The organism is Streptomyces sp. NPDC058632, from assembly GCF_042717095.1.
Lineage (GTDB): Bacteria > Actinomycetota > Actinomycetes > Streptomycetales > Streptomycetaceae > Streptomyces.
Map to the genome: position 1 here is coordinate 1 of NZ_JBHXQZ010000059.1, position 51,563 is coordinate 51,563.

Here is a 51,563-nt window from a genome sequence, read left to right on the forward strand (position 1 = left end):
CGGCTCCCAGCCCCCCGCTCCCGCGCCGCCCGCCCGCCCCGCCCCCCGCGCGGCCGGCGGGCCGGCGGCCCTGCAGGCCGACCGGGGCGAGGACTCCCCCTCCCGCACCGCTCCGCCCCGGGGGTCCGGCCGGGGCACCCGGGTCGTGTACGCGCTGGACGACGACCGGGTGTGGCTGGTCGAGAAGGGCGGCAAGGTACGGCACACCTTCGCGGTCAGTCCCAGCACGGTGGACCCGGAACCGGGCACCTACCGCGTCACCTCCCGCTCGGGGACCATCACCGGATCGGACGGCATCCCGGTCGAACACGTCGTCCGCTTCGCCACCCACGACGGCATCGCGATCGGTTTCAGCGCGGCGGTCGACGGATCGGCCCCGGAGCTGGACCCGGAGGTCCCCACCGGCGGTATCCGCGAAACCCGCGCGGACGGCGAGGCGATGTGGAAGTTCGCCACCCTCGGCCGCAAGGTCGTCGTCGTGCGGTAGCCGCCGTATCGCCCGCGGCCCGCGCCGCGATCAGGCGGCCTCGCGGTGGCCGTTCCCCGGTTCGGCGAGCCGGGGCCGCGGGTGCGTGTGCGGTTCGGGAGCGCGGGGCGGGGTGGAGATCGCGGCGGCGGCCGCGCCGGCCGCCAGCAGGTCGCGCATCGACACCCCGGTGAACGACTGCGGCCGTGCCCCGGTCCGGCGAGAGCTCTCGATGGCCGGCATGGACGCCTCCTGGTGTCGGGGGCGGACGCAGTTAGGTAGACCTAACTACGAGCTGGATACCATGTGACCACGCCCGGGACACCGAATGCAACATTTTGCCGACACTTTGTCGGAACGCACGGCGAACAGACACCGCGGGCACAGGAAACCGGGCATCGGCATCACAGAGGGCAGGAAACCGGCCGCCCGCTCAGGCCGACCGGCCTGCTCAGGCCGACAGCGCGCTCAGGTCCGTGCCCGCCCAGCGGTCGCCCAGGCCGGTCAGCGTCACGTGCCGTACCTCGTCCGTGGTGTCGCCGACCGCGCGGTGGATGACGAGCTGGAGCCGGTCGTCGGTCAGCTCCTCGATCCTGCCCTCGCCCCACTCCACGACGATCACCGACTCGGGCAGCGAGACGTCGAGATCGAGGTCCTCCATCTCGTCCAGCCCGCCCGACAGCCGGTACGCGTCGACGTGGACCAGCGGCGGACCGTCCCCCAGGGAAGGGTGCACGCGGGCGATCACGAACGTCGGGGAGGTGACGGCGCCCCGCACCCCGAGCCCTTCGCCGAGCCCGCGGGTCAGCGTGGTCTTGCCCGCGCCCAGCTCGCCGGTGAGCATCACGAGGTCGCCGGCGCGCAGCAGTTCGGCGAGGGCGCGGCCCAGGTCCCGCATCTGCTCGGCCGAGGTGACGGTGAGTTCGACGGACGGTTCAGCCCGGTTGTGCGCTGCTGCTGGTGCTTCCATAGCCACCCACGGTAGCTCCTTCGGGCACCGCGCCCACGCGGACCAGCAGGTCCGCGAGACGGTCGGTGACCACTTCCGGATGCTCCAGGATGACCAGGTGCCCGGCGTCCGGTACCAGCACCAGTTCGGCGTCCGGCAGCAGACCGGCGATGGACTCGCTGTGCTCGCTGGGCGTGATCAGGTCGTGCACCCCGGCCAGCACCAGCACCGGGAGACCGGTGAAGTGGGCGAGGGCCTCGGTCTTGTCGTGCTCGTGGAACGCCGGGTAGTACTCGGCGACGACGTCGATCGGGGTGGACTCGATCATCCGCTCGGCGAACCGGGCGACGGCCGGGTCGACGTCCCGGGCCGCGAACGAGTACCGCTTGATGATCCCGGCGAACAGGTCCACGGTGGCCCGGCGCCCCTTCTCCACCAGCTCGGCCCGCTGCCCCAGCGCCTTCAGCACCCCCGGCAGCACCCGCCGCACCGCGTTGACCCCGGCCACGGGCAGCCCGAAATTGACCTCGCCCAGCTTCCCCGGCGACGTGCCGACGAGGGCGACGCCGACGACCCGCTCACGTATCAGCTCGGGGTACCGGTCGGCGAGGGCCATCACCGTCATGCCTCCCATGGAGTGCCCGACCAGCACGATCGGCCCCTCGGGGGCGGCGGCGTCGATGACGGCCTTGAGGTCCTGCCCCAGCTGGTCGATGGTGACCGGCTCGCCCCGCTCGGCCTGGGCCGCGCCCCGCCCGGAACGGCCGTGACTGCGCTGGTCCCAGTAGACGGTCCGTACGACACCCCTGAGCGCGGCCCGCTGGAAGTGCCAGGAGTCCTGGCTGAGGCAGTAGCCGTGACTGAAGACGACGGTGACGGGGGCGAGTGACTTGCGGCCGAACAGCCGGCGGCGGCGCGCGGGGGTGGCGTCCGGGTCGGGATCGCAGTCGTCGACCTCGTAGTACAGCTCGGTGCCGTCCTCGGCGTACGCCGTGCCGGGGGTGCCGCGCAGCGAACCGTACGGTCCCGTGGAGTCCAGGGCGAGCCGGGCCTTCTTGCGCATGCCCCGGCCGACGGTCATCCGCTCTATCGCGACCCCGGCGGCGGCACCCGTGGCGAGCACGCCTATCGCCATGCCGGCGATCCCGGTCGCCCGGCGCCAGCCACCGGACGCTTCGGCGACGGAGGCGGCAGCCGTCATGGCGGCGTCCCGGGCAGCCTCCGCACTGCTCTCGCTCACGTACTGGCTCCTCTGTCGTTCCGGTCGTTCCGGTCGTTCCGGTCGTTCCTCGTGCGCGTGCGGTCGAACGAGCGTACGGGCGTCCTACTTCGTCACGTCACTCGCGTCGCCCGTGCGGTCCACGGCGTCCACGGCGTCCACGTAGACGCGCGGGACGCGGGTTCCGATCCGGGTGACGATCTCGTACCCGATGGTGCCCGCGGCCTGCGCCCAGTCCTCGACGGTGGGCTCGCCGCGGTCGCCGGGGCCGAAGAGCACCGCCTCGGCGCCCGGAGGGGGTTCCTCCCCACCGAGGTCGACGACGAACTGGTCCATCGCGATCCGCCCCGCGGCCGTACGCCACTTGCCCTCGACCAGCACCGGACCGGTGGAGGAGGCGTGCCGCGGAATGCCGTCCGCGTAGCCGAGCGGGACGAGGCCGAGGGTGGTGGCGCCCGGGGTGACGTAGTGGTGGCCGTACGAGACGCCGTGCCCGCCCGGGACGTGCTTCACCAAGGCGAGGGAGGCGGTCAGGGTCATCACCTGGCGCAGCCCGAAGTCGGCCGGGATGCCGATCTCGGGGCTGGGCGAGACGCCGTACAGGGCGATGCCGGCCCGGACGAGGTCGAAGTGGCTGTCGGGGAGGGTGAGGAGGGCGGGCGAGTTGGCGATGTGCCGGACCTCGGGGGTGACACCCTGCTGCTCGGCGTGCGCCACCATCTCCCGGAAGCGGGTGAGCTGGGCGCCGATGGAGGGGTGGCCCGGCTCGTCGGCGCAGGCGAAGTGCGACCACAGGCCGGTGACGCGCAGCAGCCCGTCGGCCTGGGCGGCGAGCGCCGCGGCGACCAGCCCTGCCCAGTCCGTGGGCGCGCAGCCACCCCGCCCGAGGCCGGTGTCGGCCTTGAGGTGCACGCGCGCGGGCCGCCCGGCGAGGCGCGCGGCCGCGGTGACCTCCTCCAGCGCCCACATGCCGCTGACGGAGACGTCGAGGTCGGCCTCGATCGCCTCCCGCCAGGGCCCGCCGGGTGTCCACAGCCAGCACAGGATGCGTACGCCGGCGGGGACACCTGCGCCGGGCGCGCGCAGTGCCAGCGCCTCCTGCGGGGTGGCCGTGCCGAGCCAGGACGCCCCGGCCCCGACGGCCGCCCGCGCGCAGGCGAGGGCGCCGTGGCCGTACGCGTCCGCCTTGACCACGGCCATGAGGGCGGCACCGGGCGCGTGGGCGCGCAGGCTCCGCACATTGGCGCGCAGCGCGGCCAGATCGATCTCGGCACGGGCCCGCAGGGTCGCGCTCCGCACAGCATCTGTCTCGTTCATCGCGCCCCAGTGTCTCAGAGCGGTACGAGGCCCCACCGGGAGCGGTACGGCCATGGCGAGCAGCGGTACGACACCACCGGCAGCCCCGGGGCTGCCGGGTCGGGGTCACCCGCGGGTGACGTCCCGCCACGCCGCCGGGATCGCCGCCGCCACGTCGTGCGCCCCCACCGGCGCGCCGTCCGCCGCGTAGCGTCCGGCGAGTCCGTGCAGGTAGGCCGCCACGCTGCCGGCGTCCCGGGCCGGCAGTCCCGCCGCCAGCAGCGAGCCCGCGAGGCCGGACAGGACGTCCCCGCTCCCGGCCGTGGCCAGCCAGGACGTGCCGGTCGGGTTCACCCGTACAGCGGTGCCCTCCCCGCCACCGTCCCCTCTTCCGTCTCTTCCGTCCCCCGGGTCGGCGACCAGGGTCGTGGAGCCCTTGAGCAGCACGGTCGCTCCGTACCGTCCGGCCAGTTCACGCGCCGCGGCCAGCCGGCCGCCCTCGACCTCCTCGCGCTCGACGCCGAGCAGCGCGGCGGCCTCTCCGGCGTGCGGGGTCAGGAGCGTCGGCGCACTGCGGGCCCGCACGGCCGAGGCGTCGGCGAGCCGCAGGCCGTCCGCGTCGATCAGCACCGGGACGTCGGCCGCCAGCGCCTCCGCCACCGGCCCGGCGTCGTCGCCGGCGCCCGGCCCGGCCACCCACGCCTGCACCCGCCCGGCGTGTTTCGGCCCCCGGTCGGACACCAGCGTCTCGGGGAAGCGGGCGATCACGTCCTGCGCGGCGGGACCGACGTACCGTACGGCCCCGGCGCCGCCCCGCAGCGCCCCGGCGACCGCGAGCACGGCGGCGCCGGGGTAGCGGGCGGAGCCGGCGGCGATGCCCACGACACCGCGCCGGTACTTGTCGCTCTCCGCGCCGGGCACCGGCAGCAGGCGGGCCACGTCGGCGTGCTGGAGCGCCTCGAGTACCGGGCCGGGGGACCCTGCGGTCCCTGCGGGCAGGTCGAGGCCGATGTCGACGAGCCGTACGGACCCCGCGTACTCGCGCGCCGGGTCGACGAGCAGCCCCGGCTTGTGCGTCCCGAAGGTCACCGTGAGGTCGGCCCGGACCGCGGTGCCGCGCACCTCGCCGGTGTCCGCGTCGACGCCGCTCGGCAGGTCGACGGCGACGACCGTGGCACCCGACCGCTCGGCGGCCTCGGCGAGCGGCACCGCCGCCGGGCGCAGCCCGCCTTTTCCGCCGATCCCGACGATGCCGTCCACGACGAGATCGGCCCGCCGGACGGCGGCGACGGCACCGGTGTCCGCCCGGGGCCCGCTTCCGGCATCCGTGTCGGTGATCCCCACGGTCCGCCCGCCCGCCCGGCGCAGTGCCGCGAGCCCGGCGGCATGGGTGCGCTCCGGCGCGAGCAGCACCGCCGTGACGCCGGCGCCGCGCCGGGCCAGCCGGGCACCGGCGTAGAGGGCGTCGCCGCCGTTGTCCCCACTGCCGACCAGCAGGACGACCCTGCTGCCGTAGACCCGGCCGTGGCCCCGCCCGAGCAGATCCGCGCAGGCCGCGGCGAGCCCGGCGGCGGCGCGCTGCATCAGCGCGCCCTCCGGCAACCGCGCCATCAGGTCCCGCTCCGCCGCCCTGACCGTCTCCACGCCGTACGCAGTACGCATACGTCCGAGTGTCCCCCACGGTCCGTCCCGCACACCCTGCCCCGACTGCCGCTCGCGGGAAGCCTTCCCCAGCGTCCCTCCCGCGCCCCTCCCACGCCCCTCCCGCGCCCCGGAAACCGGTCGAAAGTTGTCGGAGCCCGTCCCCCGGTCGCATCCATTGACGACATGCCACACCCTCGCCACACTCACCACCCCCCACCGCGTGAATCGATTCAGTCGAATCGGTTCGACGCGACGAGAAGACCAGAGGAAGAGGAAGCAGAGACCCCATGGGACGCAGAGCCGCACTCCTCGCCGCAGCCGGCGCCACCGCACTCCTCACCACCGCGGGCGCGCTGACGGCCCCCGCCACCGCCGCACCCGCTCCCGCTCCCGTCGTCCAGGAGGCCCCCATCCAGGCCGCGGCCTGCGGTGACGGCTCCTACCAGGCCGAGGCCGTGCAGAGCGGCAGCACCTGGACCTCCCGGCGCGGCAGCAGCGTCGTCTACACCGGTACCGACATGCGCGCGGCCGTCCAGGCGGCGGTCAGCAGCCTGTCCTCCGGCCGTACCTCCAAGGAACGGGTGGTGGTCCGTGGCTCGGGTTCGATCTCCGCCGGCTCGCGCATCTCGCTGCCGAGCTACACGGTTCTGGACGTCTGCGGCACGATCAACGTCACGGGCAGCGGCTCCGGCGACCAGGCCCCGGTCTACTCCCGCGGCACGCGGGACGTCGAGGTCCAGAACCTCAGCGTCACCGGGGCCCCGCTGTACGGCATCTTCATGCGCAACGTGCAGAACGTGGTCCTGGGCCGGATCGACATGCGCCTGTCGGGCGGACTCGGCGTCCGCATCGACAACCGCGGCGACACCAGCCAGTGGACGAGGAACGTCCGCATCGACGACGTCTACGTGTCCGGCGCCTCCAGCCACGCCGTCGAGACGTACGGGGTCGACGGCCTCACCGTCGGCACGGTGACGGCCCGCAACGTCGGCGAGTCCGGTCTCCTCCTCAACCAGACCGTCAACGCCACGGTCGGCAGGGTGGACGCGGAGAACGCGGGCACCGGCACCGGTTACGCCGCGTTCCGCATGGCCAACCGCAACGGACGGATCGGCAGCTCGTACGCGACCAACATCCGCGTCGGCGAGGTCGTCGCGCGGGGCGGCGGACGCGGCGTGTTCTGCGTCTCGGAGAGCGGCGGCGCGACGATCGACCGGATCAGCCTCTCCCAGACGGGCAACAACGCGATCCTGATCGAGAACTGCTACAACGTGAACCTCGCGGCGCAGAGCGGCACGGTCACGGGCGGCGGCGAGATCCGGCTGGCGGCACGCACGGAGTTCGCGAACAACCGGGACATCACCGTGCAGAACCTGACGGTGACCAACTCCTCGATCCGCGAGAGCCCTTGCGGCGAGAACACCACGTTCCGCAACAACACGCTGGTCAACAGCAGCCAGTCCATCTGCTGACGGAACCGGCGGCGACAAGGTGACCGGCCGGCGAAGGCGAAGCCCCGCACGCCCGGCCGGTCACCGGCGCCGCCGCCCGCGCCCCGCCCGACGGGCCATCCGCACCATTCTCACGACCGTGAACACCACGACGAGCAGGGCGCCGGCGGCGAGAAGCGCCTCTCCCCACACCGGCAGCCGTCCCCCGACCTCCCCGACCCCGGGAAACCCCAGCACGCCCGGCCGGTCCATGTCCGTCACCCCTCGGCTACGACGACCGCCGAGGCCACCCCGGCGTCATGGCTGAGCGAGACGTGCCACGACCGCACCCCCAGCTCCTCGGCCCGCGCCGCCACGGTCCCCTTCACCCGCAGCCGCGGCTGCCCGCTGTCCTCGCAGTACACCTCGGCATCGGTCCAGTACAGCCCGCCGGGCGCACCGAGCGCCTTGGCCAGCGCCTCCTTCGCGGCGAACCGTGCGGCCAGCGAGGCGACCCCCCGCCGCTCGCCGCCGGCCAGCAGCAGCTCGCTCTCCACGAACAGCCGCCGCGCGAGACCGGGCGTCCGCTCCAGCGACGCCGCGAACCGCTCGATCTCGGCCACGTCGATCCCGACCCCGATGATGCTCATGCCGAGCACTTTACGGCGACACCGGAGGTCCGGCCCGCAGGCAGCGGGAGAAGGCCCCGGGTCTCACGCCGTCGCCGACCGCGCTCGCTGCGACGCGTACGAGGGCTACTGCGTAGGCTCCTCGGCATGACCGAGATGGGCGGGCTGCGTGAACGCAAGAAGCGGCAGATGTATCTACGGTTGTCGGACACGGCCATCGAGCTCTTCCTGAAGAGGGGCTATGAACAGGTGACCGTCGCCGAAATCGCTGCTGCTGCCGACATTTCCAAGCCGACGCTCTTCCGGTACTTCCCGACCAAGGAGGACTTGGTACTGCACCGTTTGGCCGACCATGAGGGGGAGGCCGGCGGAGTGGTCGCGCAGCGGCCCGTTGGATGCTCCCCGCTGGAGGCGCTGCGCCGTCACTTCCTGGATGGACTGGCCCGGCGTGATCCGGTGACGGGCCTGAGCGATGACGCCGAGGTACTCGCCTTTCACCGGTTGCTGTACGCGACGCCGGCCTTGGTGGCGCGTCTGCATGCTCACGTGGAACGGAACGAAGACTCTCTGGCCGACGCACTCGCCGAGGAGGCCGGCAGTGGTGTCCGGGCGCGTTTGGCGGCTGGGCAGATCATTGCCGTCCAGCGCATTCTCGCGCAGGAGAACTGGCGGCAGATCACTGCCGGCCGCAGCGCGGACGGGATCTACCCCGAAGCGGTCGCAACAGCCCGGTCGGCCTTCGCACACCTCGAGGCCGGACTGCCCTGCCTCGCCCGCCCCTGAACCGCAACCAAGTCAAAAACATTACTCGGTTGCATTATCGTGTGGGGATGCCTCTCTCCGACTCCGTACTCAAGGACGCCCTCAGCGAGGAACGCGACTATCACGACTCGTGCCGCGCAGCACTGGGCGTCATGATCGACGACGCGCAGGAGCAGGTGACCGTCGGCGAGCACGCCTCCGCGTCCGGCGCCGACGCCGAAGTGCTTGGCTACCGACTACGCAGCCAGGCCAAGGAATTCCGGGAACTGCCCGAGGGCCCGCTGTTCTTCGGACGCCTCGACTTCGCTCGGGACGCCCCGGCCGCGGGTGACCATGCCGGGCAGGAGTACCACATCGGGCGCATGCGGATCGCCCATGATCCGTCCGCCCCACCGCTGGTGGTCGACTGGCGCGCACCGGTTGCGCGCGCCTTCTACCAGGCAAGCCCTCGTAATCCGCAGGGCGTGGCCGTCCGGCGCCGTTTCGGCTGGTCGCCCGCCGGCCGCGGTGACTCGGCCGATCTGACCAGCCTGGAGGACGAGCACCTCGGCGAGGGGGAGGCGAGGCAAAGCGGCATCGTCACCAGCGAGATCGAACGTCCTCGCATCGGTCCCATGCGCGACATCGCCGCTACCATCCAGCCCGAGCAGGACGATCTCGTACGTGAGAGCCTCACCTCTTCCCTCTGCGTTCAGGGCGCCCCCGGCACAGGCAAGACCGCGGTCGGACTGCACCGCGCCGCCTACCTCCTCTACACCCATCCGCAACGCATGCAGCGCGGCGGAATGCTGATCCTCGGCCCCAACCGCGCCTTCCTCTCCTACATCTCCGAAGTCCTGCCCGCACTCGGCGAGACAGGCGTGCGGCAGTCCACCCTCGAGGACGAGATCGCCCGCCACCCGGCCACGGCGCAGGACGACGACGCCGCGGCGATCATCAAGCACGACATCCGCATGGCCGAAGTCATGTACCGCGCGCTCTATGCGAGAGTGCGTGCGGACAAGGTGCAGCCGCTCGTCGTACCCGACGGCTCCTACCGCTGGCGGGTACCCGGAGACGAAATCGAACAGATCGTCCGGGACGTGCTCGCCGAAGAGCCCGCCTATGCCGTGGGGCGCGAACGCGTTCGGACCCGAATCGTCCGCGCCATGCAGCAACAGGCCGAGCGCCGCGCCGGCCCTCGTACCCGTACCTGGATCGAGAAGATCTCCCGGGCACGCCCACTCACCACCCTGCTCAACGCCATCTGGCCCACCGCGCGTCCCGAGCACGTCCTCGGGGACCTGCTGACCCGTCCGGGCTTCTTGGCAGCTACGGCCGAGGGGGTACTGGACCAGGATGAGCAGAAGGCCCTCCTCTGGCTCAAACCCCCGCGCTCCCACAAGTCGGCCCGTTGGTCGGCAGCCGACCTGGTACTGCTCGACGAGCTCGCAGGGCTGATCACACGACCCGCCGGCTACGGGCATGTCGTGATCGACGAAGCGCAGGACCTGTCCCCCATGCAGTGCCGCGCCATCGCCCGCCGCTCGCCTTTCGGTTCCCTCACCATCCTCGGGGACCTCGCCCAGGGCACCACTCCCTGGGCCGCACGCGACTGGCGGCACTTCCTCAACCACCTCGGGAAACCGGACGCCGTCATCGCTCCACTCACCACGGGTTTCCGCGTCCCCGGCCCGGTAGCCGACATCGCCAACAGCCTCCTGGAGCACCTCGACGTGCACGTACCTCCAGCCCGGTCCCTGCGCCGCGACGGCGAGGCGAACATCGAGGCGACCCACAACACGGCCACAGCGGTGGTCACGGCCGTGAACGCCGCGCTGGAGCAAGCGGGTTCCATCGGCGTCATCACAGCCGACGCCGAGACACACAGGCTCCACGACGCCCTGAACGCAGCCGGAATCCCGGCGTCCGGCCCTGCCGCCCTCGGATCGCGCGTCACCGTGGTACCGGCTTCGGCGGCCAAGGGACTGGAGTACGACCACGTGGTGGTGGTAGAGCCCGCAGCAATCGTCGAGGCCGAGCCCCGCGGCATGAACCGCCTCTACGTGGCGCTCACCCGAGCCGTCTCACGTCTCCATGTCATCCATTCCAAACCTCTGCCGCCCGCGCTCAGACCGTGAGCCGGCGGTCAGGAGGAGCACGGAATCGCCCTCTGCTCACCGGTTTTCGCATGGTTTCTCACGCACCACGACCCTTCGGGTGGCCAGGAGAGGTGCTGGCTCCCGGTCGACGCCTGACTGCCGGAGACCACCACGGACACGACCTGTCGTAGAACTCGTACGTCAGGTCGGCGTGCCGCAGGGACGGTACGTTGCGCGGCACAACGAGGCCACCGCCCGTCAGTGAGCCGTTGAAGCGGCCGGGCTGATTCCCAGGAGGTCGAGGACGGTCAGGACGCGGTTGCCGACAGCTCGCACCACACGTACTTGCCCCGGTCCCCCTCTCTGGACAGCGGCTGCCGGCCCCACACGTCCGAGCACGCCCGGACGAGCGCCGGCCCACGCCCTCCCTCCGGTTCTTCGTCCATGAACCGTTCGAAGGACTGCGGCGGTTCGGGTGGCTCGGGGTCGGTGTCCCACGCCCCGATCCGCGGCACCCCCGCCCGCCCACCGCACCCGCAGCGCGGCGGGCCCCTGCGTGTGCCGCACGGCGTTGGCGACCAGCTCCGTCGCGAGCGGCTCGGCGACGTCCACGAACCGGGTCAGCCCGTGCGTCGTGAGGCGGAACTCGATGGCCGTGGCCTGGAACACGGCTGTGGCAACCGGTCGGGTTCTCCATCCCGATGCCCGTCGGCCGGTGCCTTCAACAGCCGGTCCAGCTCGTTTCCGGCCTCGTCGTACCCGGCGTCGGAGATCCGTTGCAGCTCGCGCAGGTCGCCGACCGCGGCCGCGCGTCGAGTGAGCAGGAACCCGGCACGCATGGACCCCTCGTCCAGTAGTTCGCTCAGCTCTGTGACCTCGTCGGCCGCATCGGCGAGGTCGGCCAGCCGGTCCAAAGCCGTCTCGTTGCCCTCATCGGCCAGCTCGCGCAGGGTCTCCCGATCGGGATTCATGTCCGCCATGGCTCCATGCTCCAACCCTGCCCCAGGGGAAAGGTCAAGTGGGACGATGGCCGGGTGATCACCATCGGGCAGCTGGCCGGGTACGTCGGAGTGTCGATCAAGACCATCCGCGTCTATCACGACAAGGGGCTGCTCCCCGAGCCCGACCGCGATGCGTCCGGCTACCGGCGTTACGGCGCCAACGACGTCATCGATCTGATCAAGATCCGCACCCTCGCCGAAGCCGGCGTCCCCCTGGCCCGTGTCCGGGACCTGAAATCAGCAACCGACGACGAGTTCCAGCAGGCGCTGCGCGAGATCGACGACGAGCTCACCGACCGCATCCGTGGTCTGCGGACAACGCAAGGACGCCTGCGCCAGCTCGCCGCCGGGCAGCTGGCACCACTGCCCACCGAGGTAGGTGCCCATCTGGAGTGCCTGGCTCGCTGGGGATTCACCCCTCGTTGGGTGGACCTGCAACGAGACCTGTGGATCCTCGTGTTCGCCACCCACCCGGACCGCGCGATCACCCTGTTCCACGACCAGGCCGAGACCCTGGCCAATCCGGCGCTACGGCAGCTCTTCCTCGACTACGACCACGCACACGGCCTCGACGCCGACGATCCCCGCATCGACTGCCTCGCCCGCCGGATCGCCGAGGCGACCCGGGAACGCTACGGGCCCGACGAACCGCCCGAGCTGGATGCAGCCTCCGACATACCCGCCCTCATCCAGGGCACGGTCAACGCCTCTTCCCCGGCATGGCAGCGACTCGACACGCTCATTCGCACACGACGAGACGCGTGACTCGACGTGCACGGATGGCACCGGCTACGCGCGGAAATCGGTCAGTGCGTCGCGAACCACACTGCAGACGTTGCCTGATGCGGCACCGGTTTCCGCCAGGCTTCCTCTGCGAGTTCCAAGTTCACTCCACCGTGACCGACTTCGCCAGGTTGCGGGGCTGGTCCACCTCGTTGCCGCGGGCCGTCGCCAGCTCGCAGGCGAATACCTGCAGCGGCACCGTCGTCACCAGCGGCTGCAGCAGTGTGGGGGTGGCCGGGACGCGGATGAGGTGGTCGGCGTACGGGACGACCTCGTCGTCGCCCTCCTCGGCGATGACGATGGTGCGGGCGCCCCGGGCGCGGATCTCCTGGATGTTGGAAACGATCTTGTCGTGGAGGACGGAACGGCCTCGCGGTGACGGGACGACCACGACGACCGGCAGGTCGTCCTCGATCAGGGCGATCGGACCGTGTTTCAGCTCGCCCGCGGCGAAGCCCTCCGCGTGCATGTAGGCGAGTTCCTTGAGCTTGAGCGCGCCCTCCAGGGCCACCGGGTAGCCGACGTGCCGGCCCAGGAACAGCACGGTGTTCTTGTGGGCGAGGGCGCGGGCGAGCCGACGTACGGGCTCCATGGTCTCCAGGACGCGTTCCACCGACCGGGCGATGGAGGACAGGTCCCTCACGACCGCGCGGATCTCGTCGCCGTACTTCGCGCCGCGGACCTGGGCGAGGTAAAGGGCGAGCAGGTAGCAGGCGACCAGCTGGGTCAGGAAGGCCTTGGTCGAGGCGACGGCGACCTCGGGGCCGGCGTGGGTGTAGAGGACGGCATCGGACTCGCGGGGGATGGTCGAGCCGTTGGTGTTGCAGATGGCGAGGACGCGGGCGCCCTGTTCCCGCGCGTGCCGCAGGGCCATCAGGGTGTCCATGGTCTCGCCGGACTGGGAGATGGCGATGACGAGGGTCTGCTGGTCGAGGATCGGATCGCGGTAGCGGAACTCGCTCGCCAGCTCCACCTCGCAGGGAATCCGCGTCCAGTGCTCGATGGCGTACTTGGCGATCATCCCGGCGTGGAAGGCCGTGCCGCAGGCGACGATGACGACCTTGCCGGCCTCGCGCAGCGCCTCCGGCGGGATGCGTACCTCGTCGAGGGACAGGGCGCCGGAACCGTCGATGCGGCCGAGCAGGGTGTCGGCGACCGCCCGGGGCTGCTCGGCGATCTCCTTGAGCATGAAGTAGTCGTAGCCGCCCTTCTCCGCGGCCGACGCGTCCCAGTCGACGTGGTACGTACGGACGTCCGCCGACGCGCCGTCGAAACCGGTCACCGTGACCTTGTCGCGGCGCAGTTCGACCACCTGGTCCTGGCCCAGTTCGATCGCGGAGCGGGTGTGGTCGATGAACGCGGCGACGTCCGAGGCGAGGAACGACTCACCCTCTCCGACACCCACCACGAGCGGCGAGTTGCGGCGCGCGCCGACGACCACGTCCGGCGCGTCCGCGTGGACGGCGACCAGGGTGAAGGCGCCGAGCAGGCGCTTGCAGACGAGGCGCATCGCCTCGGCGAGGTCCGCGCAGGAGGAGAACTCCTCGGCGAGCAGATGGGCGACGACCTCGGTGTCCGTCTCGGAGGTCAGGTCGTGGCCGCGCCCGGCCAGTTCGGCCCGCAGTTCCGCGAAGTTCTCGATGATGCCGTTGTGGACGACGGCGACCCGGCCCGCGTTGTCGAGGTGCGGGTGGGCGTTGGCGTCGGTGGGGCCGCCGTGCGTGGCCCAGCGGGTGTGGCCGATGCCGGTCGACCCGGTGGGGAGCGGCCGGGCGGCCAGTTCCTTCTCCAGGTTGACGAGTTTCCCGGCCCGTTTCGCCGTGGCGAGCCCGCCGTCCGCGAGGACGGCCACGCCCGCCGAGTCGTAGCCCCGGTACTCCAGCCGTTTCAGTCCGGCCGTCACGACGTCCAGCGCCGACTGCGGCCCCACGTAACCCACGATTCCGCACATGTCCGGCAGCCTACGATCCGTCAGGCACCGAAAAGGGCTGCCGCGTGCCCGGAATCGGAAATTCCCACCGGTGCACGAAGCACCGGTGGGAACGGACGGGGCGCGTCAGCCGAGCTTGGCGAGCTGGGCGTCGGAGATCTGCGTCGGGAAGGGCGCCTCCTCGCCGGCGGCCAGCGCGGCGAGGTTGACCGCCGAGAAGGCGGCGACGGTGGAACCGGTGCGCGCGACGACGACGTTCACGGGGGCCTCGGACCCTGCGGCGGACATGGTCAGGGTGACCGTGAGTGCCTCGTCGGCACCCTTCGGCCCCTCGGCCTTGACGGCCTTCACGTACTCGCCGCTCTCGCCGTCGGTGGTGTAGGCGAAGCCCTCGGCACACTTCTCCACGGCGGCTTCGACGTCCTTGACGACCTGCTCGGCGCCGCCGTCCTCGTAGGAGGCGAGGCTGATCAGGACCTTGTCCACGTCGAAGCCCGCGGTCAGGGACTCCTCCAGGTCGGCACCCTCTGCGGGCTTCTCCGGCTCACCGGTCCAGGACCGCTTGACGGTGGCGGCGGGCGAGCCGACCGGGACACCGGCCTGGATGTGGGCGAGCGGCTGACAGGCCTCGTCCTTCACCTCGACCGCGTCGGCGGCGATGTCGTCCCCGGACGGCAGCTTGGTGACCACCTTGCCGTCCTTCACGTCCGCCTGCACCAGCGCGGCCTTCTCCAGCTCGGCCGCGGTCAGCGCCTTGGCCGCGGGCGCGGCGGAGGCGGAGGAGTCGGCCTTGCCCTCGTCGCCCTTGCCGCCACCGCTGCCGCTGTCGTCGGAGCCGCCGCAGGCGGTGACGAGCAGGGCGAGCGCGGCGGCGGAGGCGGCGAGAGCGGTACGGCGGACGGCGGTGGTTCTCACGGGGAACTCTTTCTTCGAAGGCGCGGCGGGACCCGCAACGCATTGCGCGCAATATAGACACAGCTCCCTCGTGAAATGATCATCGTGAGATCACCTGTGGGGCAACTGTGACTGCTACGTGATCTTGCCTCGCGCGCCCGCCGTCCGGCCCGGCCTGTTCCGCCCGGTCAGCCTGTTCCGCCCGGTCAGCCCGGTCAGCCCGGTCAGTCCTTCTCGACCGGTCAGCCCTTCTCACCCGGCTTGGACTGGCCCGGCTTGGAGAGACGGCGCACCCGGCGGCGGACGGCGGGGCCGATCCGGACCATGGCGCGCTTCTCGATGCCGCCGACCCGGCGCTCCAGGGCGGCGAGCCGCTTGTGGGTGGCGGCCAGTTCCTTGCGGGCCTCGGCAAGCTTCAGGCCGGTCTCCTTCGCCCGCTTCTCGGCGGCGGCCAGCCGGGTGCGCAGCTCCTTGTCCTCCTGGACGCGCTTGTCGATCCGGGTGTTGGCGACGGCGATCCGTTCCCGCAGCCGACTGACCCGGTAGCGCATGTGACCGTCGTCCGAGCCGTCCCAGACCGGCATCGAGGCCGGCAGGTCCAGGGCGGCGAGCCGGGCGTCGAAGGCCGCGCCGCCGTCGCCGTGGCTGTAGGTGTTCCGCAGGTCGTTCCGGTCCAGGAAGGAGACGATCCGCTCGAACCGTTCACCGTGATTCTTGATCATCGGCGAGTAGTCGGCATTCTCGTACAGGTCGCGCGGGTCGGTGTCCGGGGCGAGCGTGGCCAGCGGGACGTGCGGGATGTCGAAGTAACGGCACAGTTCGAGGGTCCGCGAGTCGTGGGTGAGCACGACGCTCGGGGTACCGGCCAGCAGTGCGGCGATGTTGCCGTGGATCCGGGTGCCGTAGGCGAAGTCGCGGCCGCGCAGCTCGTCGATCCAGGTCGCCGGGTCCAACGGCATCCGCACCTTGTTCTCGCGCAGCAGATCGTGGCTGAGCTGGAGCGGGAACGGGTCCTCGACCCCGGCCTCCGGCGTGATGTCACCCCAGAGCAGCAGTTCCGCGTCGACGAGGTTCTGCGCGTAGTAGAGCAGGTCGGGGTAGCGCTCCCACGCGTGACGGGCCAGTCCGGAGATGTCTCCCACGGGTATGGCGTCGGGGGAGAGGTTGAGGGCGAGACCCGAGGACCCGGTCAACTCCACTGCGCGAATGTCGGGGAAGGTGTCCCCGTACAGGAACATGGACGGGCAGCCGATGATGTCGACGCGGTCGGCGGGGAACCCCATGTCGGTGAGGTAGCGGGCGGTCAGCTCGCCGCGGACGCCGATCGACGCGGACCGGTCGAGGACGGCGGAGACGAAACGCCGCACCGACGCTTCGAGCGGTCCGAGCTCCTCGGTGTCGTAGTCGTCCCCGGTCTGGGCGCCCACGCCGAAGACGACCACGGGGATGGTGAGCTGCTCCACCAGGGTCGACAGCCGGTCCAGGGACGCGTGGAAGGTGTGGCGGAAGGCGTTCGCGAGCGGCACGACGAAGACGTCGTACTGCTCGTTGATCTCGGCCGCCCGCCGGGCCGACGGGTCGGTGCGGATGCCGTTGGAGACGACCTCGGTGTCCGGCGCGGACAGCATCTTGTGGGCGGAGTCGCTGAAGAGCAGATTGCCCGTGTTGGTCCCGATCAGATTCTGGTGGATGAACTCCGTCGGCGTGGCCACGCGGAGCGGGCTCTTCCCGGAACGGATCAGGATGCGCTTCACACGACACTCCCCGGCTGCGGCTGGCGGACACGACAGCGGCCCGAGCCGCTACGAAATGCTAAACGCCGTGCAACGAAAAGTCGGACACGGGGTGTGCACGTTCCGACAGCTTCCCTCATTCCCCCTCAGCTTCGTTCTCTTCCTGCCCGTCGCGTGACACAGCCCACGAACCATCCCGTTCAAAGTCCGTTAACAATGGACTGTGATCTCTCCGGTCTCCTCGACGTCCCGGAGCGCCCACCGGCAGCGGCCGGAGGCGACTCCCTACCTCGACCTCACCCGCGCGGAGTGGAGCGCGCTGCGCCACAAGACGCCGCTGCCGCTGTCCGCCGAGGAGGTGGAGCGGCTGCGCGGGCTCGGTGACGTCATCGACCTCGACGAGGTGCGGGACATCTACCTCCCGCTGTCCCGGCTGCTCAACCTCTACGTCGGCGCCACCGACGGGCTCCGCGGCGCGCTGAACACCTTCCTCGGCGAGCAGGGCTCCCAGTCCGGCACGCCCTTCGTCATAGGCGTCGCCGGTTCCGTCGCCGTCGGGAAGTCCACGGTCGCCCGGCTGCTCCAGGCCCTGCTGTCGCGCTGGCCCGAGCACCCGCGCGTCGAGCTGGTCACCACGGACGGCTTCCTGCTGCCCACCGCGGAGCTCCAGGCGCGCGGCCTGATGTCGAGGAAGGGGTTCCCCGAGTCGTACGACCGCCGCGCGCTCACCCGTTTCGTCGCCGACATCAAGGCCGGCAAGGACGAGGTGACGGCCCCGGTCTACTCCCACCTCATCTACGACATCGTCCCGGGCGAACGGCTCACCGTGCGCCGCCCGGACATCCTGATCGTCGAGGGGCTCAACGTCCTGCAGCCCGCGCTCCCCGGCAAGGACGGGCGCACCCGGGTCGGGCTCGCCGACTACTTCGACTTCAGCGTGTACGTGGACGCCCGCACCGAGGACATCGAACGCTGGTACCTCAACCGCTTCCGCACGCTGCGCGCGACCGCCTTCCAGAAACCCTCCTCGTACTTCCGCAAGTACACCCAGGTCTCGGAGGAGGAGGCCCTCGACTACGCCGGCACGATGTGGCGGACGATCAACCGGCCCAACCTGGTGGAGAACATCGCCCCCACCCGCGGCCGGGCCACCCTCGTCCTGCGCAAGGGCCCGGACCACACGGTCCAGCGCCTCAGCCTGCGCAAACTCTGACCGCCCGGCCCGGTCGCCCTCCAGGGTCCGTCCAGCCCTAGTCTTCCGGCATGCTGCACCTGCGCCTGATCACACCGGCCCACCAGACCGACGACGTGTGCCGGCTCGTCCGGGAGACCGTCGGGACCACCCATCTCGTCGTACTGCCGGGCGCCGCGCGCGATCCCGTCGGGGACGTCGTGATGTGCGACGTGGCCCGGGAGGCGGGCAACGACCTGCTGAGCGGGCTGCAGCGGCTGGGACTGGACACGTCCGGTTCCATCGCCATGGAGAACATCGAACTGTCGCTGTCCGAGCGGGCCGAGCGGGCCGAGGAGGAGGCGCCCGGCGAGGCCGCGGACGCGGTGTTGTGGGAGCACCTGGCCGAGGAGACCCACGAGGAGTCGACCCTCTCGGTCACGTACCTCTCGTTCATGACCCTGGCCACCATGATCGCGGCCTGCGGTGTCGTGCTCGACAACGCCATCCTGATCGTGGGGGCGATGGCGGTCGGCCCGGAGTTCGGCCCGCTGACGGGCGTCTCCACCGCGCTGGTACGGCGCCGGCCGCGGCTCGCGCTGCGCTCGGTGATCGCGCTGCTGGTGGGCTTCGCCGTGGCGATGGCCGTGACGGTCGGCTTCAGCCTCCTCATGGACGCGTTCGGACTGTTCACCGAGGCGCGGCTGGAGGGCGAGCGGCCGCAGACCGGGTTCGTCTACGCGCCCGACTGGTTCTCGTTCGTCGTGGCGGTACTGGCCGGAACGGCCGGCACCCTCTCGCTCACGTCCGCCAAGTCCGGCGCCCTGGTCGGCGTCGCCATCTCGGTGACGACGATCCCGGCCGCCGCGAACGCCGCCGTGGCCCTGAGCTACGGCGACGCCGGCCAGACCTGGGGCTCCACCCAGCAGCTCCTGCTCAACCTGCTGGGCATCACCCTGGCCGGCATCCTCACCCTGCTGACGCAGAAGCTGTTCTGGGACCGGCAGCGCAAGCGCACCCGCCGGCCGTCCGGTTCCGGTTCCGGTTCCGGCTCCTGAAAGCCGGGCTCGGGCTCGGGCTTCCACGATCACGGGCGGCCGGGTGACGGGGCGGCCTGCCGGCGCTGCCGGACAGCGGCCGCCCGCCCCGGTCAGCCCAGCGCCGACTTCACCACGTCCGCCAGGCGTTCCGCGACCGAGCGGGCCTGGTCGATGTCGGCGGCCTCCACCATCACGCGGACCAGCGGCTCGGTGCCCGAGGGGCGCAGCAGCACGCGGCCGGTCCCGCCCAGCTCGCGCTCGGCCTCCGTCACGGCCGCCGCGAGTTCCCCGGAGGTCTTCACCCGGGTCCTGTCCACGTCGGGCACGTTGATGAGCACCTGCGGCAGCCGCTCCATCACCGACGCCAGCTCGCGCAGCGAACGCCCCGTCTCGGCGACGCGCGCGGCGAGCAGCAGACCGGTGAGCGTGCCGTCGCCCGTCGTGGCGTGGTCGAGGACGATGACGTGACCGGACTGCTCACCGCCGAGGGCGTAGCCCTGCTGCTTCATCTGCTCCAGGACGTACCGGTCGCCGACCGCGGTCTGCACGAAGTGGATGCCCTCGCGCTCCATGGCGAGCTTGAACCCGAGGTTGGACATCACGGTCGCGACGACGGTGTCGGAGCGCAGTGCGGAACGCTCCCGCATCGCCAGCGCGAGCACGGCGAGGATCTGGTCCCCGTCCACCTCTTCACCCGTGTGGTCGACCGCCAGACAGCGGTCGGCGTCGCCGTCGTGCGCGATACCGAGGGCGGCCCCGTGCTCGACGACCGCGGCCTTCAGCTGCTCCAGGTGGGTCGAGCCGCAGCCGTCGTTGATGTTGAGCCCGTCCGGCTGGGCGCCGATGGTGACGACCTCGGCCCCGGCCCGCGCGAACGCCTCCGGCGAGACCCGAAAGGCGGCGCCGTGCGCCTCGTCGAGGACGATCCGCAGGCCGTCCAGCCGGTTCGGCAGAACGCCGACGAGGTGGGCGACGTACGTGTCGAGCCCTTCCTCGTAGTCCCGCACGCGGCCCACGCCGGCGCCGGTCGGGCGGCCCCAGGGGGCGCCGGTGCGGTGCTCCTCGTACACGGACTCGATCCGGCCCTCCAGCTCGTCGGCGAGTTTGTGGCCGCCGCGCGCGAAGAACTTGATGCCGTTGTCGGGCATGGCGTTGTGGCTCGCGGACAGCATCACGCCGAGGTCGGCGCCGAGCGCCCCGGTCAGGTGCGCCACGGCGGGCGTCGGCAGCACGCCGACCCGCAGCACGTCCACGCCGGCGCTGGCCAGCCCGGCGACCACCGCGGCCTCCAGGAACTCCCCGGACGCCCGCGGGTCACGCCCGACCACGGCGGTCGGCCGATGCCCCTCGAACGTGCCCGCCTCGGCCAGTACGTGCGCGGCGGCCACGGAGAGGCCCAGCGCCATCTCGGCCGTCAGGTCCACGTTGGCGACACCGCGCACGCCGTCCGTGCCGAAGAGTCGTCCCACTTGTCCTCCTGAGAAGCGTCAGTACCGATATCCGTATCGAAATGCCATATCGAATGCCGTACCGGAAGTCGTGTCGAGCGTGATGTCGCGAGGGCGGACCGAGGACCACGGCACGTGATGCCGGGCACCGGGTGCCGGGCATGACCCTTGGCCCCCTGGGCCACGGCCCACGGGTGCGTGTGAGGTGTCCGACGGTCGCGATGCGTGGGCGGCTCCCGCATCCCGAGGCAAGCGCTCCCCGGCCATCCGATCAGACTAGCCGTCGAGCACCTTGTGCCGTTATACGCCCGCAACAGTGAGAAAACGAACGCCCCGGCGGCACTGGGCGTGCCGCCGGGGCGTTCGGAGTACGTGCAGGGGCAGCTGCAATCAGCGCTTGCTGTACTGCGGGGCCTTGCGGGCCTTCTTCAGACCGGCCTTCTTGCGCTCGACCGCGCGGTCGTCGCGGCGGAGGAAGCCGGCCTTCTTGAGCGCGCCGCGGTTGTTGTCGACGTCCGCCTCGTTCAGCGCACGGGCGACACCGAGACGGAGCGCACCGGCCTGACCGGAGACACCGCCACCCGCGATGCGGGCGATGACGTCGTAACGGTCGTCGAGCTCGAGCACCTTGAAGGGCTCGTTGACTTCCTGCTGGTGCACCTTGTTCGGGAAGTAGTCCTCGAGGGTGCGACCGTTGATCTTCCACTTGCCGGTGCCCGGGACGATCCGGACACGGGCGATGGCGTTCTTGCGACGGCCCAGGCCGGCGGCCGGCTGCGGGTCGCCGAAGCGGGACGCCATGGACTCCGAGGTGTACTCGCCCTCGACGGGCACCTCGGACTCGGTGGTGTAGCTGTCGATGTCGATGTCGGTCTCTTCGAGCGGCTGCTCGGCAGTGGTCTCGGCCACGATGCTCCTCAGATTCTGTTCAGTCTTAGGGGGTGGCCGGAATTACTGCGCGACCTGGGTGATCTCGAACGGCACCGGCTGCTGCGCAGCGTGCGGGTGCTGGTCGCCCGAGTAGACCTTCAGCTTCGACAGCATCTGACGGCCCAGGGTGTTCTTGGGGAGCATGCCCTTGATGGCCTTCTCGATGGCCTTCTCGGGGTTCTTCGCCAGCAGCTCGTCGTAGCGGACGGAGCGCAGACCACCCGGGTAGCCCGAGTGGCGGTACGCCATCTTCTGGGTCCGCTTGTTACCGGAGAGGTGCACCTTGTCGGCGTTGACGATGATGACGAAGTCACCGGTGTCGACGTGAGGGGCGTAGATCGGCTTGTGCTTGCCGCGCAGGATGGAGGCCGCAGTGGAGGCCAGACGACCCAGGACGACGTCCTGAGCGTCGATGACGTGCCACTGGCGCGTCACATCGCCGGGCTTGGGGCTGTACGTACGCACGGTTCGTAGCCTTCGCTTCTTCAGTGAGTGGTCCTGACATGGCCACCGAAGACGATCACGACAGCCCTGACCGCACTGCGGTGACGCAAACCGCGTGCTGGTCGCTGGTCATCGGCCCGGCGGACCGGTGTAAGGGCCCCTCACGTGAGAATGAGCAAGCCAATACACATAACAAACATGCAGAATACCCACGCTCGGCCGGACGGGTCAAAACGAGTCCGCCGGGTGTGGGCTACACCAACTCTACAGGGCTCCGCCACCACCCGGCCCCCTCCCGTTCGCCGGCCCCGTCTCCCCGCCGCCCGTCGGCCCCGTCCCCCACCGTCCGCCGGCCCTCACCCTCCGGCGGGACCATTCCCACCCGTTCGCCGAGGCTCGCGCGCGCCACCCGTACCAACCACCCGGAGTTGTCTCTTTTGCCCGTCGGCGCGAGGGCGACGGCGGCAACGACGGGAGCCCCGGGCGGGGTTGGGGCGGACCGGCGCACCCCGCTCCCGTCTAAGATGCGCCCCATGAGTTATGGGCAGGGGGGACCTCCTTCGCAGTGGGATCCCTGGAAACCGCAGTCTCAGCAGCCCTGGAACAGCGGGGGCGGGAGCGGCAGCGGCCAGGCACCGGACTGGGCCGCGCTCGCCGACGCGTCCGAGACACGTCACAAGCGGCGGCGGCTGCTGTTCATCGGCGGCGGCGCGATCGCCACCGTCGCGATAGGCACCGCCGTGGCGGTGGCCGTCGTCTCGGCGAACGACAGCAACCAGGCCTCCGACCCGTCCTCCCGGCTGCCGGCGACCGCCGGCCTGCCGAGCGCCACCGGCACGGTCCCCTCGTTCGCCCCGACGAGCGCGCCGCCACCGCTGGACCCGAAGGACTTCATCTCCAGCGTGCAGAAGGACCGGGCGCCGCTGGGCCCCGACGTCCTCTTCCCGGGCACGCAGCTCACCATGGGCGACACGGTGTACAAGAAGGGCCCGACGGCCGACACCCGCAACTGCGCCTCGGCCGCCAAGGCCACGCTGCCCAAGGTCCTCACCGACAACGCGTGCAGCCGTCTGCTCCGGGTCACCTACACCAAGGACGACATCGCGGTGACGGTGGGCGTGGCCGTCTTCGACACCGAGGCCCAGGCGGTCAAGGCCAAGCAGCAGGCCGACGCCAAGAGCATCATCAAGTCCCTCGCGGGCGGCGGCGTCGAGGGGTTCTGCGACGGCGCGGTCTGCCGTTCGACCACCAACTCCTACGGCCGTTACGCCTACTTCACGCTGTCCGGCTTCACCTCCGCCAAGAACGTGACGGAGAAGGACAAGGCCGTCTTCTCCACCGGCAACGATCTCGCCGAGTTCACCTTCCGCCAGATCCGCCGCCGCGGCGAGGCCCAGGCCTCGGCCGCCGCGAACGAGTGACGACGGCCGGGCAAGCCCATTCGACGACGGCGGCGACTGCGAGCAGGGCCCGGGGCTGCTCCCCCGGGCCCTGCTCGGTTCCTCCGTGCCTCGTTCCCTCAGCGCCTCACAGCCGCTTCGCGCTGCGCAGCGTCTTCGCGTAGTAGCCGTTGCCGTCCAGCCGGGAGACGCCGCCGATGTCGCCGATGGTCGGGCCGTTGACCTCCTCGCGGCTGGAGACGAAGACCAGATGGCCCTCGGTGTCGTAGCCGAGCACCATGCCCACGTGGTCCAGCCGGTCCTTGGTCCGCGCGTCGAGCTTGAAGAAGACGAGGTCTCCGGGCTGCAGTTGGTCGATGTTGGCGGGCCGGTCCTCCGCAGCCACCCCGGCCAGCGGGAGCACATCGGCGCCCACCTTGGAACGGGCCATACCGTTGGCGGTGCGAGGCAGCCCGTCGCCGGAGGAGTCGTCCGAGGACATCAGCGGGTAGCGGGCACGGTAGCCGAGCACCATGCGGATGAAGCCGGAGCAGTCCAGGGCCCTGGCCCGCATGGTCTCCGGCGCCCCGACGACACCATCCCGGAACGGGTACTGGACACCGAGGAAGTCGTAGAAGTCGGACTGTTCCAGGCGCAGGTCGTCGCCTTCCGCGCCGCTGGTGTTCAGCGGGCCGAAATCGGCGTCACCGGCGTAGAGCGTGCCCTGCTCGTCCTTCTTGTCCGGGGCGCCGGCCACGTACTGGAAGGCGAACGCGAAGAGGTCGTCCTCCTCGCTGTCCTTGTTCTCGGCGTACCAGTCCTTGAACCACTGCTCCTTCTCCGCGCCCTTCTTCCACTCCTCGGGCATGAGCCGGACCCAGTCCCGGGTGGACACCTTGGAGGTGGTCGCCGCCGGCTCCTGGAAGGTGCGGGCCTTTCCGGTCAGCGTCGCGGTGCGCGACCCGTCGGTGAGGACCGCCGCGATCTGTCCGTCGCCGCCGCGCAGCACCGAGCGCGCCGGGTTCTCCAGCCGGGACCACGTCGCCTTGCTGTCGTCCGCCCCGCCCCCGGACCCGCCGGTGCCGTCCAGGACACCGACGTTGCGGACCTCGGTGGCCCCGGGCGCCTCCTGCTTGCGCAGCTCCACGGTGAGGTAGCCGGAGGCCGCGACGAGCGTGAGCACCACCAGCCCGGGGACGATGTGGCGCGTCTTCTTCTTCCCTTTCCCTGCCATCGGAATGCTCCTCGGTTGTTGTCAGACAGTGGGCATGACGCCGAGCAGCAGGCCGGCGGCGATGACGATGTAGGCCATGAGCGACACGGTGCCTGTGGCCAGCAGGGTGGGCCCCTTGGGTTGACGCACCATCTGGTAGGCGATCAGGCCGGGCACGATGAACCCGAGGGTCTGGTTGCCATACAGCAGCGGGAACTCGAGCGAGAGCACGATCATCACGGTGCCCTGGAGCAGCACGCCCAGCAGCACGACCGCGGCGAAAAGCCGCTTGCCGTACAGAATCACCAGTCGCTGCATCACCTTGGTGCCCGCGTAGGTCAGGGCCGTCACGCCCACCACCATCGCCGCGCGCTGCAGGTCCTCGATGAGGGTGAGCGCCAGCCAGCCCGGGGTGATCATGCCGCCGGGCGACAGGTTGGTGGTGAGGTAGCACAGCAGTGAGAAGAACAGACCTATCGCGATGCCCAGAGCGGCCATCTCGGGGGTCAGTGCGGCGGTGATCAACGGGGTCTCCGGGCAGGTGTGCGGAAAGAAGAAGGGCGGTCGGCCCTCGAGGGCTCAGCGACGCGGAGGCGGTCCGCCGCCGTCCTCGTCGGTCGGGTACCAGGGCCCGCCGTCGGGCTCGTCGTGGTACGGCGGGCGCTGCTGCTCGGGCCCGTGCTCCTGGTACTGCCCGTGCTGCGGAGCGCGCTGCGCCTGCTGTGGCGGGTGCGGTGCGCTCCGCTGCTCGTACTGCTCGGACTCCGCGTACCGGTCGCGCTGCTCATACCGCTCGTGCTGCGCGTGCTGCTGGTACTGGCCTCGCTGCTCGTACTGGTCCTGTTGTGCGTAGGGGGCGTGCCGGTCCCGTTGCCCCTGCTGCTGGAGTGCCGCCTGCTGGGCGAGGAGGTGGCGGCGGATGACGGGGATCTCCTGGGTCTGGGAGGCCTGGTAGCGCTCCTCGTACGCCGTCGGGTAGGCGGCGAACGGGTCCAGGCGGGGCGCCTGCTGCGCCGGAACTGCGGCGGCCGGGCCCTGAGCCGCCCGCTCCGGGCCGGTCTGCTGCCCCGGGCCGGCCGGCTGGTCCGCGTCGGGCGTCTCGTCCGCGGGGAGCTCGGCCAGGTACTCCAGCAGTTCCTCTCCCTGGCCGTGGATGTTGCCGATGGCGACGAGCGAGGAGCCGTCGGACATGCGGCCGAGCAGTTCCGTCATGAACTCGTGTGCGTCCCGGCGTTCACCGCCCAGGTCCACCGCGCGGTCCCGCCACTCGGCGGGGATGGCGTCGATGGCGCTCTTGGCGGGGTGCCCGATGACGAAGACGTTGTCCGGCTGGAGGTCGGGGATGATCTCGCCCATCTGCCCGTTGCGCTCCACTCGGTCCGGGCGGCAGTTGATCACGACGTTCAGCGGGCGGCGGATGGCGCCGAGGTCGAGCAGCTGGTTGATGTTCATCAGCGTCGACTCGGGGTCGTTGGCCGCGAAGACGTTGGCGAAGGACAGCCGCTTGCCCTCCTCGGTCACGTACTTCTCCACGGAGAGCACACCCGGGTCCGGCGGGGCGTCGTACATGCCCTGCAGGGCGACCTCGCGTTCCACGCCGAGCAGTTCGGCCACGACCAGGGCAATCGCGACGTTCTCCTTGAACGTGAACCAGCTGAAGCCCCGCAGCTCCTCGTCGGTGACCATCTCGGGGTCCGCGTAGATCAGCTTGCAGTTCCGGGCGTCGGCCTCCTCCTGAAGGATGTCGAAACGATCCTTCTCTGCGGTGACGCAGATGCCGTCCTGGGGCATCGAGCGGCACAGCGAACGGGCCACGTCGTCGAGCGTGGGACCCATCTCGGCGAGGTGGTCCTCACGGACGTTGCACAGCACACCGATCGTCGAGCGGATCAGCTTGCTCTGGTTGACCTCCTGCAGGGCCGGCATGACTGCCATGCACTCGATGACGAGCGCGTCGGGCCGGTACGCGGCGGCCCGGCGGACGATGCCGATCTGCTCCACCACGTTGGCGATGCCGAACTTGCGGTAGACCGGCTCCTCGGTCGCGTCCGGGTGGATGAACCGGGCGGCCGTACCGGTCGTCTTGGCGACGGTGGTCAGGGCACCGCCGCGCAGGGCACCGGCGCACAGCCGGGTGATGGAGGACTTGCCACGGATGCCGTTGACGAGCACCCGGGACGGTATCGAGTGCAGGGCGGCGTAGTGCCGGCGCTGCTCGATGACACCCGCCGCGAAGAGAAGCAGGCAGCAGATCAGCAGTGCGAAGTAGAGGTAGAGCACGGCGGGTCACCTTCCTCCGGCGCCGAGCCGGGATTCACCGGGTCGGGGGTCGGCGGGTCGGGGGTCGGCGGGTCGGCGGGGCTGCTGCTGCCGGCGGGCCTGGAGCTGCTGGCGGATCAGTTCGAGGCTGCGGACGACCGCTCCCACCTCGTCGTGGTACGTGGGGTAGAGCACCGCCTTGAGCTCGCCGTCGGCCAGCTTCTCGGCGCTGGTGGCGAGGGCGCGCAGCGGCCGGGCGACCACCAGGTACACCCAGCCCAGGCAGACCACGATCGCGGCGAGCCCGAGCAGGCCCGCGAGCACGCTGCGGTCCTCCCGCTCGTACGCGGTGATCTGGAAGCGGTCGGCGTTCTGCCAGCTGACCACGGTCCAGCCGATGTCGGCGGCGACACCGCCGCCGCTGAAGGGAGCCGCGGCCGCGACGGTGATATTGCCGCCGTCGCGGATGAGGAGCCCGTTCTCGACGGGTCCGGCGCCGACCTGCACACTGCCCGCCCGGACCAGGTCGGTCAGGACCTCGCGGGGCAGCTCCTCGAAGGCGAGGAAGCCGTCGCTGGCGGCGAGGGTCCGGCCCTTCGCGTCCGCCACCCGGACCTCACCGAGGCCGGGACGCTTCAGCAGTGAGTTGAGGAACTCGATCCGCACCTCGCCGACGAGCGTGCCGCCCTCCTCCGGCAGCGGCGCGCCGGCCTGGAGCACCGGCTTTTTGCCGTTTTCCCCGGACACCCTGACCAGTGGCAGATCCTTCTCGTCACTCCAGTCGTGCGGGTCGCTCCCGGCGCGGACGAGAACCTCGCCGCCCGCGTCGACGACGTACAGCGCCGCGTACCGGGTGTGCTGGCTCAGGGCGTCCTCGAGCACGTTCTCGGTGGCGTCCCGGTCGGCCACGTCGACGAGACGGGAGGTGGAGACCAGGTCGGCCTGGGCCTCGTTCAGTGCCCGGCGGACGCGGTCGGACACCAGGTCGGTGCGGTCGCGCTGGTCGTTGACCATGGTGGCGGGCACGCTGACCGAGTCGTCGGTGCGGTTCAGGAGCAGACCGACCGGCACGCACCACAGGAGCAGCAGTACGGCGGTCACCGCGAGCTGCGCCCGGATGCCGAACCGGGCCCTGCCGCCGCGCTTGGTGCCCTTTCCGCCGTCGGAGTCACCCGGACCGTCCGAGTCGCCGAGCTGTCCCCGCAGCCGCTCCAGGGCCGAGCCGATGCGCGCGGCCTCGCCGCCTCGGAAGGTACCGACGGGACGGGTCAGGTCACCGCGGGCGAGTCGGCGGGACTCCAGGAACAGCCGCAGCAGGGGCCGCTGTACCCGGGCCCACAGCACCGCCGCGGCCAGCAGGCCGAGCACCACCAGGGCACCGGCCGCGATCAGTCCGTAGAGCTCGCGGCCCGTGGCACCGCTCTGCTCGGCGACCACGGGCAGCATGGCCACGACCGTGAGTCCGAGGCCCGCCGCGACGCTGTCCTTCTCCTCGGGGTCGGAGGAGGCCAGGGAGGCGTAGCCGCCGGTGGTGACACGACCGTTGTAGTCGTCCCCCACCAGGGTCCCGCTGATGCCGGAATAGCCGCGGGAGCCGGGCTCCTTGGCGGTGACGGGGTGTCCTTCGGTCCGCTCGGCCGACTGCGCGGACAGGTCGGACATCTGCTTCTGGAGGAAGTCGAGTTCCTCCCGCTGCTTGTCGGAGTTGAGTGCTTCCGACTGCTCGAATCCGGCCGTCGCGAGCACCTCGCCGTCCTTGGCCACGACCGCCATGGTGCGGAACGGGCCGAGCGTGATGGGCGGTACGGACAGGCTGTTGGAGGCGATCAGGAGCTGCTGCGGGCGGTCCTTCCAGTCGAGGACCACCATCGTCATCAGCCGGACGTCGCCGGTCTCCAGCCGCACCATGCGCGGGACCAAGGCGTTCTTTCCGGTGAGAACGTCCTTGTCCAGCCAGGCGAGAGGGATGCGTTCGCCACGTGCGGCGAGCACGTCCCCGCTCTCCAGGTCCACCACGGTGGTGCCGGTCCACTTCTGGTACGTCCTGCCGAGGTCGGAGAGGACGTCCTCCGGCTCGGCCGGCTTCCCGGCGTTCAGCGCGCCCGCGGTGCGCCGCAGGTCCGTGACCCGCTCGTCGATGGAGGCACGCAGTGCGATCGCCCCGTCCTCCGCATAGTGCTGCTGGGAGGAGAGCACGGCCTTCGGAACGACGCGGTCGCTGCCGGGACCGAGCACCTGGGTGGTCAGCCCGGCCAGGGCGAGGATCAGTACGCACAGCACCGCGATCGGCGGGCGGATGCCCCCGAGCAGCGGCATGTCCGCCCGTCTGCGGTTGCGTCGCCGCTTCTGTGCCGAGGGCGGCGCGACATGGCTCGATGTCACCGGTGGTCTTCCTTGGTCTTTGCGCGAGGGCCGGGCGTACGCCGGCGCACCGCTACCGCAGCCATGCGACGTCGTCACTCAATAGACTGATAAACGCCGACAAGGTTGCATCCCCGGCGCGAACTACGGGTGTGGGGCCGGTCACTTCTCCAGCGAGAGCTGCTCGAGGCCGTCGCCGCCGGGGGCACCCCGGTTGTAGAGGAAGCCCCGGGTCCGGTCGATCGCCAGCCGGTAGCGGGCGAGCCGCTCCTCGGACAGGTCGCCCGGCTCGTCGAGCATCATCCGGGCGTCCACCAGCCGAAGGTCCTGCACCGCACCATCGGGAGCCTTCTCACCGGGCTCCACCTCCGGCGGAATGTCCACCAGGGTGGTGCGGTAGCGAGCGGAGACGTCCCAGCCCTCGGTCGTCTCCTCGAACTCGAACCAGCCGATGGCCCCCTCCTCGGTCAGCCCCGTCGGCGAGGAGTGCCGGGCCACATGGTTGCCGAGGCTGTAGGCGACCCAGGTGCCGTTCACCTTCTGAATCGGCTGGACGACGTGAGCATGGTGTCCGATCACGAGGTCGATCCCGGTATCCTCGCCGATGCGTTCCGCCAGCCTCAGTTGCGCGACACCCGGCTCGTTGTAGTGCTCGGCGCCCCAGTGGATCGAGAGCAGCACCACTTCGGCGCCCTGTTCACGGGCTCGGGTCTCGGCCTTCTCGATCTCCGCCAGGTCGGTCTTCTTGAATGCCCAGCGCTGCTTCTCGGGCACCGGGTGGACGAACGACTCCCATGAGTAGGAGAGGTGCGCGACCTTGACGCCCTTGACGTCACGGATGTTGATCCGCGCCGCCTCCTTCTCGGACCGTGCGGATCCGGTGTGCCCGAGGCCGACGTCGTCCATGACGTCCAGCGTGCGCCGCACGCCGTCCATCCCATGGTCGAACGTGTGGTTGGAGGCGGTCGAGCAGGTGTCGTAACCCACATCCTTCAGGGACGAGAGGACCTGCGGCGGGACCAGGAACTCCGGGTATCCCGAGAAGGGACCCTCGGGCTTGCCCACGGGGGTCTCCATGTGACAGATCGCCAGGTCCGCCTTGCTGATGACAGGCTTCACCCCGGCGAGCGTCGGCCCGAAGTCCAGCCCCTTCTCTCCCTCACCGGTCGCCTTCGCATCCTTGGCCGCCTGTTCGACCAGCTCGGGGTGGATGAGCACGTCACCCGCAGCCGCGACGGTGAAGGAACGTCCTCCCGGCTTGGCCTGCGGCTCCACGGAACCGTCAGCCGTACCGCACGAGACCAGGAGACCGGTCAGCGCGACCAGGGTGGCCGCCACCCGGACCTTAGGGAGAGACTTACACAGTGTCACTTGGTCATATTTACATGGTCCGTACATCCCCCACGCCAATTACCATTACAAGACAGTCACGTTTCGTTCCGATTATCGCCCTGGTGCTCCTTATTCTTACAATGACGGGTTGCCAAACAAACTCCGGAGAGAAATCGGAGGAAACCGTTCCGCCAGCAAGGGAGTTGGTGGACCTCCGCAGCCGTGTCCTCACCTACACGGAGACCTTCGAGCGCGACGGTTCCTACATTCCCCCCGACGCCGGCCAGCGCGACCGGCTCGCCCGTGGCATCGGACGGCTCCTCGATCACGACGCGCACAAGGCCGACGAACTCCTCGCCCCCATCGGCCTGCGTGTCACCCGGCTCACCGACACCTCGACCGGCCGGCGCTACGACGAGGTCGCGGCCTCGGGCAAGGGCGCGAGCGCGCACTGGGGGCGGCTGTATCTGAACGCCGACTCCGCCGTCCGCTGGAACGCGCAGGTGCCGCACCCCGTCGCCGACCGGGAGACCGAGGCGCTCGGCGTACGGCTCCTGGAGGACAACCCGGGCGGTGCGCTCGTCCTGGCCGGCGCCCACCGCCGGGCGGGCGACGGCGAGGGCGACGACGGCAGCGCCGTCGCCGATGTGGCCCACCGCGAGGACAGCGCCTTCCACACGATCGTCGTGGAGTTGCAGAAGCGCGGGGTACCCGGCATCCAGCTGCACGGCTTCGCCGAGTCCTCCGTGAAGCGCTACGACGCGATCCTCTCCAGTGGCGCCGCGCAGAGCGCGCCCGGCGAGGCATCCACCCTGGCCGACCACCTGGAGACGGACAGGCTGCGGGTCTGCCGTGGCTGGTCGGCCCGCTGCCCCCTGGAGGGCACCACCAACGTCCAGGGCAAGGCCGCGCAGCAGCACCACGCGACCTTCCTGCACCTGGAACTCGCCCCGGACGGCCGCGGCGAGGGACCCGACTCCCAGGAGGTCGTGGACGCCCTGTCGGAACTGCTCACGACCTGGGCGGAGGAAGGAGCCGGGAACTGAGCGGAAAGTCGGGCGGAGAGCCGGGCCCGGCCCGGGGTCAGCAGCACCGGGCCGGTGGGGCCGGCAGTGAGCGCCTGTTGCGGGCCTCCTTGGAACGGGCGGCCAGGAGGTCGTCGGACGGATAGCCGACCTCCTCCAGGGTCAGCCCGTGCGGGCGCACGACGTGCACCGCGGAGTCCCGTACGCCCGCCGCCAGGACCTTGCCCGGCCAGTCGGGCGCGCGGTGGCCGTCGCCGACGAACAGCAGCGCCCCGATCAGCGAGCGCACCATGTTGTGGCAGAAGGCGTCGGCCCGGACCGTCGCCGTGATCACCCCGTCCGTGCCGCGCACCAGGCTCAGCTCCTGGAGCGTACGGATCGTCGTCGCGCCCTCCCGCCGCTTGCAGTACGCGGCGAAGTCGTGTTCCCCCAGAAGTCCCCCCGCCGCCTCGTTCATGGCGTCGACGTCGAGGGGCCAGTCGTGCCAGAGCACATGGCCCCGCAGCAACGGATCCACACCGCCGGGGTGGTCGGTGACGCGGTACGCGTAGCGTCTCCAGATCGCGGAGAAACGGGCGTTGAACCCCGCGGGGGCCTCGGCGAGGGACCAGATGCGCACATCGCGCGCCAGCCGTCCGGCGAGCCGCTTGAGCAGCTTCTCCCTGTGCCGCTCCCACAGCTCGGCCGGGAGGTCGACATGGGCCACCTGGCCGCGGGCGTGCACCCCGGCATCGGTCCGTCCGGCCACGGTCAGTTCGTACGTCGTCTCCCCGGACCGGGTGACGGTCCGCAGGGCGTCCTCGATCTCCCCCTGCACGGTCCGCCGGCCCCCGGCCTGCTTGGCCCAGCCGGAGAACCCGGCCCCGTCGTAGGAGAGATCGAGACGGATACGGACGTGTCCGGGCTGCACTTCGTCACTCACGTACAGATCCTCTCAGGCGTACAGCATCGGGCAGCAGGCATACGAAAAGCGGGCCCGCCCTCACAAGGGCGGACCCGCTCAACGTGAAGCAGTGCTGCCTCAGGCGTCCTTGGCGTCCTCGGACGGGGCCTCGGCGGCCTCGTCCTTGGCCAGGTCGGCCTTGGCGTCCTCGGCCGGGGCCTCGGTGGCCTCGTCCTTCGTGAGGGCGTCTTCCTTGACCGCGCGCTTGGTCGCGGCCTCGGCCTCGCCGGTGGCCTCCTGGGCGACCGTCAGGGCCTCGACCAGCTCGATGACGGCCATGGGCGCGTTGTCGCCACGGCGGTTGCCGATCTTGGTGATGCGGGTGTAGCCACCCGGCCGGTTCTCGTACCGCGGGCCGATCTCGGTGAAGAGCGTGTGCACGATGCTCTTGTCCGTGATGACCTGGAGCACCTGGCGGCGGTTGTGAAGGTCGCCCTTCTTCGCCTTGGTGACCAGACGCTCGGCGTACGGACGCAGCTTGCGCGCCTTCGCCTCGGTGGTGGTGATCCGGCCGTGCTCGAAGAGCGCCTTCGCGAGGTTCGCGAGGAGCAGCTTCTCGTGCGCGGCGCTGCCGCCCATACGGGCACCCTTGGTGGGCTTCGGCATGGTGTCTCTCCTAGGTGTCTGCCCCGGCCGTATCAGGTACCGGGGTCAGTATCCGAGCAGGCGGTCGCCTGTCGGAGATCCGGACAGGGCCCCGAAGGGGCCCGTCCGGAGGGGGCGCGGGGCGGTGCCGATATGCGACTCCGTCGCGTGGGCGCGACAAGCCACAGCGCACCCGCACCCGAGTACGGACCGGAAGGCCCGAGCTCTCAGTACTGCTCGGTCTCGACGAACCCGGCGTCCGCGTCGTCGTCCGCCCCGAAGGCGTCCGCGGCAGCGGTGGGGTCGAATCCGGGCGGGCTGTCCTTCAGAGCCAGGCTCATGCCGGCCAGCTTCGCCTTGACCTCGTCGATCGACTTCGCACCGAAGTTGCGGATGTCGAGGAGGTCGGCCTCGGAGCGGGCGACGAGCTCACCCACGGAGTGGATGCCCTCGCGCTTGAGGCAGTTGTACGAGCGGACGGTGAGCTCGAGCTCCTCGATCGGCAGCGCCAGATCGGCGGCGAGAGCGGCGTCCGTCGGGGACGGGCCCATGTCGATGCCCTCGGCGTCGATGTTGAGCTCGCGGGCCAGCCCGAACAGCTCGACCAGGGTCTTGCCGGCCGACGCCATGGCGTCACGCGGACGCATGGCCTGCTTGGTCTCGACGTCGACGATCAGCTTGTCGAAGTCGGTGCGCTGCTCGACACGGGTCGCCTCGACCTTGTACGTGACCTTCAGCACGGGGCTGTAGATGGAGTCGACCGGGATACGGCCGATCTCCTGGCCCACCTGCTTGTTCTGCACGGCGGAGACGTAGCCGCGACCGCGCTCGACGGTCAGCTCCATCTCCAGCTTGCCCTTGCCGTTGAGCGTGGCGAGGACGAGGTCGGGGTTGTGCACCTCGACACCGGCCGGGGGCGCGATGTCGGCGGCGGTGACCTGACCCGGGCCCTGCTTGCGCAGGTACATCACCACGGGCTCGTCGTGCTCGGAGGAGACGACCAGCTGCTTGATGTTGAGGATCAGGTCGGTGACGTCCTCCTTGACGCCGGGCACGGTGGTGAACTCGTGCAGGACGCCGTCGATGCGGATGCTGGTGACAGCAGCGCCGGGGATCGACGACAGGAGGGTGCGGCGGAGGGAGTTGCCGAGGGTGTAGCCGAAGCCCGGCTCCAGCGGCTCGATCACGAACCGGGACCGGAACTCGTCGACGACCTCTTCGGTCAACGAGGGACGCTGAGCGATCAGCATGTGTGGATCCTTCTTTCGTGGACGCCCGCTATTTGACGTCCGACGGAAACCGCACCCGGTGAGGAGTGCGGGCACTGCAAGGGTACGGGCGGTACGGCCCGTATACGGAACGTACCGCCCGAAAAATCACTGCCCGCGTGACGCGGACGAATCAGACGCGACGACGCTTCGGCGGGCGGCAGCCGTTGTGCGGGGTCGGGGTGACGTCCTGGATGGAGCCGACCTCGAGGCCGGTCGCCTGGAGCGAACGGATGGCGGTCTCACGACCGGAACCCGGGCCCTTGACGAACACGTCGACCTTGCGCATGCCGTGCTCCTGGGCGCGACGGGCAGCCGACTCGGCGGCCATCTGCGCGGCGAACGGCGTGGACTTCCGGGAGCCCTTGAAGCCGACGTGGCCGGCGGAGGCCCAGGAGATCACGTTGCCGGACGGGTCCGTGATGGAGACGATCGTGTTGTTGAACGTGCTCTTGATGTGCGCGTGGCCGTGAGCGACGTTCTTCTTTTCCTTGCGGCGCACCTTCTTGGCAGCGCCCTGACGTCCCTTGGGGGGCATCTACTAACTCCTACGGGAGGTGGTCGGTCCTTCAGCGAAGACCGTGGACAGGTGTCCGCTGCGGACTACTTCTTGCCCGGCTTCTTCTTGCCGGCGATGGCGCGACGCGGGCCCTTGCGGGTACGCGCGTTGGTGCTGGTGCGCTGACCGCGGACGGGCAGACCGCGACGGTGACGCAGACCCTGGTAGGTACCGATCTCGACCTTGCGGCGGATGTCGGCCTGGATCTCGCGACGGAGGTCACCCTCGGTCTTGATGTTGTTGTCGACGAACTCACGGATCGCGACGAGCTGCTCCTCGGAGAGGTCGCGAACGCGGGTGTTCGGGTCGACGCCGACAGCGGCCAGCGTCTGCTGCGAAAGGGTTCGGCCGATGCCGAACACGTAGGTGAGGGCGATCTCCACGCGCTTTTCGCGCGGGATGTCAACACCGGAAACGCGTGCCATTCAATGGCTCCAGTTTGTTGTCGGAGGTCTTCCACAGGACCGTCTCCCAGCCGCCGGCCTCGCCCGCTTCGGCGATTTGGTACGGACTGGGTCCCCAGCCTCCGAGCCGGGGGTGTCGAGCCGTGGGCTCGGGTCCTGCGTATGAACGTGTGTTGCTCGCGTCGCGCGAAGTTCTGCGGAAAGTCACAGAGGGTGGATCGTGCGGGTCAGCCCTGGCGCTGCTTGTGGCGCGGGTTGTCGCAGATAACCATGACCCGGCCGTGACGGCGGATCACCCTGCACTTGTCGCAGATCTTCTTGACGCTCGGCTTGACCTTCATGGGATGTGAAGTTCTCCGGGCTCAGTGCCCCCACACCCGCATCACGGGGGAAGGGGCAAGATCTACTTGCTCACTTGTACCGGTAGACGATCCGACCACGCGTCAGGTCGTACGGAGAGAGCTCCACCACGACCCGGTCGTCAGGGAGGATACGGATGTAGTGCATACGCATCTTGCCGCTGATGTGCGCCAGGACCTGGTGGCCGTTCTGGAGCTCAACCTTGAACATGGCGTTCGGAAGAGACTCGACGACAGTGCCCTCGATCTCGATGGCACCTTGCTTCTTGGCCACGCTTCGCCCTTCGAATCGACTACCTTGATCGACTCAGCTGCGCACCCTACACACGGACCCGCGTCCATGGACGCGGGTGCAGGCATGCGGGTGCACAAGAGCCGACGAGTCAGTCTACGTCAGGGCTCCCGGAAAGACGAATCGAGAAAGTCTGCCCCACCCACGAGATCCTTAACCCGTGGGCTTGTACAAGTGCCCTCCGTCGTGATCACGGTCCACACGGGCTCGGCGCCCGGGGCGCCTCACCGGCCTCGAGCGGCTGGGCCGGCCCCGGCAGGCGGTCGCGGCGAAGGCCCGTCGTCAGGCGAGCGGGTCCGGCGCCACCGTGATCCCGTACTCGGCGAGCTTCGCCTTCCCCCCGTCCGGAGCGGTCAGCACCAGCGGACCCGCCTCCGTCAGCGCGACCGAGTGCTCCCAGTGCGAGGACCAGGTGCCGTCCGTCGTGATCACGGTCCAGTCGTCCTCCAGCACCCGCGTCTTCGCGGTGCCCAGCGCGACCATCGGCTCGATGGCGAGGCAGAAGCCCGGGACCAGCTTGGGCCCCTTGCCCCGGCGGCGGTCCACGTAGTTCAGCAGGTGCGGGTCCATGTGCATCTCGGTGCCGATGCCGTGGCCGCCGTAGTCCTCGATGATCCCGTAGCGTCCGCCGCCCGGCTTCGGCTGCCGGCGGATGTAGGTCTCGATGGCGCGGGAGACGTCGACCAGCCGGTTGCCGAGCTTCATGGCCGCGATGCCGGCCCACATCGACTCCTCGGTCACCCGGGACAGCTCGACCAGCTCCGGCGCGTGCCCCGACCCGACGAAGGCCGTGTAGGCCGCGTCGCCGTGCCAGCCGTCGATGATGGCGCCGCAGTCGATGGAGATGATGTCGCCGTCCTTGAGGACGACGTCGTCGGAGGGGATGCCGTGGACGACGACCTCGTTGGCGGAGGTGCAGATCGTCGCGGGGAAGCCGCCGTAGCCGAGGAAGTTCGGCTTCGCGTTGTGCTCCGCGAGCACCTTGCGGGCGACCTGGTCCAGATCCTTCGTCGTGGCTCCGGGTACGGCCGCCTCCCGGGTGGCCGCGTGAATGGCAGCGACCACCAGCCCCGCCTCACGCATCTTGGCGATCTGCTCGGGGGTCTTGATCTGCACCATGAGGACGACGGCCTTTCTGGACCGGAAGGAGTACGGACACCGTCAACGATACGGGGGACGGCGTCCGCACCCGCTCCCCCGTACTCACGCCCACCGCGCACACGTCGGCCGCGGCCCCCGCAGGGAACCGCGGCCGGACGGGCACGGCTACTTCTCGTGCTTGAGCGCCTCCAGCGCACGCCCGGTGACCTCGTCGACCGGGCCCGTCGCCTGGATCGTCACCACGAGGCCCTGGGCCTTGTAGTAGTCGATGATCGGCTCGGTCTGCGTGTGGTAGACCTCCAGCCGGGTGCGCACCGTCTCCTCGGAGTCGTCGCCGCGCTGGTACAGCTCGCCGCCGCAGACGTCGCAGACGCCCTCCTGCTCCGGCTTGCTGTACGTCACGTGGAAGACGTGGCTGGAGTCCTTGCGGCAGATCCGGCGCCCGGCGATCCGCTTGACCACCTCGGCCTCGGGGGCCTCCAGGTCCAGCACCGCGTCGAGCGTGATGCCCTCGGTCTCCAGCAACTCGTCCAGGGACTCGGCCTGGGAGACGTTCCTCGGGAAGCCGTCCAGCAGGAAGCCGCCCTCGGCGTCCGGCTGCTCCATGCGGTCCTTCGCCATGGCGATGGTGACCTCGTCCGGTACCAGGTTGCCCGCGTCGATGTAGGACTTCGCGAGCTTGCCCAGCTCGGTCTGCCGGCTGATGTTGGCGCGGAACAGGTCGCCGGTGGAGATGTGGGGGATGCTCAGCTTCTCGGCTAGGCGGGTGGCCTGCGTGCCTTTCCCAGCACCGGGCGGCCCGACGAGGACGATTCGCATCAGCGGAGGAACCCTTCGTAATTGCGCTGCTGGAGCTGGCTCTCGATCTGCCTCACCGTCTCGAGACCGACACCCACGATGATGAGGATGCTGGTCCCGCCGAACGGGAAGTTCTGGTTTGCCCCGAAACCGGCCAACGCCATCGTCGGCACGAGAGAGATCAGACCCAAGTACAGCGAACCCGGCCAGGTGATCCGGTTGAGTACGTAACTCAGGTACTCAGCGGTCGGTCGGCCAGCCCGGATGCCCGGGATGAAACCACCATACTTCTTCATGTTGTCGGCGACTTCTTCGGGGTTGAAGGTAATCGCCACATAGAAGAACGCGAAGAACACGATCAAGAAGAAGTACAGAATGATGTGCATCGTGGCGCCGGTGTCGGCGAGGTTCTTCGTCACCCACGTCGCCCAGCCCGAGGTGGAGCTGGAGAACTGGACGATCAGCGCCGGAATGTAGAGCAGCGACGAGGCGAAGATGACGGGGATGACACCCGCCTGGTTCACCTTGAGCGGGATGTAGGTCGACGTACCGCCGTAGGAACGACGGCCGATCATGCGCTTGGCGTACTGCACGGGAATCCGGCGCTGGGCCTGCTCGACGAAGACGACCAGGCCGACCATGACCAGACCGACGAGCATGACCGTGCCGAACTCGATCCAGCCGTCCGCCAGGCTGCCCTGCTCCTTGATGGCCCACAGGGCGGAGGGGAAGGTGGCGGCGATCGAGATGAACATCAGCATCGACATGCCGTTGCCGATGCCGCGGTCGGTGATCAGCTCACCGAGCCACATGACGGCGGCCGTGCCGGCGGTCATGGTGATGACCATGGTGATGGTCACGAACATGGACTGGTCGGGGACGATCTCGCTCGCCACCGGGCAGCCCTGGAAGAGCGCGCCACTGCGGGCGGTGGCCACCAGGCCGGTGCCCTGCAGGATGGCGAGCGCCACCGTCAGGTAACGGGTGTACTGCGTGATCTTCGCGGTACCGGCCTGGCCCTCCTTCTTCAGGGCCTCCAGCCGCGGGATCACCACGGTCAGCAGCTGCAGAATGATGCTCGCCGTGATGTACGGCATGATGCCCAGTGCGAAGACCGTGATCTGCAGCAGCGCGCCGCCGCTGAACATGTTGACCAGCCCGAACAGGCCCTGGTTCGCCTGGGCCGCGTCGATACAGGTCTGCACGTTCCGGTAGTCGACACCGGGGACCGGCACGTTCGTACCGATCCGGTACACCACGATGATACCGAGCGTGAACAGCAGTTTCTTGCGCAGGTCGGGCGTCTTGAACGCCCGGGCGAACGCGGTGAGCACGGTGCCTCCTGCGACCCCCGCGCAACCGCGTCAAGGGTGGTGGTCTTGAGGTTCGACGAATAAGTAACGGTCTACTTCCGTCCAGAGTGCCCGTGTGGGGCGCCCGGGGAAAGTGGGCAGTGCAGGCCACCTTACCGGCGAGACCACCGCCCTAGGAACGACCGACCGGGGATACCCCATATGTGGGGTATCCCCGGTCGGGATCGCTCAAGTCATCGGCACGCCTGAGTGGTTCAGACGAGCTCGGTGACGGTACCGCCGGCGGCGGTGATCTTCTCCTTCGCGGAGCCGGAGACGGCGTCGACCGTCACCTGCAGCGCCACGGAGATCTCGCCCTGGCCGAGGACCTTGACGAGGCTGTTCTTGCGAACCGCCCCCTTGGCCACCAGACCCTCGACGGTGACCTCGCCACCCTCGGGGTAGAGCGCGGCCAGCTTGTCGAGGTTCACGACCTGGAACTCGGTCTTGAACGGGTTCCTGAAGCCCTTCAGCTTCGGGAGGCGCATGTGGAGGGGCATCTGGCCACCCTCGAAGCGCTCCGGAACCTGGTAACGGGCCTTGGTGCCCTTCGTACCACGACCGGCCGTCTTACCCTTGGACGCCTCGCCACGACCCACACGGGTCTTGGCGGTCTTGGCACCCGGGGCGGGACGGAGGTTGTGGATCTTGAGCGGGTTGTTTTCCGCCATGATCAGTCGACCTCCTCGACCGTCACGAGGTGGCGGACGGTGTGCACCATGCCGCGGAACTCGGGACGATCCTCCTTGACGACCACGTCGTTGAGCCTCTTCAGGCCCAGCGAACGCAGGGTGTCGCGGTGGTTCTGCTTGCTACCGATGTAGGACTTGACCTGCGTAATCCTGAGCTGCGCCACGATTACGCACCCGCCCCGGCACGCGCACGGAGGAGAGCCGCGGGGGCGACGTCCTCGAGCGGCAGACCGCGGCGGGCCGCGACCTCCTCGGGACGCTGCAGGCCCTTGAGGGCCGCCACGGTCGCGTGCACGATGTTGATCGCGTTGTCGGAGCCGAGCGACTTCGACAGGATGTCGTGGATACCGGCGCACTCGAGCACGGCACGCACCGGACCACCGGCGATAACACCGGTACCCGGGGACGCGGGCTTGAGCAGCACGACGCCGGCAGCCTTCTCACCCTGGATCGGGTGCGGGATGGTGCCCTGGATGCGGGGGACCTTGAAGAAGTGCTTCTTGGCCTCCTCAACACCCTTGGCGATGGCGGCCGGCACCTCCTTGGCCTTGCCGTATCCGACACCCACGGTGCCGTCACCGTCGCCCACCACGACCAGCGCGGTGAAGCTGAAGCGACGACCACCCTTCACAACCTTGGCGACACGGTTGATCGCGACGACGCGCTCAACGTATGCGGTCTTCTCGGCGGCAGCTGCGCCGCCGTCACGGCCCTTCCGGTCCCGCCGCTCGCCGCCACCGGCACCGCCACCGCGGCGCTGGGGTCCAGCCATTGGAATTACCTCTCTCTGTTTCCGCTAGCTACGCGGCAGCGACAAGTCGCTGCCGCGACGGGCGGCTCTAGAACTTGAGCCCGGCTTCGCGAGCGGCGTCCGCCAGGGCGGCGATGCGCCCCGCGTACTGGTTACCACCGCGGTCGAATACGACAGCCTCGACGCCGGCGGCCTTGGCGCGCTCCGCGACCAGGGCACCGACCTGCTTGGCCTGCGAGGACTTGTCGCCCTCGCCACCGCGGATCGATGCGTCCAGCGTGGACGCCGACGCCAGGGTGTGACCCTTCAGGTCGTCGATCACCTGCGCCACGATGTGGCGGTTGGAGCGGGTCACGACCAAGCGAGGACGCTCGGCGGTACCAGAGACATTCTTGCGGATCCGGATGTGACGACGCTTGATAGCAGCACGCTTGTAGGCGTCGCCCTTGAGGATCTTCTGCCCGTATGCCATGGCTTACTTACCCGCCTTTCCGACCTTGCGCCGGATGACTTCGCCCTCGTACTTGACGCCCTTGGCCTTGTACGGGTCGGGCTTGCGCAGCTTGCGGATGTTCGCCGCAACCTCGCCGACCTTCTGCTTGTCGATGCCCTCGACCGAGAAACGGGTCGGGGACTCCACCTTGAAGGTGATGCCCTCGGGGGCCTCGACCAGAATCGAGTGGCTGTAACCGAGAGAGAACTCCAGGTTCGAACCCTTGGCGAGCACGCGGTAACCGACACCGCTGATCTCGAGCTTCTTCACGTAACCCTGGGTCACGCCGGTGATCATGTTCGCCACCAGCGTGCGGGACAGGCCGTGGAGGGCCTTGTTCTGACGCTCGTCGTTGGGGCGGGTGACGCTCAGCACGCCGTCCTCGCCCTTGGCGATCTCGATCGGCGCCACGACGGTGTGGGTCAGCGTGCCCTTCGGGCCCTTGACCGCGACCGTACGGCCGTCGATGGTGACGTCCACGCCGGCGGGAACCGCGATGGGGAGCTTGCCGATGCGCGACATAGCTGTTTCCTCCGTTCCCTTCTGCTACCAGACGTAGGCGAGGACTTCCCCACCCACGCCCTTCTTGCCGGCCTGCTTGTCGGTGAGGAGCCCGTGCGACGTGGAGATGATCGCCACGCCGAGGCCGCCCAGCACCTTCGGCAGGGAGGTGGACTTCGCGTACACCCGGAGACCGGGCTTGGAGATCCGCTTGATGCCCGCGATGGAGCGCTCACGGTTGGGGCCGAACTTCAGCTCCAGGACGAGGTTCTTGCCGACCTCGGCGTCCTCGACCTTCCAGCCCGTGATGAAGCCCTCCTGCTGGAGGATCTCCGCGATGTGAGACTTGATCTTGGATGCCGGCATCGTCACGGAGTCGTGGTACGCCGAGTTCGCGTTCCGCAGACGAGTCAGCATGTCTGCGATCGGATCAGTCATGGTCATGAATTGGCCTTCGGCCTCTCTCGCCGTGGTTTCCTGGTGCGCCATCCCTCTCCCCGATCCGAGACGGGACGGGTGCGGCGCGGTGGACCTACGGCGTAGTAAGCAAACATTAGCGGGCAAGCCCGCGTGCGTCCGGGCACGGCAGGTGCCCAACCCCACTAGCCTAAGCCATGCGGAGCGGGCCTCCTGCCGTTCCCCTTGCTTACCGAGAGCCCTGGGAGTCCGGAACTACCGGATTACCAGGAGCTCTTGGTCACGCCCGGCAGCTCGCCACGGTGAGCCATCTCACGAAGGCACACGCGGCACAGGCCGAACTTGCGGTACACGGAGTGCGGACGACCGCAGCGCTGGCAACGGGTGTAGCCGCGCACTCCGAACTTGGGCTTGCGAGCAGCCTTCGCGATGAGAGCCTTCTTCGCCATCTCGCTCACGCCTCCTTGAACGGGAAGCCGAGGTGACGGAGAAGGGCACGGCCCTCTTCGTCGTTGGTCGCCGTGGTGACCACGGTGATGTCCATACCCCGGACACGGTCGATCTTGTCCTGATCGATCTCGTGGAACATGACCTGTTCCGTGAGACCGAAGGTGTAGTTGCCACGGCCGTCGAACTGCTTGGGGGACAGACCACGGAAGTCGCGGATGCGCGGCAGCGCGAGCGACAGGGTGCGGTCCAGGAACTCCCACATGCGGTCGCCACGGAGGGTGACGTGGGCACCGATCGGCTGGCCCTCACGCAGCTTGAACTGCGCGATGGACTTGCGGGCCTTGGTGACGGCCGGCTTCTGACCGGTGATCGTGGTGAGGTCGCGCACGGCGCCGTCCATCAACTTGGAGTCGCGGGCGGCGTCGCCCACACCCATGTTGACCACGATCTTGACGAGGCCGGGAACCTGCATGACGTTCTCGTAGGAGAACTGCTCACGCAGCTTGCCCGCGATCTCCTCGCGGTACTTCGTCTTCAGACGCGGAGTGGTGGTGGTCGTCATCAGATGTCCTCACCCGTCCGCTTGGCAACGCGGATCTTGTTGCCTTCGTCGTCGAAGCGGTAGCCGACGCGGGTGACGACCTTCTGGCCGTCCTTCTCCACGACGAGCTGAACGTTGCTGACGTGGACCGGGGCCTCGGTGGTCACGATCCCGCCGGCCTGCGAACCGCGGGCGGTCGGGGCGGCCTTGGTGTGCTTCTTGACCCGGTTGACGCCTTCGACCAGGACGCGGTCCTCGCGCGGGTAAGCGGCAATGACCTTGCCCTGCTTGCCCTTGTCCTTGCCGGTGACGACCTGGACCAGGTCACCCTTCTTGATCTTCATGCTCACAGCACCTCCGGCGCGAGGGAGATGATCTTCATGAACTTCTTCTCGCGCAGCTCTCGGCCGACCGGGCCGAAGATACGGGTGCCACGAGGGTCGCCGTCGTTCTTCAGAATGACGGCGGCGTTCTCGTCGAAGCGGATGTACGAGCCGTCCGGACGGCGGCGCTCCTTGACGGTGCGAACGATGACCGCCTTGATGACGTCACCCTTCTTCACGTTGCCACCGGGGATCGCGTCCTTGACGGTGGCGACGATGACGTCACCGATGCCCGCGTAGCGGCGACCGGAGCCACCGAGCACACGGATGCAAAGGATTTCCTTCGCCCCCGTGTTGTCGGCGACGCGCAGTCGCGACTCCTGCTGGATCACGTCTATCTCCTGATTGTCTGCCGGTTCCCCGGGGTCCGGTCACCTGGACCGGACCCCGGAGCCTGGCGGAACTGTCCTGCGAGGGGTGCCTCGCAGGAACGTACTTTTGGAATTCCCTTGCGGGAATTGCCTACTTGGCCTTCTCGAGGACCTCGACGATGCGCCAGTGCTTGGTCGCGGACATCGGCCGGGTCTCCATCAGGAGGACGCGGTCGCCGACGCCGGCCGAGTTCTGCTCGTCGTGGGCCTTGAGCTTGCTCGTGCTACGGATGACCTTGCCGTACAGCGCGTGCTTCTTGCGGTCCTCGACGGCGACGACGACGGTCTTGTCCATCTTGTCGCTGACGACGATGCCCTCACGGGTCTTGCGGAAGCCCCGCTGGTCGTTCTCAGTCACGTTGTTCTCGCTCATCAGGCGCTCTCCACCGTCTCGATGCCCAGCTCACGCTCGCGCATCAGGGTGTAGATCCGCGCGATGTCCTTGCGGACCGCCTTGAGACGGCCGTGGTTCTCGAGCTGTCCGGTCGCCGCCTGGAAGCGGAGATTGAACAGTTCTTCCTTGGACTCGCGAAGCTTCGCAAGAAGCTCCTCGTTGTCCAGTTCGCGCAGCTCGGACGCCTTGGTACCGGCCGACATCACGCTTCACCTGCCTCGCGCTTGACGATCCGGCACTTCATCGGCAGCTTGTGGGCCGCACGAGTCAGCGCCTCACGGGCGATCTTCTCGTTGGGGTAGGACAGCTCGAACATGACCCGGCCCGGGTGCACGTTCGCGATCCACCACTCGGGGGAACCCTTACCGGAACCCATGCGGGTCTCGGCAGGCTTCTTCGTCAGCGGGCGGTCCGGGTAGATGTTGATCCAGACCTTGCCGCCACGCTTGATGTGGCGGGTCATCGCGATACGGGCCGCCTCGATCTGGCGGTTGGTCACGTACGCCGGCGTGAGGGCCTGAATGCCGTACTCGCCGAACGCGACCGTCGTACCGCCCTTGGCCTGACCACGGCGCTTCGGGTGGTGCTGCTTGCGGTGCTTGACCCTACGGGGGATCAGCATGTCGGTCAGGCCTCCGTTCCGGTGCTCTCAGCCGGAGCGGCGGCGGGAGCCTCGGCCTTGGGGGCCTCGGCAGCCGGAGCCTGCTGCGGCTTGCGACCGCGCCCGCCACGCTCGCCACCGCGGCCACCGCGGCCGGCCGGGCGGTCGGCACCGCCACGGGCCGGACGGTTGCCGGCGCGGGCAGCGGCGTTCTCGGCGCGGACCTCGGCGATGTTCTTGACGTCGCCCTTGTAGATCCAGACCTTCACACCGATGCGGCCGAAGGTCGTCTTGGCCTCGAAGAAGCCGTAGTCCACGTTCGCGCGGAGCGTGTGCAGGGGCACACGGCCCTCGCGGTAGAACTCCGAGCGGGACATCTCGGCGCCGCCGAGACGGCCACCGCACTGGATCTTGATGCCCTTGGCGCCCGCCTTCATCGCCGACTGCATGCTCTTGCGCATGGCGCGGCGGAAGGAGACGCGGGAGGAGAGCTGCTCGGCGACGGCCTGCGCCACGAGCTGAGCGTCCGTCTCGGGGTTCTTGACCTCGAGGATGTTCAGCTGGACCTGCTTGCCCGTGAGCTTCTCGAGGTCGCCGCGGATACGGTCGGCCTCGGCGCCACGGCGGCCGATGACGATGCCCGGACGCGCGGTGTGGATGTCCACACGCACACGGTCACGGGTGCGCTCGATCTCCACCTTCGAGATACCGGCGCGCTCCATGCCGGACGTCATCATCCGACGGATGGCGACGTCTTCCTTGACGTAGTCCTTGTACAGCTTGTCGGCGTACCAACGCGACTTGAAGTCGGTGGTGATGCCGAGCCGGAACCCATGCGGGTTTACCTTCTGGCCCATTACCGGGTTCCTTCCTTGCTGCTGACGACCACGGTGATGTGGCTGGTCCGCTTGCGGATCCGGTAGGCGCGGCCCTGGGCGCGCGGCCGGAACCGCTTCAGGGTCGGACCCTCGTCGACGTACGCCTCGGAGATGAAGAGGCTGTCGGCGTCGGTGTGGTCGTAGTTGTGCGCGGCGTTGGCAATGGCGCTGTCCAGCACCTTGCCGACCGGCACGCTCGCGGCCTGCGGGGCGAAACGCAGGACCGCCTGAGCCTCCGTGGCGTCCATGCCACGGATGAGGTCCACCACGCGGCGGGCCTTCATGGGCGTGACGCGGATGTACCGCGCCTGGGCCCTGGCTTCCATGGTTGTCCTTCCAGTGTCTGTCATGGTCATTCCACCCCGCCTTTAGCGGCGCTTCGACTTCCGGTCGTCCTTGACGTGACCCCGGAAGGTGCGCGTCGGCGAGAACTCGCCGAGCTTGTGGCCGACCATCGACTCGGTGACGAACACCGGAATGTGGGTCTTGCCGTTGTGCACCGCGATCGTGTGGCCGAGCATGGCCGGGACGATCATCGAGCGACGGGACCAGGTCTTGATGACGTTCTTGGTGCCAGCTTCGTTCTGGACGTCCACCTTCTTGATCAGGTGGTCGTCGACGAAGGGCCCCTTCTTGAGACTCCGCGGCATCTAAACCCGCTCCTAGCGCTTCTTGTTCGTCTTGCGGCGGCGGACGATGTACTTGTTCGACGCCTTCTTGGGCGAACGAGTACGGCCTTCCTTCTGACCCCACGGGGACACCGGGTGGCGACCACCGGAGGTACGGCCCTCACCACCACCGTGCGGGTGGTCCACCGGGTTCATGACCACACCACGCACGGTCGGGCGAACGCCCAGCCAGCGCTTGCGCCCGGCCTTGCCCCAGTTGATGTTGCTCTGCTCGGCGTTGCCGACCTCGCCGACGGTGGCGCGGCAGCGGACGTCGACCAGGCGGATCTCACCGGAGGGCATGCGCAGGTGGGCCATGGTGCCCTCCTTCGCGAGCAGCTGCACCGAGGCGCCGGCGGAGCGGGCGAACTTGGCGCCGCCGCCGGGACGCAGCTCGATGGCGTGCAGCGTGGTACCGACCGGGATGTTGCGCAGGGCGAGGTTGTTGCCCGGCTTGATGTCGGCCCCGGGACCGTTCTCCACGCGGTCGCCCTGCTGCAGGTTGCGCGGGGCGAGGATGTAGCGCTTCTCGCCGTCCGCGTAGTGCAGCAGCGCGATGCGCGCGGTGCGGTTGGGGTCGTACTCGATGTGCGCGACCTTCGCCGGCACGCCGTCCTTGTCGTGACGACGGAAGTCGATCACGCGGTAGGCGCGCTTGTGTCCGCCACCCTGGTGGCGAACGGTCACACGACCTGAGTTGTTACGGCCGCCCTTGCTGTGCAGGGGGCGGACCAGCGACTTCTCCGGCGTGGACCGCGTGACCTCGACGAAGTCGGCGACGCTGGAGCCACGACGGCCCGGCGTAGTCGGCTTGTACTTGCGGATTCCCATTTCTCAGTCCTCGTCCGATTCCGGACGATCCGGACCTCCGTCAGGAGGTCGGACCGCCGAAGATGTCGATACGGTCGCCCTCGGCAAGGGTCACGATCGCGCGCTTGGTACCCGCGCGCTGGCCGAAGCCGGTGCGGGTGCGCTTGCGCTTGCCCTGGCGGTTGATCGTGTTGACCCCGGTGACCTTGACCGAGAAGACCGCCTGCACGGCCTCCTTGATCTCCGTCTTGTTGGAGCCCGGAGCGACGATGAACGTGTACTTGTTCTCGTCGATGAGCGCGTAGCTCTTCTCCGACACGACCGGCTTGACCAGGACGTCACGGGGGTCCGTGTACGCCTTGCTCGCCGGGGTGACGACGGTGTTCTTGCCCTCGGTGGCGTGGCGGCGCGCCTTGGCGACGCGCGCGGCCTTGGCCTTCTTCGCCGCCTTGGAGGCGATGGAGGGGTGACGGACTGCCATCAGACCTCGGTCCCTTCGTTGTCGTTGGCCTTGTTCGGGCCGGCGACGAAGGACTCGAAAGCGGCCTTGGTGAAGACCACGTCGTCCGAGACGAGAACGTCGTACGTGTTCAGCTGGCCCGGCTCCAGGATGTGGACCTGGGGCAGGTTGCGGGCGGAGAGCCACGCGGCCTCGTCGGCGCGGTCGACGACCAGGAGCAGGTTCTTGCGCTCCGAGATCTTGCCGAACAGCGTCCGAGCGGCCTTCGTGGAGGGGTTCTCGCCCTCGATCACGCCGGTGACGACGTGAATGCGGTCGTGGCGGGCCCGGTCGGTGAGGGCGTGGCGCAGGGCCGCGGCCTTCATCTTCTTCGGGGTCCGCTGCGAGTAGTCGCGCGGCTGCGGGCCGTGGACGACGCCACCGCCGGCGAACTGCGGCGCACGGGTCGAGCCCTGACGGGCGCGGCCGGTGCCCTTCTGGCGGTACGGCTTCCTGCCGCCACCACGGACTTCACCACGACGCTTGGTCTTGTGCGTGCCCTGGCGGGCAGCGGCGTTCTGCGCGACGACGACCTGGTGGATCAGCGGAATGCTGATCTTCTCCACGCCGAAGATCTCCGCGGGGAGCTCGACGCTTCCGGTCTTCTCGCCGGCAGGCGAAAGGATGTCAACAGTGCTCATCGGTTACCTCAGGCCCCCTTGGCCGCGGTGCGGACCAGGACGAGGCCGCCGTTCGGACCGGGAACCGCGCCCTTGATGAGCAGCAGACCCTTCTCCGCGTCAACGGCGTGGACGGTCAGGTTCTGGGTGGTGACCCGCTCGTTGCCCATGCGGCCGGCCATGCGGAGGCCCTTGAACACGCGGCCCGGGGTGGCGCAGCCACCGATGGAGCCGGGAGAGCGGTGCTTGCGCTGGGTGCCGTGTCCGGCGCCGAGGCCCTTGAAGTTGTGACGCTTCATGACACCGGCGAAGCCCTTGCCCTTGCTCTTGCCGGTCACGTCGACCTTGATGCCGGCCTCGAAGACCTCGGCGGTGACTTCCTGACCGAGCGTGTACTCGGCGGCGTCGGCCGTGCGGATCTCGACGAGGTGGCGGCGGGGGGTGACGTCGGCCTTGGCGAAGTGACCCTTGAGGGGCTTGTTCACCTTGCGCGGGTCGATCTCGCCGAAGGCGATCTGGACGGACTCGTAGCCGTCGACATCGTTCGTGCGGACCTGGGTGACGACATTGGGCCCGGCCTTGACGACGGTGACGGGAACAACACGGTTGTTCGCGTCCCACACCTGCGTCATGCCGAGCTTCTCGCCCAGGATGCCCTTGATCTGCTTCGTCATCTCTTCAGATCACCGGCCTCAGAGCTTGATCTCGATGTCGACACCGGCCGGGAGGTCGAGTCGCATCAGAGAGTCAACGGTCTTGGGGGTCGGGTCGAGGATGTCGATCAGGCGCTTGTGCGTGCGCATCTCGAAGTGCTCGCGCGCGTCCTTGTACTTGTGCGGCGACTTGATGACGCAGTACACGTTCTTCTCAGTGGGCAGCGGCACCGGGCCCGCGACCGACGCACCAGTACGCGTCACCGTCTCGACGATCTTCTTCGCCGAGGAATCGATGACCTCGTGGTCGTAGGCCTTGAGCCGGATGCGGATCTTCTGTCCCGCCATGGCTGCTTCGTAGTCCTGTCTCTAGTAACGCTCCGGAACCCGGTGGTGTCCCGCTCTGTCACTCACCCTCTCCCCTCCGACCCACGCGGTCGGGCGTGTCGCGCTCCCGCTGAACATGAATGTCCCTTGTCGGAACTTCCCTGCGTGGGAGTGCGGGCCCTTCCGGAACCGCGGGCGGGGGCGAGAGGCCCACCGGGTGCCTGGCCGGCACCCCGCTGACGCTTCCCGGAAGATTCCCGTACGTCCGCCCCTACATCTCTCGATGTATTGCGTAGGGCGACGAGTACTGTGGGACTCGCTTCCGGTCCCCCCGGCGGGAGGCGCGCAGCATCGGCACTCGACCGAGCAACCCCGCTAGTCTGCCACAGGGAACGGGGGACTGGCCAATCGGGCCGAGGAGAATACCCCGGGAGTGACGCAGGACAAACACTGCTCACCCGGGAGTCGGCGTGCCCCGGCCTACGCGGCCATGTTCCTCCCCGGCGCCCCCGCGGTGATCTCCGGCTCCGGATCGGCGGAGGGCAAGAAGGTCCTGGGTGCGGCGGAGTACGACTACGAGGACGCGCGGGGCCACCGCGTCGAGGGCGCCGACTTCCCGTGCGCCGTACGTCGTGTTGATCCTTGCGGCGATCGGCGGCCCCGCGCCGATCAGCCCCGTCCCGTGCTCGCGGGTGAGGCTCAGCACGGCGCGCGCGAGTTCCTCATCGTGCTTGCCCCGCTGATCGGTCTGGAGCAGCCGTGTCCCGTCCTCGGTCAGGGCTCCCGCGAATCGCAGCGCCGGGACCGGACTCCACCGCCACGCCCGGCCCAGGTCCTGGAGCGGAGCGACGTTCGCAAAGCCGGCGAGGACGGCTTTCACGTCCGTGATTCCTTCAGCGCCTCCCAGGGCCGGGCCGTCAGTCACTCAGGTCGTGTCTCAAAGTCGGCTTCCCTTCCGCATGGCCAACGGCCTTGCCCGGCCGCCCGGGCAAGGCCGTTGGCCCTGAAATCGTTTCGTCCGTGCTCGCCTCGTTCGGTACGGTCGCGGGATGGGTTTCACTGCGGGGAGCCCATGAGGTTCACGTGTGGCCTCCCCGGCACTTCCCGGGCTGAGAGCAGGTTTCGTCCTCGTCCCGCTCGATGTCGAGCACAGGCTGCGCGAAGTCCGGGGCCGGATGCGCCGCACGCGTCCGGTCGACCTGATCGGTCGGCTCGCTCGACACCCCGGGAAAAACGATCACTCGCGGCTCCCGTCCCACACACCGGGGAGGGCCATCCCCTTCGGCCCGTCAGTCCGTGAAGCGGAACGTCGACGTGATCGCGTCGAAGATGTCGAAGAAGGAGTCCGCGAGGTCGAGGACCTGGCTGCTGCCGGCCACCAGGGCGACCTTGCCCTCCTGGCCCGGGACCGGGATGAAGGTCTGGGTGAGTACCGCGCGGATGGTGCGGTGGAGTTCGTCACCGGGGACGGGGATGTCCTCGATGCCGTACGTCCGGGCCGCCGGGCCCACGCCCGGGATGTCGACGGTGGTCACCTTGCGCCAGGAGTCGCCCGGCTTCTTGGCTTCCTTGACGGCGAGTCGGGCGGCTATGGCGGCCGGGTCGGTGGGGAGCGGGTCGCCCCCGCCCGTGCGGCCGCCGACCAGGGACACCGTCACCGAGCCGGTGATCGGGGTGTCCCCGCCGAAGCTCTCCGCCATGCAACCGCAGTACAGCGCGCCCGACTTCCAGGCGTCTGCCGCCGCTTTCCGCAGGAACGTGGTGTACGTGTCCCGGTGCGGTTCCAACTCCGGGTGCCGGCGCAGGCGTTCGGTCACCATCCGGTGGATCGAGTCGTCCCGGGACTCGGGCCGGACGTCGAACTCCCACCACGACTCCGGCACCTTGATCCGGAAACCGCCGCGCTCGACGGTCAGCGCCTCCATGTAGCGGGCCATGTCGCCGCACTCCCCCGTTCACGGTTCGATTGTCTGCGGCGACATCGTCCCACTGTTCGACGCGCGTGCGCGTTCAGTCCCGCTTGGCGACGGTGAGGAGTACGGCCGCGTCCTCCAGGGCCTCCAGGGCGTGCCGGGCCGGCGGGATGACGATCAGGTCGCCGGTCCGGCCCTCCCACGACGTCTCCCCGCTGGTGAGGCGGACCCGGCCGCGCAGCACCAGCAGGGTCGCCTCGCCGGGGTTCTCGTGCTCGGCGAGGGAGGTGCCGGCGGTCAGGGCCAGGAGGGTCTGGCGCAGGGTGTGTTCGTGGCCGCCGTGGACCGTGCTCGCGCTGCGGCCGGTGGAGGCGGCGGCAGCGCGTTCCAGGTGCTCGCGGGCGAGTGCGTCGAGGGAGAGCTTCTGCATGGGTCCGAGTCTTCACGGCCGGGTCGTGCGGGCGCCAGGGCCATGTGGGGCAGTCCCCCGGTCCGGGCGGGGAAGGGCAGAGGCCCTTCCC

Annotated in this window: 62 protein-coding genes and 1 pseudogene; 9 read left to right on the forward strand and 54 right to left on the reverse strand. The window is 69.5% G+C overall.

Annotation, left to right across the window (positions count from 1 at the left end; all coding sequences use genetic code 11):
* Positions 1–487, forward strand: a 487-nt coding sequence (locus ACFWVE_RS22055) for a hypothetical protein (protein WP_384016469.1), incomplete at its 5' end; no start/stop codon positions are given.
* A gap of 30 nt (positions 488–517) precedes the next feature.
* On the opposite strand, the gene ACFWVE_RS22060 is transcribed toward ACFWVE_RS22055, so the two are convergent.
* The 5 genes from ACFWVE_RS22060 to ACFWVE_RS22080 all read right to left on the reverse strand — a co-directional run bounded on the left by ACFWVE_RS22060 (position 518) and on the right by ACFWVE_RS22080 (position 5,592).
* Positions 518–709: a hypothetical protein gene (locus ACFWVE_RS22060; protein WP_384016473.1), complete on the reverse strand. Its 192-nt coding sequence runs from the start codon at positions 707–709 to the stop codon at positions 518–520.
* Between the two features lie 208 nt (positions 710–917).
* A complete protein-coding gene (gene tsaE / locus ACFWVE_RS22065; RefSeq protein WP_384016584.1) occupies positions 918–1,436 on the reverse strand; it encodes a tRNA (adenosine(37)-N6)-threonylcarbamoyltransferase complex ATPase subunit type 1 TsaE in 519 nt (172 codons plus the stop codon).
* Entirely contained in the window at positions 1,402–2,655 is a 1,254-nt protein-coding gene (locus ACFWVE_RS22070; protein WP_384016476.1) for an alpha/beta fold hydrolase, read from the reverse strand. Before ACFWVE_RS22070 ends, tsaE begins: the two co-directional genes overlap by 35 nt.
* Positions 2,656–2,739: 84 nt before the next feature.
* Positions 2,740–3,951: an alanine racemase gene (gene alr, locus ACFWVE_RS22075; RefSeq protein WP_384016479.1), complete on the reverse strand. Its 1,212-nt coding sequence runs from the start codon at positions 3,949–3,951 to the stop codon at positions 2,740–2,742.
* A gap of 105 nt (positions 3,952–4,056) precedes the next feature.
* Complete coding sequence (locus ACFWVE_RS22080) at positions 4,057–5,592, reverse strand: NAD(P)H-hydrate dehydratase (RefSeq protein ID WP_384016482.1); 1,536 nt, start codon at positions 5,590–5,592, stop codon at positions 4,057–4,059.
* Between the two features lie 269 nt (positions 5,593–5,861).
* Between ACFWVE_RS22080 and ACFWVE_RS22085 the strand changes: the two genes are divergently transcribed.
* Positions 5,862–7,046: a hypothetical protein gene (locus tag ACFWVE_RS22085; RefSeq protein ID WP_384016485.1), complete on the forward strand. Its 1,185-nt coding sequence runs from the start codon at positions 5,862–5,864 to the stop codon at positions 7,044–7,046.
* A 60-nt stretch (positions 7,047–7,106) separates the two neighbouring features.
* Here ACFWVE_RS22085 and ACFWVE_RS22090 read toward each other — a convergent pair whose 3' ends face one another.
* Together ACFWVE_RS22090 and ACFWVE_RS22095 are read right to left on the reverse strand one after the other, a co-directional pair.
* On the reverse strand, positions 7,107–7,277 hold the full coding sequence (locus tag ACFWVE_RS22090) for a hypothetical protein (RefSeq protein ID WP_384016487.1): 171 nt from the start codon (positions 7,275–7,277) through the stop codon (positions 7,107–7,109).
* 5 nt (positions 7,278–7,282) lie between these two features.
* Positions 7,283–7,654 (reverse strand): holo-ACP synthase, encoded by a 372-nt coding sequence (locus ACFWVE_RS22095; RefSeq protein ID WP_042165154.1) that lies wholly within the window; start codon positions 7,652–7,654, stop codon positions 7,283–7,285.
* Between the two features lie 126 nt (positions 7,655–7,780).
* Here ACFWVE_RS22095 and ACFWVE_RS22100 point away from each other — a divergent pair, with 126 nt between their 5' ends.
* On the forward strand, positions 7,781–8,416 hold the full coding sequence (locus ACFWVE_RS22100) for a TetR/AcrR family transcriptional regulator (protein WP_384016492.1): 636 nt from the start codon (positions 7,781–7,783) through the stop codon (positions 8,414–8,416).
* 47 nt (positions 8,417–8,463) lie between these two features.
* Entirely contained in the window at positions 8,464–10,515 is a 2,052-nt protein-coding gene (locus tag ACFWVE_RS22105; protein WP_384016495.1) for a HelD family protein, read from the forward strand.
* Positions 10,516–10,784: 269 nt separating this feature from the next.
* Here ACFWVE_RS22105 and ACFWVE_RS22110 read toward each other — a convergent pair.
* Positions 10,785–11,145 (reverse strand): annotated as a pseudogene (locus ACFWVE_RS22110) (ATP-binding protein).
* Positions 11,097–11,456 (reverse strand): hypothetical protein, encoded by a 360-nt coding sequence (locus tag ACFWVE_RS22115; protein ID WP_384016498.1) that lies wholly within the window; start codon positions 11,454–11,456, stop codon positions 11,097–11,099. The pseudogene ACFWVE_RS22110 and the gene ACFWVE_RS22115 overlap by 49 nt, the downstream one beginning before the upstream one ends.
* Before the next feature lie 54 nt (positions 11,457–11,510).
* On the opposite strand from ACFWVE_RS22115, the gene ACFWVE_RS22120 reads away from it, so the two are divergent.
* On the forward strand, positions 11,511–12,242 hold the full coding sequence (locus ACFWVE_RS22120) for a MerR family transcriptional regulator (RefSeq protein ID WP_384016501.1): 732 nt from the start codon (positions 11,511–11,513) through the stop codon (positions 12,240–12,242).
* A gap of 121 nt (positions 12,243–12,363) precedes the next feature.
* On the opposite strand, the gene glmS is transcribed toward ACFWVE_RS22120, so the two are convergent.
* The 3 genes from glmS to ACFWVE_RS22135 all read right to left on the reverse strand — a co-directional run bounded on the left by glmS (position 12,364) and on the right by ACFWVE_RS22135 (position 16,838).
* Positions 12,364–14,211 carry a glutamine--fructose-6-phosphate transaminase (isomerizing) gene (glmS, locus tag ACFWVE_RS22125; protein WP_384016504.1) on the reverse strand — a complete coding sequence of 616 codons (1,848 nt, stop codon included), beginning with the start codon at positions 14,209–14,211 and terminating at the stop codon, positions 12,364–12,366.
* Positions 14,212–14,316: 105 nt separating this feature from the next.
* Positions 14,317–15,105, reverse strand: a complete 789-nt coding sequence (locus ACFWVE_RS22130) for a hypothetical protein (RefSeq protein WP_384016507.1) — start codon at positions 15,103–15,105, stop codon at positions 14,317–14,319.
* Between the two features lie 221 nt (positions 15,106–15,326).
* The gene (locus tag ACFWVE_RS22135) at positions 15,327–16,838 is read right to left on the reverse strand and encodes a polysaccharide pyruvyl transferase family protein (protein WP_384016511.1); all 1,512 of its coding nucleotides are present in this window, start codon (positions 16,836–16,838) and stop codon (positions 15,327–15,329) included.
* Positions 16,839–17,040: 202 nt separating this feature from the next.
* Here ACFWVE_RS22135 and coaA point away from each other — a divergent pair, with 202 nt between their 5' ends.
* Positions 17,041–18,030 carry a type I pantothenate kinase gene (gene coaA, locus ACFWVE_RS22140; RefSeq protein WP_384016514.1) on the forward strand — a complete coding sequence of 330 codons (990 nt, stop codon included), beginning with the start codon at positions 17,041–17,043 and terminating at the stop codon, positions 18,028–18,030.
* A 50-nt stretch (positions 18,031–18,080) separates the two neighbouring features.
* Positions 18,081–19,046 carry a DUF389 domain-containing protein gene (locus ACFWVE_RS22145; RefSeq protein WP_384016518.1) on the forward strand — a complete coding sequence of 322 codons (966 nt, stop codon included), beginning with the start codon at positions 18,081–18,083 and terminating at the stop codon, positions 19,044–19,046.
* A 92-nt stretch (positions 19,047–19,138) separates the two neighbouring features.
* Here ACFWVE_RS22145 and glmM read toward each other — a convergent pair whose 3' ends face one another.
* From glmM to rplM, 3 genes are all read right to left on the reverse strand, one after another.
* On the reverse strand, positions 19,139–20,497 hold the full coding sequence (gene glmM, locus ACFWVE_RS22150) for a phosphoglucosamine mutase (protein WP_384016521.1): 1,359 nt from the start codon (positions 20,495–20,497) through the stop codon (positions 19,139–19,141).
* Positions 20,498–20,866: 369 nt separating this feature from the next.
* The gene (gene rpsI, locus ACFWVE_RS22155; RefSeq protein WP_384016524.1) at positions 20,867–21,385 is read right to left on the reverse strand and encodes a 30S ribosomal protein S9; all 519 of its coding nucleotides are present in this window, start codon (positions 21,383–21,385) and stop codon (positions 20,867–20,869) included.
* A 42-nt stretch (positions 21,386–21,427) separates the two neighbouring features.
* Positions 21,428–21,871, reverse strand: coding sequence for a 50S ribosomal protein L13 (rplM, locus tag ACFWVE_RS22160; RefSeq protein WP_384016526.1), 444 nt, complete (start codon positions 21,869–21,871; stop codon positions 21,428–21,430).
* Positions 21,872–22,383: 512 nt separating this feature from the next.
* Here rplM and ACFWVE_RS22165 point away from each other — a divergent pair.
* Entirely contained in the window at positions 22,384–23,271 is an 888-nt protein-coding gene (locus ACFWVE_RS22165; protein ID WP_384016529.1) for a hypothetical protein, read from the forward strand.
* 106 nt (positions 23,272–23,377) lie between these two features.
* Here the strand turns inward: ACFWVE_RS22165 and ACFWVE_RS22170 are convergent, their stop codons facing one another.
* From ACFWVE_RS22170 to ACFWVE_RS22190, 5 genes are all read right to left on the reverse strand, one after another.
* A complete protein-coding gene (locus ACFWVE_RS22170) occupies positions 23,378–24,463 on the reverse strand; it encodes an NlpC/P60 family protein (RefSeq protein WP_384016532.1) in 1,086 nt (361 codons plus the stop codon).
* A 21-nt stretch (positions 24,464–24,484) separates the two neighbouring features.
* The gene (locus ACFWVE_RS22175) at positions 24,485–24,967 is read right to left on the reverse strand and encodes a poly-gamma-glutamate biosynthesis protein PgsC/CapC (RefSeq protein WP_055592185.1); all 483 of its coding nucleotides are present in this window, start codon (positions 24,965–24,967) and stop codon (positions 24,485–24,487) included.
* Between the two features lie 54 nt (positions 24,968–25,021).
* On the reverse strand, positions 25,022–26,722 hold the full coding sequence (gene pgsB / locus ACFWVE_RS22180) for a poly-gamma-glutamate synthase PgsB (RefSeq protein WP_384016536.1): 1,701 nt from the start codon (positions 26,720–26,722) through the stop codon (positions 25,022–25,024).
* 6 nt (positions 26,723–26,728) lie between these two features.
* A complete protein-coding gene (locus ACFWVE_RS22185; RefSeq protein ID WP_384016587.1) occupies positions 26,729–29,017 on the reverse strand; it encodes a HAMP domain-containing protein in 2,289 nt (762 codons plus the stop codon).
* Between the two features lie 207 nt (positions 29,018–29,224).
* Positions 29,225–30,433: a CapA family protein gene (locus ACFWVE_RS22190; RefSeq protein WP_384016539.1), complete on the reverse strand. Its 1,209-nt coding sequence runs from the start codon at positions 30,431–30,433 to the stop codon at positions 29,225–29,227.
* 167 nt (positions 30,434–30,600) lie between these two features.
* On the opposite strand from ACFWVE_RS22190, the gene ACFWVE_RS22195 reads away from it, so the two are divergent.
* Entirely contained in the window at positions 30,601–31,440 is an 840-nt protein-coding gene (locus tag ACFWVE_RS22195; protein WP_384016542.1) for a hypothetical protein, read from the forward strand.
* A gap of 37 nt (positions 31,441–31,477) precedes the next feature.
* Here ACFWVE_RS22195 and truA read toward each other — a convergent pair whose 3' ends face one another.
* The 34 genes from truA to ACFWVE_RS22365 all read right to left on the reverse strand — a co-directional run bounded on the left by truA (position 31,478) and on the right by ACFWVE_RS22365 (position 51,472).
* The gene (truA, locus tag ACFWVE_RS22200) at positions 31,478–32,341 is read right to left on the reverse strand and encodes a tRNA pseudouridine(38-40) synthase TruA (protein ID WP_384016545.1); all 864 of its coding nucleotides are present in this window, start codon (positions 32,339–32,341) and stop codon (positions 31,478–31,480) included.
* 99 nt (positions 32,342–32,440) lie between these two features.
* Positions 32,441–32,968, reverse strand: coding sequence for a 50S ribosomal protein L17 (rplQ, locus tag ACFWVE_RS22205; RefSeq protein WP_384016548.1), 528 nt, complete (start codon positions 32,966–32,968; stop codon positions 32,441–32,443).
* Between the two features lie 206 nt (positions 32,969–33,174).
* Entirely contained in the window at positions 33,175–34,197 is a 1,023-nt protein-coding gene (locus tag ACFWVE_RS22210; protein WP_042165128.1) for a DNA-directed RNA polymerase subunit alpha, read from the reverse strand.
* 151 nt (positions 34,198–34,348) lie between these two features.
* Positions 34,349–34,753: a 30S ribosomal protein S11 gene (gene rpsK, locus ACFWVE_RS22215; protein WP_003956432.1), complete on the reverse strand. Its 405-nt coding sequence runs from the start codon at positions 34,751–34,753 to the stop codon at positions 34,349–34,351.
* A 65-nt stretch (positions 34,754–34,818) separates the two neighbouring features.
* The gene (gene rpsM, locus ACFWVE_RS22220; protein ID WP_031041520.1) at positions 34,819–35,199 is read right to left on the reverse strand and encodes a 30S ribosomal protein S13; all 381 of its coding nucleotides are present in this window, start codon (positions 35,197–35,199) and stop codon (positions 34,819–34,821) included.
* A 206-nt stretch (positions 35,200–35,405) separates the two neighbouring features.
* Positions 35,406–35,519, reverse strand: a complete 114-nt coding sequence (rpmJ, locus tag ACFWVE_RS22225) for a 50S ribosomal protein L36 (protein WP_003974245.1) — start codon at positions 35,517–35,519, stop codon at positions 35,406–35,408.
* A gap of 70 nt (positions 35,520–35,589) precedes the next feature.
* Positions 35,590–35,811, reverse strand: a complete 222-nt coding sequence (infA, locus tag ACFWVE_RS22230; protein ID WP_003948620.1) for a translation initiation factor IF-1 — start codon at positions 35,809–35,811, stop codon at positions 35,590–35,592.
* A gap of 300 nt (positions 35,812–36,111) precedes the next feature.
* Positions 36,112–36,948, reverse strand: a complete 837-nt coding sequence (gene map / locus ACFWVE_RS22235) for a type I methionyl aminopeptidase (RefSeq protein ID WP_384016553.1) — start codon at positions 36,946–36,948, stop codon at positions 36,112–36,114.
* A gap of 147 nt (positions 36,949–37,095) precedes the next feature.
* Entirely contained in the window at positions 37,096–37,749 is a 654-nt protein-coding gene (locus ACFWVE_RS22240) for an adenylate kinase (RefSeq protein WP_384016556.1), read from the reverse strand.
* A complete protein-coding gene (gene secY, locus ACFWVE_RS22245) occupies positions 37,749–39,062 on the reverse strand; it encodes a preprotein translocase subunit SecY (protein WP_384016559.1) in 1,314 nt (437 codons plus the stop codon). The genes ACFWVE_RS22240 and secY overlap by 1 nt, the downstream gene beginning before the upstream one ends.
* A 233-nt stretch (positions 39,063–39,295) precedes the next feature.
* Entirely contained in the window at positions 39,296–39,751 is a 456-nt protein-coding gene (rplO, locus tag ACFWVE_RS22250; RefSeq protein WP_307164918.1) for a 50S ribosomal protein L15, read from the reverse strand.
* Positions 39,752–39,753: 2 nt separating this feature from the next.
* Positions 39,754–39,936 carry a 50S ribosomal protein L30 gene (gene rpmD, locus ACFWVE_RS22255; protein ID WP_042165115.1) on the reverse strand — a complete coding sequence of 61 codons (183 nt, stop codon included), beginning with the start codon at positions 39,934–39,936 and terminating at the stop codon, positions 39,754–39,756.
* 2 nt (positions 39,937–39,938) lie between these two features.
* Positions 39,939–40,544, reverse strand: a complete 606-nt coding sequence (gene rpsE, locus ACFWVE_RS22260) for a 30S ribosomal protein S5 (protein WP_007494753.1) — start codon at positions 40,542–40,544, stop codon at positions 39,939–39,941.
* 67 nt (positions 40,545–40,611) lie between these two features.
* Positions 40,612–40,995: a 50S ribosomal protein L18 gene (rplR, locus tag ACFWVE_RS22265; protein WP_384016564.1), complete on the reverse strand. Its 384-nt coding sequence runs from the start codon at positions 40,993–40,995 to the stop codon at positions 40,612–40,614.
* Positions 40,996–40,998: 3 nt separating this feature from the next.
* Complete coding sequence (gene rplF, locus ACFWVE_RS22270; RefSeq protein ID WP_042165107.1) at positions 40,999–41,538, reverse strand: 50S ribosomal protein L6; 540 nt, start codon at positions 41,536–41,538, stop codon at positions 40,999–41,001.
* A 24-nt stretch (positions 41,539–41,562) separates the two neighbouring features.
* Complete coding sequence (gene rpsH / locus ACFWVE_RS22275) at positions 41,563–41,961, reverse strand: 30S ribosomal protein S8 (RefSeq protein ID WP_013001411.1); 399 nt, start codon at positions 41,959–41,961, stop codon at positions 41,563–41,565.
* 236 nt (positions 41,962–42,197) lie between these two features.
* Positions 42,198–42,383 (reverse strand): type Z 30S ribosomal protein S14, encoded by a 186-nt coding sequence (locus tag ACFWVE_RS22280; protein WP_003948630.1) that lies wholly within the window; start codon positions 42,381–42,383, stop codon positions 42,198–42,200.
* A gap of 5 nt (positions 42,384–42,388) precedes the next feature.
* Positions 42,389–42,946: a 50S ribosomal protein L5 gene (gene rplE, locus ACFWVE_RS22285; protein ID WP_042165103.1), complete on the reverse strand. Its 558-nt coding sequence runs from the start codon at positions 42,944–42,946 to the stop codon at positions 42,389–42,391.
* Complete coding sequence (gene rplX / locus ACFWVE_RS22290; RefSeq protein ID WP_042165101.1) at positions 42,946–43,269, reverse strand: 50S ribosomal protein L24; 324 nt, start codon at positions 43,267–43,269, stop codon at positions 42,946–42,948. The genes rplE and rplX overlap by 1 nt, the downstream gene beginning before the upstream one ends.
* A gap of 2 nt (positions 43,270–43,271) precedes the next feature.
* A complete protein-coding gene (gene rplN, locus ACFWVE_RS22295) occupies positions 43,272–43,640 on the reverse strand; it encodes a 50S ribosomal protein L14 (RefSeq protein WP_003992364.1) in 369 nt (122 codons plus the stop codon).
* A gap of 130 nt (positions 43,641–43,770) precedes the next feature.
* Positions 43,771–44,052, reverse strand: coding sequence for a 30S ribosomal protein S17 (gene rpsQ / locus ACFWVE_RS22300; RefSeq protein WP_042165099.1), 282 nt, complete (start codon positions 44,050–44,052; stop codon positions 43,771–43,773).
* A complete protein-coding gene (gene rpmC, locus ACFWVE_RS22305; protein WP_042165097.1) occupies positions 44,052–44,276 on the reverse strand; it encodes a 50S ribosomal protein L29 in 225 nt (74 codons plus the stop codon). Before rpmC ends, rpsQ begins: the two co-directional genes overlap by 1 nt.
* A complete protein-coding gene (rplP, locus tag ACFWVE_RS22310) occupies positions 44,276–44,695 on the reverse strand; it encodes a 50S ribosomal protein L16 (RefSeq protein ID WP_004927269.1) in 420 nt (139 codons plus the stop codon). The genes rpmC and rplP overlap by 1 nt, the downstream gene beginning before the upstream one ends.
* 5 nt (positions 44,696–44,700) lie before the next feature.
* Positions 44,701–45,531 (reverse strand): 30S ribosomal protein S3, encoded by an 831-nt coding sequence (rpsC, locus tag ACFWVE_RS22315; protein WP_037747976.1) that lies wholly within the window; start codon positions 45,529–45,531, stop codon positions 44,701–44,703.
* Positions 45,531–45,878 (reverse strand): 50S ribosomal protein L22, encoded by a 348-nt coding sequence (gene rplV, locus ACFWVE_RS22320; RefSeq protein ID WP_003974262.1) that lies wholly within the window; start codon positions 45,876–45,878, stop codon positions 45,531–45,533. Before rplV ends, rpsC begins: the two co-directional genes overlap by 1 nt.
* A gap of 42 nt (positions 45,879–45,920) precedes the next feature.
* Complete coding sequence (gene rpsS, locus ACFWVE_RS22325) at positions 45,921–46,202, reverse strand: 30S ribosomal protein S19 (protein ID WP_003948639.1); 282 nt, start codon at positions 46,200–46,202, stop codon at positions 45,921–45,923.
* Between the two features lie 12 nt (positions 46,203–46,214).
* A complete protein-coding gene (gene rplB / locus ACFWVE_RS22330) occupies positions 46,215–47,051 on the reverse strand; it encodes a 50S ribosomal protein L2 (RefSeq protein ID WP_042165091.1) in 837 nt (278 codons plus the stop codon).
* Positions 47,052–47,091: 40 nt separating this feature from the next.
* Positions 47,092–47,511, reverse strand: a complete 420-nt coding sequence (gene rplW, locus ACFWVE_RS22335; RefSeq protein ID WP_042165089.1) for a 50S ribosomal protein L23 — start codon at positions 47,509–47,511, stop codon at positions 47,092–47,094.
* Complete coding sequence (gene rplD, locus ACFWVE_RS22340) at positions 47,511–48,170, reverse strand: 50S ribosomal protein L4 (protein ID WP_384016573.1); 660 nt, start codon at positions 48,168–48,170, stop codon at positions 47,511–47,513. Before rplD ends, rplW begins: the two co-directional genes overlap by 1 nt.
* Positions 48,171–48,178: 8 nt before the next feature.
* Positions 48,179–48,823, reverse strand: coding sequence for a 50S ribosomal protein L3 (gene rplC, locus ACFWVE_RS22345; protein ID WP_042165083.1), 645 nt, complete (start codon positions 48,821–48,823; stop codon positions 48,179–48,181).
* 18 nt (positions 48,824–48,841) lie between these two features.
* Positions 48,842–49,150, reverse strand: coding sequence for a 30S ribosomal protein S10 (gene rpsJ / locus ACFWVE_RS22350; RefSeq protein ID WP_014054162.1), 309 nt, complete (start codon positions 49,148–49,150; stop codon positions 48,842–48,844).
* A 433-nt stretch (positions 49,151–49,583) separates the two neighbouring features.
* On the reverse strand, positions 49,584–50,009 hold the full coding sequence (locus ACFWVE_RS22355; protein WP_384016576.1) for a hypothetical protein: 426 nt from the start codon (positions 50,007–50,009) through the stop codon (positions 49,584–49,586).
* A gap of 409 nt (positions 50,010–50,418) precedes the next feature.
* Complete coding sequence (locus tag ACFWVE_RS22360; RefSeq protein ID WP_384016579.1) at positions 50,419–51,066, reverse strand: hypothetical protein; 648 nt, start codon at positions 51,064–51,066, stop codon at positions 50,419–50,421.
* A 73-nt stretch (positions 51,067–51,139) separates the two neighbouring features.
* Complete coding sequence (locus ACFWVE_RS22365) at positions 51,140–51,472, reverse strand: cupin domain-containing protein (RefSeq protein ID WP_384016582.1); 333 nt, start codon at positions 51,470–51,472, stop codon at positions 51,140–51,142.
* Between the last annotated feature and the right edge of the window lie 91 nt (positions 51,473–51,563).

Coding starts and splice junctions, on each gene's coding strand:
- rplO (WP_307164918.1), bottom strand. CDS start 39,751: ATGGCGGAAAACAACCCGCTCAAGATCCACAACCTCCGTCCCGCCCCG.
- rpsH (WP_013001411.1), bottom strand. CDS start 41,961: ATGACCATGACTGATCCGATCGCAGACATGCTGACTCGTCTGCGGAAC.
- rplP (WP_004927269.1), bottom strand. CDS start 44,695: ATGCTGATCCCCCGTAGGGTCAAGCACCGCAAGCAGCACCACCCGAAG.
- rpsM (WP_031041520.1), bottom strand. CDS start 35,199: ATGGCACGCGTTTCCGGTGTTGACATCCCGCGCGAAAAGCGCGTGGAG.
- ACFWVE_RS22115 (WP_384016498.1), bottom strand. CDS start 11,456: ATGGCGGACATGAATCCCGATCGGGAGACCCTGCGCGAGCTGGCCGAT.
- ACFWVE_RS22090 (WP_384016487.1), bottom strand. CDS start 7,277: ATGGACCGGCCGGGCGTGCTGGGGTTTCCCGGGGTCGGGGAGGTCGGG.
- rplD (WP_384016573.1), bottom strand. CDS start 48,170: ATGAGCACTGTTGACATCCTTTCGCCTGCCGGCGAGAAGACCGGAAGC.
- rplR (WP_384016564.1), bottom strand. CDS start 40,995: ATGGCATACGGGCAGAAGATCCTCAAGGGCGACGCCTACAAGCGTGCT.
- rplQ (WP_384016548.1), bottom strand. CDS start 32,968: ATGCCGAAGCCCACCAAGGGTGCCCGTATGGGCGGCAGCGCCGCGCAC.
- rpmC (WP_042165097.1), bottom strand. CDS start 44,276: ATGTCGGCCGGTACCAAGGCGTCCGAGCTGCGCGAACTGGACAACGAG.
- ACFWVE_RS22080 (WP_384016482.1), bottom strand. CDS start 5,592: ATGCGTACTGCGTACGGCGTGGAGACGGTCAGGGCGGCGGAGCGGGAC.
- rpsC (WP_037747976.1), bottom strand. CDS start 45,531: ATGGGCCAGAAGGTAAACCCGCATGGGTTCCGGCTCGGCATCACCACC.
- ACFWVE_RS22240 (WP_384016556.1), bottom strand. CDS start 37,749: ATGCGAATCGTCCTCGTCGGGCCGCCCGGTGCTGGGAAAGGCACGCAG.
- ACFWVE_RS22060 (WP_384016473.1), bottom strand. CDS start 709: ATGCCGGCCATCGAGAGCTCTCGCCGGACCGGGGCACGGCCGCAGTCG.
- rpsJ (WP_014054162.1), bottom strand. CDS start 49,150: ATGGCGGGACAGAAGATCCGCATCCGGCTCAAGGCCTACGACCACGAG.
- rplE (WP_042165103.1), bottom strand. CDS start 42,946: ATGACGACCACCACCACTCCGCGTCTGAAGACGAAGTACCGCGAGGAG.
- ACFWVE_RS22165 (WP_384016529.1), top strand. CDS start 22,384: ATGAGTTATGGGCAGGGGGGACCTCCTTCGCAGTGGGATCCCTGGAAA.
- rpmJ (WP_003974245.1), bottom strand. CDS start 35,519: ATGAAGGTCAAGCCGAGCGTCAAGAAGATCTGCGACAAGTGCAGGGTG.
- map (WP_384016553.1), bottom strand. CDS start 36,948: ATGGTGCAGATCAAGACCCCCGAGCAGATCGCCAAGATGCGTGAGGCG.
- ACFWVE_RS22095 (WP_042165154.1), bottom strand. CDS start 7,654: ATGAGCATCATCGGGGTCGGGATCGACGTGGCCGAGATCGAGCGGTTC.
- rpsQ (WP_042165099.1), bottom strand. CDS start 44,052: ATGAGCGAGAACAACGTGACTGAGAACGACCAGCGGGGCTTCCGCAAG.
- rplV (WP_003974262.1), bottom strand. CDS start 45,878: ATGGAAGCCAGGGCCCAGGCGCGGTACATCCGCGTCACGCCCATGAAG.
- ACFWVE_RS22280 (WP_003948630.1), bottom strand. CDS start 42,383: ATGGCGAAGAAGGCTCTCATCGCGAAGGCTGCTCGCAAGCCCAAGTTC.
- alr (WP_384016479.1), bottom strand. CDS start 3,951: ATGAACGAGACAGATGCTGTGCGGAGCGCGACCCTGCGGGCCCGTGCC.
- rplB (WP_042165091.1), bottom strand. CDS start 47,051: ATGGGAATCCGCAAGTACAAGCCGACTACGCCGGGCCGTCGTGGCTCC.
- tsaE (WP_384016584.1), bottom strand. CDS start 1,436: ATGGAAGCACCAGCAGCAGCGCACAACCGGGCTGAACCGTCCGTCGAA.
- rpsS (WP_003948639.1), bottom strand. CDS start 46,202: ATGCCGCGGAGTCTCAAGAAGGGGCCCTTCGTCGACGACCACCTGATC.
- glmS (WP_384016504.1), bottom strand. CDS start 14,211: ATGTGCGGAATCGTGGGTTACGTGGGGCCGCAGTCGGCGCTGGACGTC.
- ACFWVE_RS22085 (WP_384016485.1), top strand. CDS start 5,862: ATGGGACGCAGAGCCGCACTCCTCGCCGCAGCCGGCGCCACCGCACTC.
- ACFWVE_RS22365 (WP_384016582.1), bottom strand. CDS start 51,472: ATGCAGAAGCTCTCCCTCGACGCACTCGCCCGCGAGCACCTGGAACGC.
- ACFWVE_RS22145 (WP_384016518.1), top strand. CDS start 18,081: ATGCTGCACCTGCGCCTGATCACACCGGCCCACCAGACCGACGACGTG.
- rplX (WP_042165101.1), bottom strand. CDS start 43,269: ATGAAGATCAAGAAGGGTGACCTGGTCCAGGTCGTCACCGGCAAGGAC.
- ACFWVE_RS22105 (WP_384016495.1), top strand. CDS start 8,464: ATGCCTCTCTCCGACTCCGTACTCAAGGACGCCCTCAGCGAGGAACGC.
- rplF (WP_042165107.1), bottom strand. CDS start 41,538: ATGTCGCGCATCGGCAAGCTCCCCATCGCGGTTCCCGCCGGCGTGGAC.
- rplC (WP_042165083.1), bottom strand. CDS start 48,823: ATGACGAAGCAGATCAAGGGCATCCTGGGCGAGAAGCTCGGCATGACG.
- rpsE (WP_007494753.1), bottom strand. CDS start 40,544: ATGGCTGGACCCCAGCGCCGCGGTGGCGGTGCCGGTGGCGGCGAGCGG.
- ACFWVE_RS22210 (WP_042165128.1), bottom strand. CDS start 34,197: ATGCTGATCGCTCAGCGTCCCTCGTTGACCGAAGAGGTCGTCGACGAG.
- ACFWVE_RS22185 (WP_384016587.1), bottom strand. CDS start 29,017: ATGCCGCTGCTCGGGGGCATCCGCCCGCCGATCGCGGTGCTGTGCGTA.
- rplW (WP_042165089.1), bottom strand. CDS start 47,511: ATGGCAGTCCGTCACCCCTCCATCGCCTCCAAGGCGGCGAAGAAGGCC.
- ACFWVE_RS22170 (WP_384016532.1), bottom strand. CDS start 24,463: ATGGCAGGGAAAGGGAAGAAGAAGACGCGCCACATCGTCCCCGGGCTG.
- ACFWVE_RS22360 (WP_384016579.1), bottom strand. CDS start 51,066: ATGGCCCGCTACATGGAGGCGCTGACCGTCGAGCGCGGCGGTTTCCGG.
- ACFWVE_RS22100 (WP_384016492.1), top strand. CDS start 7,781: ATGACCGAGATGGGCGGGCTGCGTGAACGCAAGAAGCGGCAGATGTAT.
- rpsK (WP_003956432.1), bottom strand. CDS start 34,753: ATGCCCCCCAAGGGACGTCAGGGCGCTGCCAAGAAGGTGCGCCGCAAG.